Source organism: Frankia sp. BMG5.60, from assembly GCF_059428125.1.
Genome location: NZ_CM182091.1, coordinates 4,544,149 through 4,601,819, shown reverse-complemented (window position 1 = coordinate 4,601,819; position 57,671 = coordinate 4,544,149). Strand labels below are relative to the sequence as shown.

Here is a 57,671-nt window from a genome sequence, read left to right as displayed (position 1 = left end):
CGGCGAGGGGATGGTCGTCAAGCCCGCGGCAAACCTGACCGTCGGCCGCCGCGGCATCGTCCAGCCGGGGCTGAAGGTGCGCGGCCGGGAGTACCTGCGAATCATCTACGGCCCGGACTACACCGAGCCCGCCAACCTGGAACGCCTGCGGGAACGCGGCCTCGGGCACAAGCGCTCACTGGCGCAGCGCGAATACGCCCTCGGGCTGGAGGCACTCGACCGCCTCGCGCTCGGCGAACCCCTGTGGCGGGTGCACGAATGCGTCTTCGCCGTGCTCGCCCTGGAATCCGAGCCGGTCGACCCGCGGCTGTGAGCCGCCGATTGATCTTCATTGGTCATCGGGTTGGCTGCCGCGGTGGGGTTCGGGGTTGAGCAGGGCGTGGATCGAGTCGATGAGACTGAGTCGGCCGCCGTCGGGGGTGTGGATGGCGGTGGGGGTGATGTGGCGGGTGGCGTGGGCGAGTCTGCTGGCGGGTTCGGGTCCGGGCAGGATCGGTGGGGCGGCGGTGAGGACCCGACCGTCGGCGGTGCGGGCGGTGACAGTGCCGTCCGCGGCACGGTCGAGTCGGATGTCGTCGTCGTGGACGGCCCGATGATGGGCCGAGCAGATCAGCAGCAGCCGGTCGATGTCGGTGTCACCTCCCCGGGTCCATTCGGTGAGGTGGTGGATCTGCAGGAAGCGGGTGTGTCCACAGCCGGGGTACTGGCAGTGGCCGTGGTCGCGGGCGTAGACGGCGTCGCGCAGCCTCTGGCCGGGGTGACGCTGCCGCCGGCCCAGGTGTAGCGGGTCGCCGGCGGGGTCGGTGACCAGGCCGCGCAGGAACCCGTCACAGCCCAGGCGTGCCACGACCTGCCGGGAAAGCCCGATCCCCCCGTCGACCTGCGCCCACGCCCCGATCCCGATCCGCGCCATCCCCACCGGCCCTGAGGCGCCGCCCGCTGCCCCGCCGGCCGGGGTGCTGTTCCCGGCGCCGGTAGCACCGTCGCCCGCCGGACCGTCCTCGCCGCCGCTGGCCGTGCTGTCGGGGCTGGCCGTGCTGTCGGGGCTGGCGGTGCTGTCGGGCAGGGTCGTGGTCAGGTGGACGGTCAGGGTGTGCTCGGGGGCCGTCAGCCCGGGCGCCTGCCGGTCGAGGAACGCGTCGGCCAACGCGACGAGCGCCTCGGCGTCCCGCGTGCGATCCCGAGCCCGGACCACACTCTCCCCGTCCGCGGGCACCTCACCGGCCTCGGCATCACCGGGGGTGTCGAGGGGGGTGGTGGTGTCGAGGCTGGCCCGGGCCGCGTCCAACGCCGCGATCAGCCGGGCACCGTCGTCCGGGGAAAGCACCGCGCACACCCGCAGCATGCCGTCGTCGTCGTACTGCCACCCCAGCCGCGGCGCCGACCGGCGGGTCTTCTCCTGCCCGCGGGCCTGCCGGGCGCAGCGCACCAGCCGCTCGATCTGCCCGGCGGTGCAGAACCGGGCATGGGTCAACCACGCCTGCTCGGAATGCTCGTCGGCGATCCGGGTCACCGCGCGGACCTTCGCATACGACAGGGTGCCCGCGGCGAACGCGGACCGGATCGCGGGCAGACGCTCCAACGCATGCCCGGTCGCCACCTGCTCCCGCGCGGTCCGCAGACCGATCCCGCACCGCCACGACAACCAGTGCGCACACGACCCCAGCCCCATCCCCGACCAGCCCTCCCGCCGATCGAACGCCGCCACCGCCAGCAGCCAGGCACACGTCGCCGCCGCGATCCGCCCCGCCCACCGGCAGATCACCTCCTCCACCTCCCCCAACGACGCCGACTCCACATCCACCCCCAGCGCCGAGGAGGCGGCAGGATCGGCGGGAACGGGGAACACAGGAACAGCCATCATGATCACCGGGCCAGGGGTGTCGTCGAACAGGACTCGAACATCGTCCCACCCCCCACCGACAAAAACCCAACCAAGATCAATCGAGCAGCAATGCCCACACTCCAGGCCCCGACTTTCGGGGTGAGACCGCAACCCGCCCAGAAGGCGACAGTCGATCAAGGTGTTCGACGGAGCTGGCACCGGCTCAGAACACGGGTCCTCTGCCCGAAGCCGTCAGCCCGGCAGTTGATCATGGTGTTCCGCGGAACCGCACCGGCGCGAGCCCCGGCCAGAACGCGAAACCTGGGCGGAAGCCGACAGCCAGGACCGGGAAACACGCCACGCACGGATGGTGACTCGCCGCCGTGATCCGGATATGGGCCGGCCGACCCATCGAGACCTCAGGCATATTGACTTGTTAGTCGGTCGCGTCGACCTCGGTAGGTGTCGCGTCCGAGCCCGCGCGCAGGTGGCCGGCGCCTTCGAGGCTTCTGGTGTCGATCAGGTCGCGGACCCGGCGGACGAAGTCGGCCAGCGGCATCAACGTCTCCTGGCCGGACCGGTCCCGCACCGAGACGGTGCCCTCCTCGACCTCGCGCCGACCGACGACGACGATCAGCGGAATCTTGCGGGTGACCGCGGTGCGCACCCGGGCCGGGAGCCGGCCGTCGCTGGCGTCGACGTCGACGCGCACGTCCGCGTCGAGCAGCGCCTGACTCACCGTCTCGGCATACCCGTCGAGCTCCGGCATGATCGGGATCACCCGAACCTGCTCCGGGGCCAGCCAGACCGGGAAGGCGCCGCCGAAGTGCTCGGTGAGGAACGCGACGAACCGCTCGTGTGAGCCCAGCGGGGCCCGGTGGATGACGACGACCTGCTTGTCGGTCCCGTCGGCGTCGTGGTACTTCAGGTCGAAGCGCTGCGGCGTGTAGAGGTCGACCTGGTTCGTCGATGCGGCGAACTCCTTGCCGGTCACCGAGCGGATGATGAAGTCGACCTTCGGGCCGTAGTGCGCCGCGCCGCCGAGTTCCTCGACGTAGGGGATGCCGGACTCGTCCATCGCCTCGCGGGTGATCCGTTCGGCGTCTTCCCACATCTGCGCGTCGTCGTGGTACTTCGTCGTGTTCGCCGGGTCCCGGAGCGCGAGGACCATGTAGAAGTCGGTGATCCCGAGCGCCCGGTAGTACTCGTCGTGCATCCGCATGACCTCGAGGAACTGTTCCTTGGCCTGCTCGCGGGTGCAGTAGATGTGGGCGTCGTTCTGGGTGAAGCCGCGGGCCCGCATAAGGCCGTGCAACTGGCCGCTGCGCTCGAACCGGTACACGGTCCCGTACTCGGCGATCTTGTAGGGGAGCTCGCGGTAGCTCTTCGGCCGGGCCTTGTACACCATGTGGTGGTGCGGGCAGTTCATCGGCTTGAGGTAGTAGTTCTCGCCCTCGATCTGGATCGGGGCGTAGAGGTCCTCGCTGTAGTAGGGCAGATGCCCGGACAGGAAGTAGAGGTCCTCCTGGGTGATGTGCGGCGTGACGACCCGGCGGTAGCCGAGGCGCCGCTCGGTCTGGCGGGCCCAGCCCTCCAGCTCGTCGCGAATGATCGTCCCGTTGGGCAGCCACAGGGGCAGTCCCTTGCCGATCTCCGGGCTGAACGCGAAGAGGTCGAGGTCCTCGCCGATCCTGCGGTGGTCCCGCTTGGCGGCCTCCGCCAGCGCGGTCAGATATTCCTTGAGCGCCGGCCGGGTCGGCCACGCGGTCCCGTAGATCCGCTGGAGCTGGGGGTTCTTCTCGTCGCCGCGCCAGTAGGCGGCCGAGTTGCGCAGCAGCGCGAACGCGGGGATCAGATGGGTGGAGGGCAGGTGCGGACCGCGGCACAGATCGGTCCAGACGACCTCCCCGCTGCGCGGGTCGACGTTGTCGTACATCGTCAGCTCGCCGCCGCCGACCTCGGTGGCGGCCGCGCCCGACGCCTCCCCCTTGATGTCGACGAGCTCCAGCTTGAAGGGCTCGGCGGCGAGCTCCTCGCGCGCCGCCTCCTGCGAGGTCAGCACGCGGCGGCGGAACCGCTGGCCCTGCTTGACGATCTCCTTCATCCGGGCCTGGATGCGTTCGAGGTCCTCGGCCTGGAACGGCTTGGGCACGTCGAAGTCGTAGTAGAAGCCGTTCTCGATCGGCGGCCCGATGCCGAGCCGGGCCTCGTCGAAGAGGTCCTGCACCGCCTGGGCCATCACATGCGCCGTCGAATGCCGCAGCACCGCGAGGCCGTCCGGGCTCGACATCGGCACCGCCGTCACCTCGGTGTCGACATCCGGCACCGCGGTGAGGTCGCGCAGCGTGCCGTCGGCGTCGCGGACGACCACGATCGCGTTCGGACCCGACATCGTCAGGCCGGCGGCCTTCACCGCCTCCGCAAAGCTGCTACCGGCTGGAGCGGACACGCGCTCCTCGGGCACCGTGGGCATACGTGCCGACATGGCCGCCTCTCAAGATCCTCAATGCTCTGCCTTCCTCCGATTGATCGTAGTCGCCCGCGCCGGGCACGCCGACGCACCCGCCCGGGCGCCGGACGTTCCTTCGGGGGGCCTCGTTCGGGGCGCTCTTCACCGAATTGCCCGCCCTGTGGTCCGAACCCGCCAGCCCGCCCCTGGGTTGCAGAGCGTGATTCCGATCGGCGCGCATCGGCACCCCCCTGCGTACCGGTGGAGCAATGACCGGGCGAGGCCGGCGCCCCGCAATGAACCGATATTGCCGCTTCGGGTCGGAGCCACCGGAAATCCTCTCGGGAGAACCCGGATATCGACCGCGGAATCAGCCGTAGACTGAAGATCTAATCCGTCGCAATCCCGCACGGATCGTCCCCGCGGCCGTGACACCGGCCCGGGAATGCGGCCCGTCGAGGCGCCTTCGCCGTGCGGGGCGCACTCGGACCGGGCGCAGACAGGACTCCGGGGCGGGCGACCCACCGGCGTGAAACGCCGACGAGGTCGATCGGACTCCGGATCCGCGCCGACTCCGGACCGGCACGGGTCTTGGGCCGGCACGGGTCCCGGATCGGCACGGGTCCCGGATCGGCAGGGCCTTGGACCGGACCGGCACGGGGTACTCGGCGGGTCGCACCCGTCCGGGCGCCGACACCCGGGCCGCGCCGGGGTCGGGCGACGGGCGGCCGCTGACCATGGCATCCGCATGCCGTCGCCCACCCGCCCACCTGCCCACGCGCCGGGCGCCTCGGCGGCGAATGTGCTCGCATTGGTTCGCGGTCACGAAGTGCTACGGATGGCGATCTCAAATCTTTGTCGCGGCGCAGGTCACCGCTTTTCCTTTAGGCGCAGGCATGGCTGTGTCGCTGCGCTGCGTTAACCTTTGCCGGGCGTCGTAGATGCACCGAGGGCGCCGTCCGAGGCGGCGGTGATCCGGCGGAACATCCGGCTGGATGCGAAGACTACACGTTCAGGTCAGAAGCTCTTGTCCGGTGCGACTCCGTGATTTACTCTCGTTGGGCGGCTGCTTTCGCACGGCCTATGCTTGGAGGGCTCATGGCTGAACTCCGCCCGCTTCCTCTCTTTGCCGGCCCATTCACCACGCTCGACGGCCGGTACTCCGCCTTCGCGGACGGAAAGGTCCTACGAGTGGGCCTGAAGATGAACACCCCGCCGACCTGCAACTGGAAATGCCCCTATTGTTATGCGGGTGATCCGGAACTCCACGGGCGCCCCCGTCAACCCACGGTCATGACGGCGAGCGGGTCGGGATCGGTGCCCCTGCACCGCGACCCGACCTGGGAACAGCGGATGGAGGGCTGGCTCGAGCAGGCGATCGCGCTCGGGCTGCAGGCGGTGACGGTGAACGGCACGTTCGAACCCCTCGCCGCGCCGTACTGGCAGGACACGATCTCCTTTCTGCAACGGCGGGACATCGCGGTCACGCTCGTCACCAACGGGGGACTGCTGACGCCGGAGTCGATCGACTGGATCGTCGCGAGCGGCGTCAACCTGCTCACGAAGCTGAACGTGCCGGTGGTGGCGCCAGACGATCCGCGCCGCGCGCGGCTGGCCGAGGTGCAGAAGTACCTGTCCGGGCTGCCGCGGGACGCCGAGACCGTCTACGCCGAGCAGGTCGCGCTGATCGAACGTCTCGTGGCCGCCGGCCTGACGACGACGGACGAGCCCGGCCGTACCAGGCTCGGCGTCGAGTCGGTCATCGCCCGCGACAACCTGGAGTTCCTCCCGGAGCTGGTGGGCCAGTTGCGCGAGCGGAACATCTACTCGCACATCGAGCTCAGCAAGCTGCAGGGCTTCGCCCGGACCAACCCCCACCTGGTGATCCGCCGGGCCGAGATCGAGGAGCTGTTCGAGACCGTCCGCCGCCAGGACGCCGCGATGGGCTACGAGCCGTACCAGGCCAAGCCGCCATGCCTGGCAGGCGCCTGCTACGAGAACCTGTACCGCCTCGACCTGCATGCCGACGGTGCCATCCGGCCATGCCCGGGGATCGAGACGACGATCGGGGACCTCAACCGGCAGCCGCTGGCCGAGGTGCTCGGCAGTCCCGCGCTCGCCGTCATCCGCAACCTCGACGACCACATCCAGGGGGACTGCCGGGACTGCGACCTGCTCGCCACCCGGCAGTGTTACGGCGGCTGCCGGGGCACCGCCTACCAGGCGATGGCGAACTCGGGACGCGGCGAGTACGAACGCTGGACCGCGTCCGATCCGTCCTGCTGGCGGGTGCACCGGGTGCTCGACGACGGCACACTCGCGCAGGACGTCCTCGACCGCCCGCTGAGCACCGAGGAGATCGCGCGGCTGCGGCTGCCCGATCTGGTCGAGACCGGCGCGGGCGGCGCGACCGGCGCGACCGGCGCGGCCGGCGCGGCCGGCGAGGGGGCGCTGTGAACCGGCCGCTGATCTCCGCGGACTCGCACCTCTGCGAGCCGCCCGAGCTGTGGACATCCCGGCTGCCGCGGCGGTACCAGGAGCGGGCGCCCCGGGTGGTGAACCTCGACGGGCGGGCGGGAGAGTACTTCGTCTGCGAGGACATCCAACCGCGCAGCGTGTACGCGGCCAGCGCCGCCGGCGTGCCGTCCGAGGAGCTCTCCCGCCGGGCGGCCCAGGGCTTCGCCGCGGCACCACCCTCCGTGTGGGATCCGCGGGCGCGGCTCGCCGAGCAGGACGTCGACGGCGTCGCCGCTGAGGTCCTGTTCCCCACGTTCGCGGACCTGCTCTTCGGCTGCCGTGACGCCGAGTTTCGCCGCGCCTGCCTGCGCGCCTACAACGACTTCGTCGCCGAGTACTGCGCCGCCGACCCGAACCGGCTCGTCGGAACCGCCCTGGTGGACGACGCCGACCCCGGGCTCGCGGCGGAGGAGGTGACCCGGGCGGCGGGTCTGGGTCTGCGCGGCGTCGTGTTACGCGCGGACCCGGACCGGTCCTACGCGGACGCCTCCTTCGACCCGGTGTGGGAGACCGCCGTCGGCCTCGACCTCCCGGTGGTGATCCACCGGGGCGCCGTCCGGCGGGACATCACGATCGACGTCCACGGCGCGCTGCTCGACTACGTCATGATCCCGGCCCAGGCCCAGCGCGCGCTCACCGCGCTCGTCTTCGGCGGTGTCTGGGAGCGGTATCCGGGGCTGCGGCTGATCCTCTGCGAGTTCGACCTGCTGTGGATGCCGCATTTCCTGCAGCGGCTGGAGCACGCCGACCACCGCTTCGGGCGCTCCTTCGGCGTCGACCTGTCCCGGCCGGCCCTCGACCAGGTGACCGACGGCGTCTGGGTCACGTTCCAGCATGAGACCGACGAGGTGACCCGGATCCTGCCGAACTGGTCGCGGGAGCGGCTGATGTGGGCCTCGGACTACCCGCACGCGGACTCCACCTGGCCGCACTCGGTGGACAAGGTCGCCGAGCTGCGCGCGGCGGTCGGGCCCGACACCACGACGATGCTCACGCACGACACGGTGTCCCGGCTTTTCGGGCTGCGCCTGCCGGCGCCCGCCCCGCCCGCCCCGCTCGAGGCGGCACGTCCATGAGCGACCGGACCGCCATGGCTCGGCTCGACGTCGAGCGCTACCACGCCGAGGGCCTCGTCATCGCTCCCGAGCCGGTGCCGGCCGATGTTCTCGACGAGGTGCGGTCGGACCTCGCCGGTTACCTCTCCCGGGATCCGAGCGAGGTGCCCGACTTCGTTCCCGACCTGATGGCGAGCGGCTTCGGCCTGCGCTACGGCAGCCACCCGGTGCTGCTGGACGCGGTGTCCGCCGTGCTCGGCGACGACGTCCTGCTCTGGGCCTGCGGGATGTTCGGCAAGCCGGCGCGGGTCGGCAAGCCGACGCCGTGGCATCAGGACGGTCACTACTGGCCCATCCGGCCGCTGGCCACGTGCACGGTGTGGCTGGCGCTGGACCGGTCCGGCCCGCACAACGGTGGCCTGCGCTACGTCGCGGGTTCGCACCGGGCGCGGACGCTGCTCGGGCACCAGCGCTCCGACGGGCGGGACACGACCCTGAACCAGCGGCTGGAGCTCGACGAGCCGCAGCGCGCCGCCGTGCGCGTCGCCGAGCTGGAACCGGGTCACTTCTCGCTGCACGACGTCCATCTCGTGCACGGCTCGTCCGCCAACGTCTCCGGGGCGCGCCGCGCCGGGATCACCTTCCGGTACATGCCCGCCACCTCCTACTACGACCGTGACCTGGCCCGCCGCCAGCACCGCGAGCTCGGCGTTCCGGACATCTCCGAGCGGGTGCTCCACCGGGTCCGCGGCGTGGACCGCACCGGCCGCAACGACACGGTGGACGCGACGGTCGGGCCCTGGCCCGCCCCGGCTGCCAGGCCCGCGTCGCCCGCGTCAGGGAGACCCACATGAAAGTCGCCTTCGTGAACGTCAACGCCAAGCAGGACGCCATCCTCGGGCGGGAGCTGACGTTCTACGAGAACAAGTGCAGCATCGAGCTGGGCACCCTCTACCTCGAGGCCAACGTCGCGTGGCGGCCGGAGGACCGCACGCTCCAGGTGAACCTGCTGCATCTGCTCAGCCGGGGCGAGGACTGGCGCTCGGCGCTCGGCCGGTTCGCGCCCGACGTCGTGGCGCTCAGCGCGTTGACCTACTACGCGCCGGAGCTGGCCTTCGTGGCCGGCTGGGTCAAGGCGGAGCTCGGCAGCGTCGTGGTCGTCGGCGGCCCGCACGCGACGGCGCTCGGCCGGGGCGTGCTCGACGACGGCAACATCGACTACGCCCTGGTGGGGGAGGGCGAGGCCGGTTTCGGTGACCTGCTCGAGCTGCTCCGCGACGGCGGCGCCGACGGCGACGGCGGCGGCGGCCACGGCGGCGGCCATGGCGGCCACGGTGGGACGCCGCGCGCGGACGTCGTCGGCCTCGTCTACCGCGAGCCCGACGGGACCGTCCGGGCGAACCCACGCGGCGTCGTGCCCGACCTCGACGCGCTCGCGACGCCCACCCTCGCGCACCTGGACCCGACCCTCTTCGCCGACTACACCTCGCTGCTCAATCTCAAGGTGCGGTACGTGCCGATCGTCACCACGCGGGGCTGCCCGTACCAGTGCGTGTACTGCCACGACATCATGGGGAAGTCCGTGCGGTACCGGTCGGCGGCGGCGGTGGTGGCGGAGGTCGACTACTGGCACGAGGCTGCCGGCGTCGACACGTTTCTCGTCTACGACGACATTTTCAACATCCATCGCGGTCGGATGCGGGAGATCTTCGCGGAGTTCGCCAGGCGGCCGGGGCTGCGCTTCGCCTTCCCCAACGGCCTGCGCGCGGACCTGCTCAGCGAGGACATCGTCGACCTGCTGCTCGAGGGCGGCACGTTCTACGCGATGGTCGCGGTGGAATCAGGTGACCAGCGGGTGCAGCAGGTAATCAAGAAACGGCTGAACCTTGAGCGCACCCGCGACATGATCGAGTACATGGGCAACGCGGGCGTGATCCTCGGCTCGTTCAACATCTTCGGTTTCCCGTCCGAGACCGAGGCGGACATCGAGCGGACCATCGAGTTCAACGCGTCGACCACGGGGTTGAGCAAGGCGAACTTCTTCGTGCTGTCTCCGCACGAGGGCACCGAGGTCTGGGAGATGGCGATCGACCAGGGATATGAGCCGCCGCGTGGTGGTGCCGGCCAGGGCTATTTCAGCGCGCCCGAGAGTTCGCCGACGGCGGAGGTCTCCTGGGACCGCCTGGAGGAGCTGCGCCGGGAGGCGTACAGCCGCTTCTACCTGACGCCGGCACGGGTGCGGAAGGTCCTCACCGACACCGCGCGAAACATGACCCCGCAGGAGAAGCGCACCTTCCACAGCGTCGACTACTCGTTCGTGCTCCGGCAGTTCCTCGACGTCGACTCGCTCGATGCGCTGCCGCGCGGGGAAACCGCCGAACTCCTCCACGACCTCCTGCCGGCCGGAGTGCTGTCCGGCTACTGATCGTGGGCGGGACAGGACGGCCGCGACGGGCCGGCAGCCCGTGGGATGGCCGTCCTGGCGATGGGAATCAGCGCCGTCAGGCCGTGACGAACCGGATGCGTTGCTGGGCCCAGCGGCCGAGGTCCTCCGCGGTCGCGAAATCGGCCGCCGCGACCATGACGTGGACCGTGCAGTGGTCCGAGCGCGGCGCGCGGCGGATGTAGGTGCCCGGATGCTCGTAGACGCAGACCTCCACGACGTCCGGGTGCGACCGCACCTCGTCCAACCCCTCGATCGCCCGCAAGATCCCCTCGGCGGCGAACAGGCCGAACGTCATCACCGCGGGGCGCGGCCGGTCCGGCTTCGAGTCCGAGTCCGAGTCGGGCGCCGCGTGCCCGCTCGCCCTCGGCGCGCCGGTGGCGATCCGGACCATCGCCTCGACGAGGTCGACGCCGTGGGCGAGCCGGGCCGACCGGAAGATCGGGCCGCCGCCCATCCGCGCCGCGACCTCGAGCAGCACCGGCCCGGTGTCGGTCGTCCGCATCTCGGCGTGGAACACGCAGTCCCGCAGGCCGAGCGCGCGCACGGCACCCGCCGCCACCTCGTCCACCCGGGTCAGCAGGTCCGCCGGCAGCCGGGAGGGCGACGACCACAGCACCTCCTCGAAGAAGGGGCCGTCCGCCGGCAGCGGCTTGTCGTGGCGGGCCAGCACCTGCACCTCGCCACCGACGACGCTGCCCTCGACGCTCACCTCGCCGACCGGCAGGTCGAGGGAGCTGGCGAACCGCCGTCGCCCGCGGATGAGCTGCTCGACGAGCAGGCGAGGCGCCGCGCCGCCGCGAAAGGTGGCGTGCACCAGCGGGTCGCCGGCGACGACCTGGGCGCCGCCGCGGAGCACGTCGTCGAACGCGGCGGCCAGCTCGGCCGGGTCGTGCACCGTCCAGACGAACAGGCTGCCGCCGGCGAGCAGTGGCTTGAGCACCACCGGATAGCCGATGTCCGCGGCGATCGCCAGCGCCTCGTCGAGCCGCTCGGCGGTGCCGAACCGCACCGTCGGCAGGCCGTGCTCGGCGAACGCCGCCCGCATCCGGGACTTGTCCCGAGCCCGCTCCAGCACGTCCGACGGCGTGAACGGCAGGCCCAGCTCCGCGGCCACGGCCGAGCAGAACGCCAGACCCGTCTCCGACAGCGAGACGATGCCGTCCGCGGCGCCCCCGCGGCGGGCGAGCAGGTCCCGCGTGGTGCGGATGGCGGCCGGCGCGTCGAGCCGGTCGATCCGCACCACGCCGGCCAGTAACTCGTCAGCCCAGGACGGGACGTCGGTGTGGTCCTCGGCGAGCAGGACGACGCGCGGGTGGAGTTCGGCGAGGCGGGTGAGCGCCGGCCGGCGTGGTTCGTTGAGAGGGCTGTAGACGAGGAGCGTGCCCTCAGCCATCCCGGCGCGCGATGCAGGCATAGAAGTTGCGGGTGAAGACGAACTCGTCGCGTTCGGCCCCCGCGGCCAGCTCGGCGAGCCACCGGTCGGCCTCCGCGGCGGCGAAACCGGCGGTCACGACCCAGTCCCGGATCCGGGTGAAGAATGCCCGGTCGAAGGTCCGATCAATACGAACTGTCGAGTGGAAGCCGGTGACGGTGAAACCGGCGTCCCGCATCAGCGAGGGCAGCTTTCGGCCGATCCAGCCGTCCTGCCAGAAGTCGGTCGCCGCATCGAGGATCCGGCGGCTGAGGTCCCGGTCGCCCGGGTGGATCACGGCGCTGCCGAAATCCTGGTCGAGGACCGCCGCCGTCCCGCCGTGACGGGTGAGCCGGTGCATCTCCCGGAGGATGCCGGCCGGGTCGGCGGCATGCACCAGCACAGTCGCGGTCGTCGCAAGATCGAACTGCTCGTCGGGCAGCGGTACCTGCGTTCCGTCGGCGGCGAATATCTCGAACCGGCCGAAGCGTTCGGCCGCCCGCCTGGCGAGATAGGCGCTGCGATCGATGCCGACGGCCCGCTCGACACGGTCGGCGCCCAGGTGGCCCACCAGCCGATCGAGAACCTGCCCGGTGCCGCAACCGACCTCGAGGACCCTCGTCGCCTCCCGTGGCAGCAGATCGAAGAACCAGTCGAGGACGGCGGGATAGTAGTGCCCGGCTATCCGCTCGAGAAGAATGCTCTCCTCGAAAGCTGGGTCTGACCCCGAGTCGATGGTGTCGAACGGGTCGACGTTGCGTTCGATCGAGACTGTCACTACTGCGCTCCCGGGGTCCGAAGGGCACTGAGCGAACGGGTCGTGGCAAGGGGGAATCGGCGACGTGAGCGGCGTCGCGCCCAGCGCGTCGGCCGGCGCGCTGGGCGAGCATCTCGTTGACGCCGTCCTGTCGACCACGATTTCCGGGCCGCTGCGCGCCGTCAAGCGCGACTGCCGGCACCGATAGGCAAGATGAACCTTTGACTGTATTTTGTCGATGCGCGGCGATCATCCTGTTATCGCATGAACTGCGAACTGCGGCGCGGAGCGGGCCTCGGTGGATGGGCCGCGGGCAACGCCGCTGCGGCCCCGAGTCGACGGCCGCATGGCACCATCGGGGTAGATGGCGGGTTTCGTCCGTGGGGCGATCTGAGGGGGACGGGTGGAGACTCTGCGGGTCGAGCTGTTCGGCCACTTTCGAGTCACGGTGGGTGATCGGGTGGTCCCGGCTGGGGCCTGGTCGCAGCGCAGGCCGGCCGCGCTGGTCAAGCTGCTCGCGCTGGCGTCCGGGCATCGCCTGCGTCGGGACCAGGTGATGGACGTCCTGTGGCCGGAGCTGGACCCGGCCGCGGCCGGCCGCAACCTGCGCAAGGCCCTGCATGCGGCCCGCCGCGCGCTCGACGGCGAGCAGGGCGCGGACCTCATCGCGTCGGTCGGTGACCTGTTGTGCCTGCCGTCGGAGCGGCTTTCGGTCGACGTGGACGAGTACCGGTCGGCCGCCGCGACCGCACGGCGCACCCGGGCCCTCGGCGCCCACGCCGGCGCGATCGAGCTCTACCGGGACGGGCTGTTGCCGGAGGACGTCTACGACGACTGGGCGGTCGCGCCGCGCGAGGCCCTGCGCGACGACTGGCTGGCGCTGATGGCGGAGTTCGCGAAGCTGCTCGAGACGCGCGGCGACCTCAACGACGCCGCCCGGACCGTGCAGCGCCTCGTTGCCGCGGATCCGTTGAGCGAGGACAACCATGCCTGGCTGATGCGGCTGTACTCCGCGGCCGGGCGCCGTGGCGAGGCCCGGCGGCAGTACCAGCGGCTGTGCGACGTGCTGGAGGCCGAGCTGGGGGTCGAGCCGAGCCCGTCGACGCAGCGGTTGTACGAGGAGATCCGCAGCAACCTCGCGGCCGAGCCGGAGCAGGCGATCGAGGTCTGGGAGCGGGTCGGGGACCTGCGTGCCCAGTCGGGCGACGCCGCGGCGACGATCACGGCGTACGAGCGGGCGCTGCGGGCTGGACCCGACGCGGCGACGGCCATCCGCCTGCACCGCAAGGGCGCCGCCGCGCTGGTGGCGCAGCAGCAGCTCGACGAGGCCGAGACGCACCTGGACGCGGCCGACCGGCTCGGGCCGGACGCCGCCGACCAGGGCCGGCTGGCCGGCGTGCGGGCGAGTGTGATGCGGGAACGCGGCGACTTCGCCGCCGCCCGCCGGCTGGCCGACCGGGCGCACCAGGTGGCCGTGGCGCACGGTGACGCCGACGCCGTCGCCGAAGCGCTCGAGGAACAGGCGATCCTGGCGCACATCCAGGGCACCTGGCGCACGGCGCTGCAGGTCCAGATGCCGCGGCTCGCGGCCGTGGATCTGGGCGGCCGGGTCAGCCGGTTCTTCGAGATCAACCACTGCATCGGGCAGTACCAGCTCTACGAGGACGCCCTCGCCGGCGATGTCGAGCAGTACGCGCGCGAGACGCTGGCGCTGGCCGAGCGGGCCGACGCGGTGGCGGTGCAGGCCTTCGCCTGGTGTCTGCTCGGCGAGTCGCTGCTGTTGCGCGGCGACTGGGACGCCGCGGGCGCGTGCCTGGACCGAAGCTGCGAGCTCTACACGCCGATGAGCAGCCGGTCCGTCGCGCTGCCCTGGCTGCGCCGGGCCGAGCTCGCGATCTACACGGGTGCCTTCGACGAGGTCGCGGCATACCTCAAGCGGGCGTCCGCCATCGCGGCGGTCACCCCGCTTGCCCGGCACGCCTGGGGGCGGTTGCACGCCACGGCGGCGCTGGCGGCGTTGGAGCGGGACGATCTCGACGGCGCCGTCGAATCGGTGCGGGCGGCGTCGCGCACCGCGGCCCGCTACGGCGACTGCGCCAGCTGCGGCCTGTTGCTCAACCCGATCGGCGCGGAGACGCTGGCGCGGACCGGCGACGCGGCGGGGGCACGGGCCTTCGCCGAGGCGGCCAGGCGGGCGGCGTCGTTCCACGACAGCATGGCCTGGACGGCCATGGCCGAGTCGGCGGCCGGTAGTGCCGCGGCGGCCGAGGGCGACCCGGTCGAGGCCCGCGCGGGGTTCGAGACGGTGGCCGCGCTGTACGAGAAGGCCGGGCAGCCGTTCTGGGCCGCCCGCTCGCGCCGCCAGGCCGCCGCCGTCTGAGAACCGCCCCGGAGACGGCCGGCAGACCTGGTCCGCGACGCCCAGCCCGAGCGCCGCGACCGGCCGGTTCCGGTGTGGCCTGCGGTCAGTGGCCCGTCCACTCGCGGCCGAACCAGCGGCGGATCCGGCTCGAACCGAACTCGGACTTGTCCGCCGCGTACAGCGCGGAGGGGTCGTCGAACTGACCGCTGGGACGTTGCCCGCTGCGGAAGGTGACATCGACCCGGGCGACCTGGGCGGCGCCGAACTCGACGTAGCAGATCCCCCGGCCGCTGTAGGTCGAGGAGGTGGCCTGCTCGCGGTGGCGTGCGATGATCTGATCGGCCACGATCGCGGCCTGCCCTTCGGCGAAGACGCCCGCTTTCGGCGTGCCGACGCTGGTGACGTCGCCGACCGCGTACACGTTCGCGAACGAGGTCTCCAGGGTCAGCGGGCTGACCGGGATCCAGCCGTCGACGCACATCCCCGACTCCTGCACGACCTGCGGCGCCCGATGCACGGGGACGCCGAGGAACAGGTCGAACGGCAGCTCGTCGCCATCGGCGAGGACCGCGACCCGGCGCTCCGGGTCCAGCGACCTCACCAGCCGTTCCGGGTGCCAGGCGATCCCTCGCTCGGCGAACGCCGCGAGCAGCGCCGCCGACGCGGCGGGCGAGGGCGGGATGGGCGCGCCCAGCGGCATGACCAGCGAGATCTCGCTGGTCTCGCGCAGCCCCCGGCGGACCAGGAGGTCGTGGACGAGCAGCGCCGTCTCACTCGGGGCGGGCGGGCACTTGAACGGGGTCGAGGTGACCCCGACGACGACCCGCCCGCCGTCGAACCGGGCCAGTACGTCGCGCGTCGCGAACGCCCCGGCCACCGTGTAGAACTCGTGCCCGGCCTCGACCAGGCCCGGCGTCGCCGACGGGTGCAGGTCGGCGCCGAGGGCGACGACCAGGATGTCGCCCTCGAACGGCCCCGCATCGGTCTCGACCCGCCGAGCCTGCGGGTCGATGCCGCGGATCGCCGTCCGCACGAACCGCACCCCCGGCCTGACCAGGTCACGATAGGGGTGGCGCACCGCCTCCGCGGTGGTGCGCCCGAACATCACATCGAGCTTCGAGAAACCGAACACGAAGCCGTCGGCCTGATCTATCAGGACGACGTCGACGTCGTCGCCGAGCTCCTCGGACAGTCGGGTCGTCAGCTCCAGGCCGCCGAATCCTGCCCCCAGTACCAGTACTCGCACCACGCCCCCGACCCGACCCGACTGCTGTGTGGCTCTGACTGCTGTGTGGCTCGGACCGCTGTGATCTTGCCCGGCTTTGGCGATCAGGCGACGGGTCAGGCCGTCGGCTGCGGGACGATGCGGATGTAGGGCTTCGGCTCGTTCCAGGTGCCGAAGATCTCCTTGGCCTGGTCGTTGGAGACCGAGCCGGCGATGACGACGTCGTCGCCCTGCTTCCAGTTCACCGGGGTGGCGACCTTGTGCTTCGCGGTGAGCTGCAGGGAGTCGATGACCCGCAGGACCTCGTCGAAGTTGCGCCCGGTCGTCATCGGGTAGACCAACACCAGCTTGATCTTCTTGTCCGGGCCGATGACGAAGACGTTGCGCACGGTCTGGTTGTCCGCGGCCGTCCGGTCCGACGGGTCGCCGCTGACGTCGGCGCCGAGCATGCCGTACGCCTTGGAGATCGAGAAGTCGGCGTCACCGATCAGGGGGTAGTTGGGCGCGGTGCCCTGGGTCTCCTCGATGTCCTTGGCCCACGCGCCGTGCAGCTCGATCGGGTCCACCGAAAGGCCGATGATCTTGACGTTGCGGCGGTCGAACTCGGGCTTGATCGACGCGACGTAGCCGAGCTCGGTGGTGCAGATCGGGGTGAAGTTCTTCGGGTGCGAGAACAGCACCGCCCACGAGTCGCCGATCCACTCGTGGAACTTGATCGGGCCCTCCGTGGTCGCCGCCACGAAGTCGGGTGCGGTGTCACCGATCGTCAGGGACATTGTTCACTCCGTTCACAGAGGAAGCTCGGTGTGTGCGCCGAGCTGGTGCGTCGTGAAGGACTCTACGGACACGGCGTTCCCTGAACGTTCCCTTGGCACGCAGGCGTCCGCCGGTGCGCGAGGCTGTGCCGACCCGGGGAGCCGACCAGGGGACGAGATGACCCTGGCCGACGTCATCCAGGCGGCGGACGGGCCAGCGACCACCGTGCGCGGCGAGCTCCCGCAGGATCTCGCCTACGAGGGGACGGCGGTGTTGTTGCAGAAGGGTCTGGATCGCCAGCGCGCCGGCCTCACCTGGTCAGGGTGGTACAGGGCTCGTCAGGACGGTGGTTGGCAGCCGGGGCACCAGAACAGGTTGCGGCCGGCCAGGCCGGTGGTCAGCACCGTGGCGGTGCAGATGAGGCAGGGCTGGCCGGCGCGGCGGTAGACGTAGACCTCGCCGCCATGGTCGTCGACCCGAGGCGGGCGGCCCATCGCCTCGGGGGTGTGCTCGGGGCGCACGGTGTCGATCCGGCCCGTGCGCACCCCGTCGGCCATCAGCGTGACCAGGTCGGCCCAGATGGCCGTCCACTGCGGCCGGGTCAGATCACGTCCGGACACCAGCGGGTCGAGGCCGGCCCGGAACAGCACCTCGGCCCGGTAGATGTTGCCGGGGCCGGCCACCACCGTCTGGTCGAGCAGGAGGACGGCGATCGGGACGCGGCTGCGTTCGATGCGTCGCCGGGCCAGGTCCGGGTCGGCGTCGGCGCGCAGCGGGTCGGGGCCGAGCCGGTCGTGCAGCGTCTTCACCTCGCCGGGTTCCAGCAGTTCGCAGGCGTTGGGGCCACGCAGGTCGGCGTATCCGGTGTCGGCGGTGAGCCGCAGCCGGACGGCGCCGGTCGGCGCGGGGGGCGGGAGCGGGCCGACGGTGTACTTGCCATAGATGCCGAGGTGCACGTGCAGGACCTGGTCGTGGTCGAACCGCAGGAGCAGATGCTTGCCGTGCGCCTCGGCGGCGGTGAGCGGCCGCCCGTCCAGCCGGCGCGCGCCCTCGGTGAACCGCCCCTGGGGGCTTGCCACGGACACCGGCTGGCCGGCGAACATCCGCTGGTGAACCGCGGCCAACCTGTGCACAGTGTGACCTTCGGGCATAGTCGGGCGATCATACTGCCGCGGGCGGGGTATGGCTCACTCCGACGAGCGGCCCCGTGGACCTCCTCAGGTGGCCGCCCGCCGTGAACCGGACGTCGGCCACGGGGGGATCATGCGAGCACCGTGTCGGGTAGGGGCTGACGCGTTGGCCGAGGCATGCGTGGCCGTGGGGGAGTTGCCGCTTCCGGGGGGCGGCCGGACGCTCGAACGCTGGTCGGCGCTGGCGGCGCTCGCGGCGGACGACCTGGTGCTCGCGCGGCTCGCCGAGGCGCACGCCGACGCGGTGGCCATCGTCGCGGAGCTCGCGGGAGCACCGCTGCCGCCGAGGTCCCGCTGGGGGGTCTGGGCCGCGGAGGACCCCACCGGTGTCCTGACCGCCGTCCCGCTCGACGGGCAGGGGGCAGGCTGGCTGCTCGACGGTGCCAAGGCCTGGTGTTCGGGTGCGACCCTGCTGACCCACGCGCTGGTCACCGCCCGCCGCGGACAGTCGCGTCAGCTCCTCGAGGTCGCGCTGGACGCTCCGGGGATCACCATCGCCGCCGACGACTGGGCCGCCCCCGGCATGAAGGCAGCCGACACCCGGCGGGTCCGCTTCGACCGGGTTCCCGCCCGCGCGGTCGGCGGGTCGGACGACTACCTGCGCCGTCCCGGGTTCTGGATCGGCGGGATCGGCGTCGCCGCCTGCTGGTACGGGGGCGCCGTCGCCGTGGCGGCACCGTTGCGGGAGCGGGTCGGCGGCCACGGGGACGACCCGCACGCGGCGGCCCATCTCGGCGCTGTCGACGTCGCGCTCGGTGGCGCCCGCGACGTGCTGCGGGCGGCGGCGGACGCGGTCGACGCCCGCCCCGAAGCGGATCACGCGCGCCTCGCCCGGCGGGTTCGGGCGACCGTGGCGGGGGCGGCGGCGGAGGTGATCCGCCGGGTCGACCGGGCGCTCGGACCGGGGCCGCGCGCCCGCGACCAGCGGCATTCCGCCCGCGTCGCCGATCTGGAGGTCTACCTCCTGCAGGAGCACGCCGAACGGGACCTGGCCGCTCTCGCCGCCGTCGTCGCCGCGGCCGAGCCCGACTGGTCGCTGTGACCCGCGAGCGGCGTTCCCGCTGTCGTTGCCGACCCCAACCCGGGTACACAGCGGGAAGCCGGACCGCGAAGGTTCACGGAGGGTTCGATGACGCTGCCGCCGCAGTACTTCGACGAGATGTACGCGGGCGACGGCGACCCGTGGGGCTTCGCCGACCGCTGGTACGAGCGGCGGAAGCGGGCGCTCACCGTCGCCCTGCTTCCCGACGACCACTACGCGACCGGCTACGAGCCGGGTTGCTCGATCGGCCTGCTGACCCGCGATCTCGCCGCCCGCTGCGGGTGGCTGCTGGCGACCGATGTGGCGCCGGCCGCGGTGTCGGCCGCCACCCGCCGGACCGCCGACCTGCCGAACGTGCGGGTCGAGGCGGCGCGGCTGCCGGGGGACTGGCCGGCGCGGGCCTTCGAGCTCGTGGTGCTCTCCGAGGTGGGCTACTACTTCGGCCAGGCCGACGCCCGCCTCGTCGCCGCCCGTGCCACCACCTCGGCGGGCACGCTGGTCGCCGTCCACTGGCGGCATCGCGTCGAGGACTACCCGTGCGGGGGCGACGAGGTGCACGCGCTGCTCGGGCAGGCCGCCGCCGGTGCGGGACTGACGCGCCTCGTGCACCATCTCGAGGACGATCTGGTGGCGGACGTCTGGGCCCGCGACGCCCGCTCGGTCGCCGCGCGAACGGGCCTGCGGTGAAACAGAAGCAGGCTCCCACGAGCCGCGGTAGGCCCCGTTACCCCCTGAACCGGATCAGCCGCCGATGAACCGGATCAGCAGGGTCGCCGTGGTGGTCCCGGCCCATGACGAGCAGGACCTGATCGGGGCCTGCCTCGACGCGTTGGGCGAGGCGGTCCACCACCCGGGTCTGCGCGGCGTCGGCGTCGAGGTGCTGGTCGTGCTCGACGACTGCGGCGACGAGTCGGCCCGGCACTGCCGAACGCGGGCCATGCCGACGCTCGCCGTGCGCGAACGGAACGTGGGAAGGGCCCGGTCGCGCGGATTCGCGCACCTGATCTCCCGGGCGGCGGTGGCAGCCTCCCCGGTCAGTCCGCGCGCGGTGTGGCTCGCGACCACCGACGCGGACAGTCGGGTCTCCCCTGACTGGCTCGCGGCCCAGGTGGAGTTCGCCCTCGACGGCGCGGATGCGGTGTTCGGCGTGGTCGACATCGACGACTGGGACGGCTTTCCCGCCCCCGCGCAGCGACGTTTCCTGCGACACTACCGCGGGACGGAACCTGCGGAGTCGGGCTGGCACCGGCATGCGCACGGTGCCAACCTGGGCATCCGCCTGGACGCCTACAACCGGGTCGGCGGCATTCCCCCGCTTGCCGTCGGCGAGGACAACGCGCTGGCCGCGAACCTGCACCGCCATCCCGACCTGCGCGTTCTCCATACGACCGCGGTGCGGGTCACCACCAGCGCACGCCGCGACTCCCGTGTCGACGACGGGTTCGCCCACATCCTGAGCGGCTTCGAGCAGTCCGGGGGACCACACCGGCAGGCCTGCGCCCGTCCGCGGTCCTAGCGCCGTTGCGGTCCTAGCGCCGTTGCGGTCCTAGCGCCGTTGTGGTCCTAGTGCCGTTCCAGTATCAGGAGTCCCGGCTCGGGGCAGGACGAGGTGCGAGGCCGAGGCGGCGGACGATCGCGCGATCCTCGTCGGCGATCATCTGCCGGGTGACCTGGGCGCTCTGGATGAGCCGGGACCCGTGGAAGGTGCCCGGGTAGAGGTGCAGCTCGGTGGGCACCCCGGCCTGGACGAGCCGTTGCGCGTATGCGAGGCCCTCGTCGCGTAACGGATCGAACTCGCAGACCGAGACGAACGCCGGCGGCAGGCCCGACAGGTCCGCCGCGCGTGCCGGCGCCGCGTAGGGCGGCACGTCCGCGTCGGAGCAGCCGGCGCGGTCGGCGAGGTAGTAGCGCCAGGTGAGCGCGACCTTTCCGCTGTTCCACATCGGGGTGTCCGTGAGCGTGCGCATCGACACGGTGTCGAGACGGTCGTCGAGTTTGGGGGCGGTGAGGAATTGAAAGCAGAGGGCCGGGCCCGCGCGGTCGCGGCTGAGCAGGGTCAGGGCGGCGGCGAGGCACGCACCCGCGCTGCCGCCGGCGACGGCGATGCGCGCCGGATCCACCCCCAGGCTCGGCCGGGCCTCGCGGGCCAGCCAGACGAGCGCGGCGTAACAGTCGTCGACCGCGGCCGGGTACGGGTGCTCGGGCGCAAGCCGGTAGTCGACGCTGACCACCACGCAACCCAGCTCCGCGAATCGCAGTGCCTCGACGTGCGCCATGTCGAGATCGCCGAGAATGAAACCGCCGCCGTGCAGGAAGAGCATGGCCGCACAGTCGGCCGGCGCCGTGACGGGACGGTAGAGCCGCACCCGGACGTCCGGTGCGCCCGCCGGTCCCGGGACCGCCCGGTCGGTGATCGAGACCGTTCCACCGGCATCGGGCTGCGGGGCGGCCGCGGCAAGCTGACGCACCAGCGTGCGGGCCCGCGCGACGTCGGTGATCGGGACGTCGGCCAGGAGCGCGACCCAGGGCGCGACTTCCGGGTCGAGGGCATAACCCACCGGCAATCCTCCCGTCTGTGACCTGGCACCCGGGGGCCGGGACGCCTGGCCATCGTCGAGCCCGGGACCGTTGCGTGTCCACCGGCGGCCGCGAATCCGGGCGCGGCCGTCGAGCGGGTGAGGCTGTCGGGCGGGTGAGGGCTGTCGGCGGGTCGCGCTGCTGGCGGGTCGCGCGGCCGGCGGGTGTGCGATTGGCGGGTGTGCGATTGGCGGGCCGGGCGGCGGCTGGTGGGCCGGGCGGCCGGTACCGTCGTCCGCCCTGCGCGCGTCGCCGGTACCCGCGGGCCTGCCCACGGTCGTAGTCTCCTGGCATGGAAGGGCTGATCCTGCGGCTGGCGGACCTGGACGAGGGTGCGCTCGGTGCGGTGCGGATCATCGCCTTCTTCGACAGTTTCGTCGAGCACCGGGCCAGCCTGGAGGCCGTGCTGTCGGCCACCGCCCAGTTCGCCGGGTGCGAGGTCGGCCTCGCCGGTGGTTCGGTGCCGCCGTTGGTGGTGCGAGCTGGTGGGGGAGTCCCGCTCGCCGGCGACCCGCCGGACGGTGCGGCCCGGGCGCCGGTTGGCGACGACCGGTGGGTGTGGCTCGCGCGGCCGGGACAGCCGCTCGCGCAGGATCGGATGCTTCTGGACCGGCTGGCGCACGCGGTCCGCGCGCTGTCCCCTCGCCCGCGGCTCGACCATCCCGGGACCGGGGATCCGGCGCTGCTGGAACTGGTGCTCGGCGCGGGCGCCGATGATGCCGGCCGGGCACGTGCCCTGCGGCTGCTCGGCATCGAGCCGACCTGTTCGGTCACGGTCTACGCCGTCCGCTCGCCCGACCCCGCGGCCGGCGCCGGGTTCCTGGCCGGGCTGCATCCATGGGTGCGCGCCGTGCGGATCGGCGACGTGCGCGCGGTGGTCGGGCGGGAGGCGCCCGTCGACGAGCCGACGATCCCGACCGGCGTGCGGGTGGGCCGGTCCGCGCCGATGCCGGCGTCCGCGGCGCAGCGGGCGTGGCGCGGCGCCCGCACGGCGTTGCGGTTCACCGGGTCGGGGTTGCCGGCCGGACTGGCCACGCTCGCCGGTGGGGCGGCGCTGGTCACCGAGGAGAGCCTCGGCGTCTGGCGGGACGTCGCCGAGCAGGTGCCCGGCGAACGGCTCGCCGCCTCGCCCGACGTTGCTGCGCTGCGACGGCTCGGCGCCGAGGCGCAGGGCCCGCAGACGCTGGCCATGCTCGTCGCCGTCGGCGCCACCGCCTCGCTGCGGCAGGCGGCGGCCGTGCTGTACGTGCACCACAGCACTCTGATCGCACGCCTGGCCAAGGCCGAGCGCGTCCTGGGTTTCTCCATCGACACCCCGGCGGGCCGGACCCGGCTGACGGCCGCACTGATCATCCGGGCCCTCTGCGCAGATCTCGACGACCTTCCGACCTGAGTCGACCGGACCGGGCTCGCCCCGACCCCTTCGGCTCGCAGGGCCCCGCTCGCGCGGACTACCTCTACTCGACCGGCGAGAGCACTCGCTCCGGGCAGGGCCGCGGCACCGAGCCGGGCAGCCTCTTCCAGGCCAGGTGGCACGCCACCTGTGCCACCGCGCCGATGAAACCCTCGTCGTCGAGCTCATAGACCTCCGGGGCCTTCGCGTGAGTCATCACGCAGCGCGCGATACGAAAGCCGGACATGGTGATGGGAAGCTATCTCCGACCGCGCGGCTCATCCCGGTGCGACCGCCTACCAGATCCGGAACGGGTTCGAGATCTTGAGGCAGTCCAGGCGTCGCGGAGGGCGCCACGGGGCCGCGGCCGATGGCTCAGTCACGGTGGGCAGGCGTACCCACGCGTTCGCGCGGCCCGGGAGCGAAGCGGACTGGGAGGTGCTTTACCGCGTAGACGTCGCCCGCGTCCGCAAGGCGCTCGATGGGAGCCGCGACATGCACGTCCGGCAGCCGACGCAACAGTTCGGTAATCATCACGCGGAACATGGCCCGCGCGAAGTTCGAGCCCAGGCAGCGGTGGACACCCAGCGCGAAGGCCATGTGCCGATTCGTGCCACGATCAAGATCGATGTCGTGCGGGTATTCGAAGGCGCTGGGATCGCGGTTGGCCGCCGCGAACATCAGCATGACCCGGTCGCCCTTCTTGAGCTGGCGGCCGTGGAACTCCGCGTCCCGCGTGACGACTCGGGTGAGGCCCTGCACCGGGGTGTCGTGGCGCAGGAACTCCTCCGTCGCGCTCTCCAGGACGGCCGGGTCCTCGAGGAGCCGGCGGCGCAGTGCGGGATCGGCGTTGATGCGTAGGAAGGCATTGCCGGTGGGTCCTGCCGTGGTGTCCATGCCACCGAGCAGGAGCAGCACGACAATGCCGGAAAGCTCCTCGTCGGAGAGCTTCTCCCCGTCGATCTCCGCCTCCATGAGATCGCTGAGCACGCCCTTGCCCCGGCGGAGCCGGCGCTGGGCGATCTCCTGGGCAATAGTGCCGTAGATGTTGGCCGCGGACTGGGCGGACCGCTCCGGGGCATAGGCACGGTCATGGATGAGGGAATGCAGCCAGTCGATCCAGTCCGGCCAGCGGCTCTCGTCGAAGTCGAGGAGCTGCAGCGTCCACCGGGCCGGCAGCGGGGTGAAAAGCTGCTCGGCGAGGTCGGCTTCGCCGCTCTCGATGAAGGCGTCGATCAGCTCGGTGGCGGTGCGCCGCAGGTCCGGTTCCCGCCGCTCCGCCTCCTTGGGCGAGAGGTAGGGAAGCAGTAACTTCCGGTACTTCTGCAGCATGGGCGGGTCGATGTCGATCGGAATGAAGGACACCTCGACCGGCAGGGCCGGAATAGCCTTGCTCATGTGGTTGCTGAAAAGATCCGTGTCTCGACAGGCGTCGAACACGGCCTCATACGAGGTGAAGAGCCAGTAGCCGCCCCAGGCCGAAGACTTGGCCACCGGGCAGCGGTTCTGGAGATCCGTCATAATTTCGTAGTTGTGTTCCCGGAATCTTGCGCTGTGATGGTCCAGGTCGGTGTCACTAAATGCTGCTTCGTCAACGGTGGTCACGGTTCGTTCGTCCCTCTCGTTTTGCGATTATGATCTGACGCCCGACCGGACGGTTGTGCCGAATTTCGGGCGCCGTTTCACCGTGCCGGTGATCGGTGGCATCGGCAAGTCTGCCGGCCTGTTCCGCCGGCCTGTTGTGGGACGCAGTCAAGTGTGATGAGCGCAGTGGGAACTACGGGAAAGAGTGTGTACACGAGAACGTTGCGTCCCGCCGCGCCGGCTCTCGACCCGGCTCGGGAAACGGCTGCCGGGTTTCTCGGGGGGATGGAGAGGTCGGCGAAATACTTCTGGTCGGGCACCGCGTCGCGCGCGACAAAGGCGATGGGCGGCGACCGTGTCTACGGAACGATTCGCACTGACGGCCACGATCAGACCACCGTCGGGAGCGGACCGGCGGTGCTGGGCCGAGCGGTGCTGGGCCGAGCGGTGCTGGGCCGAGTGGTGCGGTGCCGGCGGTGCTGGGCCGAGCGGTGCTGGGCCGAGTGGTGCGGTGCCGGCGGTGCTGGGCCGAGCGGTGCTGGGCCGAGTGGTGCTGGGCCGAGCGGTGCGGTGCTGGCGGTGAGGCGCCGTCGGTCTGGTTGCGAGTCGCCCGAACGGTCGGGGCGACGCGCGGTCCTGATCTGGTCAGACGCCGGGGGTCTCCACCCTTTCTCCGGGACTGGGGCACGCCGACCACCGCACGGCGTGCCGCGCCCGCATCCGCGCGGTGGCCCGACGACTCGGTGGTGGCTGTGCTCGGCAACGTGCGACTGTGGTCTGCGACACGCTGATAGGCTAGTCTTATTGAGTCAATAGAGTCAATAAAGTTCTATTCGATCATCGTCAAGAGGATTGGGTACCTGGTCGATCGCCTTGGGTGACGCCGGAGAGCCTCGTGGGTATCGGCGGCTTCTTGACGGCTCCGGCGCACAACACCTTGATCCCGAGAGTCCTCCTACCGTCGGCCACGAGGGCACGCTTGTGTGGACGAGGTCGGGAGCGGGTCGTCCCGCCGTCAGGCTGGAGGCACGCAGTCAGGCTGGAGGCACGGCGTCAGGCTGGAGACACGGCGTCAGACTGGGAGGCGCGGCGTCAGACTGGAGGCACGCAGTGGGGAACAGGTTCGAGACGCCCGCGAAGATCCTCGATGCGGCGTTGGGGTGCATCGCGGCCCGCGGCCCGGCCAAGATGTCCCTGCGCGACGTTTCCGCGGCTGCGGAGGTCTCTCGTGGCACGCTCTACCGGTACTTCAAGACCAAAGGTGAGCTGCTCACCGCCATCAGCGACCACGTCCGGCGGGGGGTCAGCGCGGCGCTCGACGAAGCGGTCGCCGGGCAGGCGGTCGCCTCCGAGCGCCTCCGCGCGATCGCCGATGCCATCATGCACTACGGAGACGATCATCCCGAGGTTTCCCGAGTCATCGAAGCGGAGCCCGCCTTCGCTCTGCAGTTCATCCGCGACATCTTCCCGACCTTCGTGGCCCAGGTGGCGGGACTCCTTGAGCCCGTGTTCGACGATCTCGGCATCGTCCAGGAAGGCACGGTGAGACGGGAGGTCCTGGCGGAGCTTCTGCTGCGAGCCACGAGCTCGCTGTATCTGATCCCGTCCCCCAACCCGGACGAGCTGACCGACGCGATCGTGACCCTGTGGGCTTCTGTCGCCGCACCCGCGAAGGTTGGCGATCCCGGCCCGGAAGACGACGCCTGACCGGACCCGGAGGTTCTCCATCCAGGGAATGTCTCGGCGGTTCGAAGAGGGGTGATGTCACCAAACGGATACTCCAGGGCACGGATACTCCAGGGCGCAGTCTCAGTCGGACGAGGCTGTGATCACCGAAATCCTTCACCACCGGGGTTCGGGAGTTCCTGCATGCCTGCCTCCCAACTCCCGGGGCCGGCTGGTGAACCCGGCCGGTGGACCCGGCCGGCAGACAAAGTCCCGTCTTGGCCGGAGGCGGCGACTGTTTCGAATAGCCGTCCTGCCGCTCCCGCAGTGACCAAAGCGGGATCGCGGTTCGGCATGCCCGAAATATTCTCCGGGGGGCCGATCGATCGCTCCGGCGTGCGACGGACTTTCGCGCAAAGGGGCCGATCGTCCTCGTGTGCGCATCCGGGCCCACACGTAGACATCGTGTCAGATGCGCTGTAACTTTCCTCGACGCACCCGCCCCGTCAGGACGGGTCTTCGATGGCGAGGGAGTCTGATCGGCGATGACGACGGCATCTGAGGCGGTGTCCTTACAGGGCGAGCCGCGGCTTCTGATCGACGGGAAACTCGGCGAGTCGGCGGCGGGCAGCCGCTACGACAACATCAACCCTGCCACCGAGGAGATCCTCGGTCAGACGACGGACGCCACGGCGGCGGACATGGACCGGGCCATCGCGGCGGCGCGTCGCGCGTTCGACGAGTCGTCGTGGTCGACGGACCGGGAGCTGCGCAAGCGGTGCCTGGCCCAGTTGCAGGCCGCGCTGGACGACGAGAAGGAGGCGTTGCGCGCGGAGCTCATCGCCGAGGCGGGCGCCCCGATCGCGGTGACGCACCTCGCGCAGCTTGACTGGCCGCTGGCGGACGGCCTGCGCGGGCCGCTGGAGCTGATCGACACCTTCCCGTGGGAGCGCACGCTGCCCGACACGAACCTGTTCGGGCCCAGTCACCGCGCGGTCTGGAAGGAGCCGGTGGGGGTGGTCGCGGCGATCGTGCCGTGGAACTACCCGTTCGAGGTGACGATCAACAAGCTGGGGCCGATCCTGGCGACCGGCAACACTGTCGTACTCAAGCCGGCGCCGGACACGCCCTGGAACGCCACCCGGATCGGCCGCATCGTCGCCGAGCGGACGGACATCCCGGCGGGCGTCGTGAACGTGGTCCCGACCTCGGACAACGCGGTGGCCGAGCTGCTGGTGACCGATCACCGGGTGGACATGGTGTCGTTCACCGGGTCGACCGGGGTCGGCCGGCGCATCGTCGAACTGTCCGCCGGGACGATGAAGCGGACGCTGCTGGAGCTCGGCGGTAAGTCCGCGATGATCGTGCTCGAGGACGCCGACCTCGCCTCGGTGCTGCCCGGGGCCGGGCTCGGGGCGTGCATGCACGCCGGGCAGGGCTGCGCGATGACGACGCGGATTCTGCTGCCCCGCTCCGTCTACGACCAGGGTCTCGAGATCCTCACCGAGGTGTTCCGCAACCTTCCCTACGGCGACCCGAACGACCCGGCGAACCTCTCCGGCCCGCAGATCAACGCCCGCCAGCGCGACCGGGTGCTGGACTACATCGAGATCGGCAAGGCCGAGGGCGCCCGGGTTGTCGCCGGCGGCGGCCGCCCGGCGCACCTGCCGGCCGGCTACTACGTCGAGCCGACGCTGCTCGCGGACGTGGACAACGGCATGCGGGTAGCCCGCGAGGAGATCTTCGGCCCGGTGGCGGCCGTGATCCCCTTCGACGACGAGGCGGACGCCGTGCGGATCGCCAACGACAGCCCGTACGGCCTGTCCGGCGGAGTGTTCTCCGCCTCGCTCGACCGCGGCCTGGCCGTCGCCCGCCGGATCCGCACCGGGAGCATCAACGTCAACGGCGGCAACTTCTACGGCTCGAACGGCCCCTACGGCGGCTACAAGTTGTCGGGCAACGGCCGTCAGGGCGGCATCGAGGGCTTCGAACAGCACCTGGAGAGCAAGTCCGTCGGCTACGGCGGCTGAGCTGCTCACACTCGGGCCGCTGATCCTCCGACCCGCCGTTCGTCCGGGCTGCTCACACCCGGGCCGCTCACACCCGGGCTGCTCAAATCCGGGCCGCTCAAATCCGGGCCGCGTTCGCCGGGCCGCCCACATCCGGGCCGCCATTCTGCCGGGCCGGTGCTTGCCTGGGCCGTTCACACCCGGACCGCCGCTATCCGGACGGTCCACCACCTGATCGCACGCACAAGCAGAGGAGCAGGACAATGTCAGGTCGCCTCGAGGGCAAGGTCGCCTTCATCACGGGCGCGGCGCGCGGGCAGGGCCGCAGCCACGCGGTTCGCCTGGCGCAGGAGGGCGCCGACATCATCGCCATCGACATCGTCGAGCAGATCGAGTCGAACCCCTACCCGCTGTCCACCCCGGAGGACCTCGCCGAGACCGTCACACTGGTCGAGAAGCTCGGCCGGCGCATCATCGCGACCAAGGCCGACGTCCGCGAGCGCGACCAGCTCCGCGAGGCCGTCAACAAGGGCGTCGCCGAGCTCGGCCGCCTCGACATCGTCGTCGCGAACGCCGGCATCCTGCCGATGGCGATGGGCGACCCCCAGGCCACCGACTTCATCGACGCCGTCGACGTCGACCTCATCGGCGTGATGAACGCCGTCGCGGTCAGCGTCCCGCACCTGCCGGACCGCAGCTCCATCATCGTCACCGGCTCGACCGCGGCCATGATGCCCAACACCACCGACAACCCCGCGATGGGGCCGGGCAGCGCCGGCTACGGCTGGGCAAAGAAGATCCTCATCGGCTACGTCGAGGAGATGGCGCTCCACCTGGCCTCGAAGTTCATCCGGGTCAACGCCATCCATCCGACCAACGTCAACACCCACCTGCTCCACAACGACGGGCTGTACGCGCAGTTCCGGCCCGACCTGGAGAACCCGACCCGGGAGGACGTCGAGCCCGCGTTCATCACGTTCCAGGCGATGCCGATCCCCTACGTCGAGCCGGTCGACATCTCCAACCTGGTGCTGTTCCTCGCCTCCGACGAGTCCCGATACATCACCGGCCAGCAGATCCGCGTCGATGCCGGCTCCCTGCTCAAGTTCCCGAACGGTCCCACGGGCTGATCTCCGCCGAACCCTGTGGAAGGCAGTGCTCGGGGCGCGTCGAGGTGCTCGCCGAGCACCGCCTCCCACGAGGTTCCGACATCCGGATCCGGGGCCGCTCACTGGTCTGGCGGGGGGCTGAGGAGGGTTTCGAGAGGCTGGGTGTAGGGGTTTCGGCGGGGTGTCTGGGTGGGGTCGACCCAGCGAGGTGGGAGGAACTCGGGTCGGCGGTCGGCGCCGAGTCGGACGGTCCAGCCGTGGTGGTGGAGGAAACGGTGGTGCCAGCCGCAGACGAGCACGAGGTTGTCCAGGCAGGTGGTGCCGTTGTCGGTCCAATGCCGGATGTGGTGTTCCTGGCACCAGCTCGGCGGCCTGCTGCAACCGGGAAACGTGCAACAGCGGTCGCGGGCGACCAGGGCGCGGCGCAGGTCGGCCGGGACGGTGCGTTGCGTCCGGCCGACGTCGAGGGGGACGCTGTCCAGGTTGAGGACGATGCGGCTGACCTCGGCGTCGCAGGCGAGGCGGCGTAGCACGGAGCGTGGTAGCGGCTGGCCCCAGCTCGTGGACGCGGCAGGGCCGCCGCGGCCGACCAGCGTCGCCCAGGGGACGGTGACGGTCAGGTGGGGGCGCACACCGCCGGAAACAGGTACCGACGAGGCGTCGAGTGCGCGGTGCAGAAGCTCGACGAGCGCGTCGGCTCGGCGGCGGGCGGGGCTGCGGGGATCGGGCGTGCCGTCGACGGCGGGGCTGGGGGCGGCGAGGCTGTCGAGGGCGGTGCGCAGGAGTGCGGCGCCCTCGGCATCTAGTTCGCCGCTGATCCGGGTCATCCCGTCGGACAGGTCGGTGATCGACAGGTGGCGGCGCGACGCCGGATCGTCGCCACCGCCACCACCGCCACCAGCACCAGCACCACCGCCACCAGCGCCACCGTCGAGGTTGCCACCGTCGGGGTTGTGATCACCTCGGCCATCGCCATCGCCATCGCCATCGCCATCGCCGCCGCTGTTGTCGTCGGCGGGGTCGGTGCTGTTGCCACCGGGGCTGGTGTCAATGTCGGTGAGACGCTCGCGGATGTGGCGGCCGAGGAGAGCGAGATCGGCGGGGTCGAAGGTGTCCGCGCAGCGGAGCAGGAGTGCTTCGGCTTCACGCCGCCTGGTGAGGTCCGCCCCGCGGGGTAGGGCGCGCAGCGCCGCGTGGATCGCGAAGGCCTGGTCGATGCTGATGGTGCCGGCGGTCAGGGCGGTGCCGGTGGCGGTGAGATCGCCGTCGACTGCCAGGGCGAGACCGAGCAGCCGCTGGGCCTCGCCGGGGCGGATCCGCAGCCGGGCGCGGAGTAACGCGGCCGTGCTGGTGGCACCCTCGCGTTGGGCGCTGCCGCGGCCGTGCAGCTCATGGATCAACCCCAGACGCAGCGCGGCGAGCCGGGCCAGCAACGCCGAGCAGTCCAGCACCGCGCTGTCCAGGTCGCCATCGGACAGGGACCAGCCGGGCATGTCCACCGCCTGCCCGACCAGCTCGTCGAGCTCGGACAGCGCTGTAAGCAGCCGTGGACAACCCCTCGGGTCGAAGCCGAAGGTGTGACCCGGGACGGCGTCGGCTTCAGGATCGGAAGTGGCCTTGAGTCCGGGGGCGGGGACTGGGTTGGGAGCGGGGTCGCGGCCGGGGCTGGGGCCGTGCGTGTTCATGAGTCGACGGTAGATTCGCAGCCGCCAGATGTCGAACGTATGTTCGTCTCCGTGAGCGATGTGGGGCAGCGGTCTGCCGCAGGCCGCCGGCCCGGCCACATCCTCAAGGCTGCGACTGCCGGCGAGGAGGAAGGCGGAGGGTGGGGCCGTGCCCAGCACATTCGTCGCGCCGGGTACGGCCGCTGTGACTGCCGGCGAAGAACGAGGCCGGACGTCAGGAGCCGGGCCGGGCGGCGAGGGGCGGCCGGATGTCGCGGGGCCGAGGCGACGGCTGAGGGCGGGGCTCGGCTGGTGGTGGGGCGACGGTTGAGGGTGGGGCGACGGTTGAGTGCGGGACGACGGTTGAGGGTGGGGGCGCATCCGGTGGCGAAGCAAGCGGTCCGTGGTGGGCGGCTTCCGCGCAATCGTCGGTAATTTGGGTACGGATTTCCGACACTCGGCGGATAACTGTCGGAGTGGAGAGGGTGACGGTGCACGCTATCCCGGCTTCGACCAAAAGGAACGTCCTTGTCAAGAAGAGCTTTACCCCATGGTGGGGTGCCGTCCACGGTCGAAGTCCCGTAACGTCGGGATCACAGCATCGTGAACGAGTGATTCCAGGAAAGCCCCGAAACGGGTTCCGGCGAATTGCCAGAGCATTTCCGGGGGCGTTCCGGCGCCAGCCCCGGTTGCTTACACGGCCGGGGCCGCGCATGGTGATCGCTCGCGAAGCCACCGATGTTGACGTGTGTCGCGGCTCGGCGGAGGCAGGTCGGGTCGCGGCGTCCCTCGCCGTAAAGGACGTGACCATGACAATGATGGCCAGGTGGCGGACCCGCCGCCGACGGATCGCGACGACTACGGTGGCCGCGCTGCTGACCGTGACCGCCGCCGGGGTGGCCCAGATCGCGACTGGCTCGGCCGCCCAGGCCGCCACCCCCTCGGCCGCCAGTCCCACTGTGACCGGGCCCGTCACCGGCGGTAAGGGCGTCCCTGTGGTGGGCGCCACCGCATTCGACTTAGGTAAGGTCGGGTACCGGCAGTCCGAGTACTTCCTCGCCGGCTCCGCGACCGCCTACCAGGCGTCGGGGACGCTGGGATCGGACGGCACGTGGACCGTGACTCCGGCCGCCACGGCGCCCTACACGACCCGGATCGTGGTCAACCGCCCGGCCGACGCGAAGAAGTTCAACGGCACCGTCGTCGTCGAATGGCTCAATGTGTCCGCCGGTTTCGACGGCGCCCCGGACTGGACCGCCGCCCACAACCAGCTCATCCGGGACGGTTACGCCTGGGTCGGGGTGTCCGCGCAGGCGGTCGGGCTCAACGCGACGAAGAACGCCGACCCGGATCGCTACCAGGCGCTGTCCCACCCCGGTGACAGCTACTCGTACGACATCTTCTCCCAGACCGGCCAGGCGGTGCGGAAGTCGGCCGGCACGATCCTCGGCGGGCTGAAGCCGAAGAAGGTGCTCGGCGACGGAGAGTCGCAGTCGGCCTTCCGGCTGACGACCTACGTCAACGCCATCCACCCGCTCGTCAACGTCTATGACGGGTACCTGCTGCACAGCCGCGCCGGCACCGCGAGCGCGCTGTCCCAGGCCCCGGAACGTCCCGACATCGCCGCGCCGGCCGTCGTCCGGATCCGACCCGACCTCGCCGTTCCGGTCCTGACCTTCCAGACCGAGACGGACCTGCCGACCGGCCTGCTCGGCTACGTCGACGCCCGGCAGGACGACACCAACCGGTTCCGCCTGTGGGAGGTTGCGGGGACCGCCCATGCCGACGCCTACACCATCGGCATCGGAGCTACGGACGTCGGCGACGGGCAGGGCAGCGTCGCCGCGTTCAACGCGCTACGCAACCCGCCGACCGGGGGCGCCGGCTTCTCCTGCGCCAAGCCGATCAATGCCGGCGAGCAACAGTACGTCCTGCAGACCGCGTTCTCGCAGCTCAACCGGTGGGTCACCACCGGGCAGGCGCCGTCGAAGGCACCGCGGCTGCAGATCGCGAACAACGCCTACCTCCTCGACGCCAACGGTAACGTGAAGGGCGGCATCCGCACTCCCGCGGTCGACGCTCCGGTGGCGAAGCTGTCCGGGCTCGGCCAGGACACCGGTTCCTCCCCGTTCTGCGCCCTGTTCGGCACCACCGTCCCGTTCACCCCGGCGCAGCTCCACGCCCTCTACCCGTCCCACGACGCCTTCGTCGCCGCCTGGATGAAGGCAACGACCAGCGCCGTGAACGCCGGCTTCATTCTCCCCGCGGACGCGAAGCCGCTCGTGGCGGCCGCAGCGTCGTCCACCGTGCCGGAATGACGGAGGTTCCCTGATGCCAGGTGTTCCCCGGTGCCAGGTGTCCCCGATGACGTCGTCGCGCTGACGGGCGCCGGCCGCACCTGAGCACCGCCGACCGCCCATCCCCCAGCGCCAGCGGGGATGGGCGGTTCGGCCGCCAGCCCGGTAGCGGAGCCCCGTTCGGCAGCCGAGCCCAACTCGGTAGCGGAGCCCCGTTCGATGGCCGGGTCCGTCCGGCAGCCGGGTCCTGCCCGGCAGAAGAGTCCCGTTCTCAGCCGAGACGGTCCCACGCGGCGCGTTCGGCGCCGGCGGGGTCGTCCTCGATCCGGGTGGGGACGTCGAACAGAACGGTGGCGCGTTCAGGCAGGGAGTACGGCGGCCATCGGAGATCGGGCCCGGCGGTGGGCCGGCCGTCGCGGGCGAAGGCGACCCAGGCGTCGCCCATCCGCGCCGCGAGGGCGCGGCGTCCCTCGGCGTCTCCGGCGTCCGCGCCGAGGGCGGCGGCCGTGGCGGTGTCCACCGTGTCGAAGAAGAACGGGACGTCCGATGCCGCCCATCGAGGCGGCGGCGTCCACCAGCCGCTGCGCCGGCAGTGTCAGCACCTGCTCGGCCTGATCGGGACGCAGGCCGAGCAGGTCGAGCGCCCGCGCGGTGACAGACTGGGCGTGGGCGGGGTCGGTGCCCTGCAGGCCGAACCACCCGCTCATGATCACGGCACGGTGGAACAGGCCGTGGGCGGACGGCATCGCCAGCAGGGTCGCGACCTTGGAGCCGCCCCCGGACTCGCCGGAGATCGTGACGTTGCCGGGATCCCCGCCGAAGGCCGCGATGTTGTCCCGGACCCACTCGCCTTATCGGGGCGGAAGTGCCGGCGCCCGGCCGATCTATCCCGCGGACACCCGGGCGTGGAGCTCGCGGATCGCCGGACGGGGATCGTTCTCCACCCGGGACTCGGCATCGAAGATCATGGTGGCGCGTCCGTCGAGCGTGTACGGCGACCAGGTGGGCAGCCCGGGGTGGTCCGGAACGCCCTCCTGGGCGAAACGCACGAACGCCTCACTGATCGCGCGGGCCACCTGCGCGTTCTCGGGCCGCTCACCGGCCATCGGGGTGAGCGGGTAATTGTCGAACACGAAGGGGATTTCACCGCCGTGGGTGGCCCCGAGAATCCCGCCGAGGGCGGGCGTGGCGAAATCGAAACGGTAGACGTACACGGGAGCGCCGGCCGCGGCGATCTTTCGCTGGGCCCAGTCGATCCCGCCCCACCACATCACCCGGTCGGTCACGAAGGCACACGCGAGCTCGCTCGGCGTCGCGTCCGGCCGCTCCGCACGGTAGGCGCGCACGAACTCCGGCCCGGCGGTGCCGAACATGCCGCCGGCCAGCGCCGCCAGGCCGGCCTCGTCGAGGGAACCGAACCATGGCATCCCCAACATGATCATCTTCATGTCGTCCCGGGTCGACCCGACGAGGACGGGGACGTCGGCGCCCAGCGGCGAGGCGTGCGGGTCCATCGGGTGGGCGGGCAGGACGTGGCCGTCGACGACCGCCTGGAAGGGCATGAACTGCTCGCTGCCGGCGGCCCCGGCGAGCCCGGAGCCGATCGGCACCCCGATCGACTCCGCCTCCGCGATCAGCAGTTCGGCCGGCACGTCGTGCAGCTTCGCGACGTCGGCCGGGGCGATCCCGAGCCGGCCGAGCAGCTCCTCGGCGTTCGCGGTCGCCACGTCCGTCGGGCAGGAGCGGATCAGCGGGCCGCTCATCACCGCCGCCCGGTGGAACAGGCCCTTCGCCGCCGGCATGCCCAGCAGGATGGAGGTCTTCGACGCGCCGCCCGAGTCGCCGAACACCAGCACCCGGTTCGGGTCGCCGCCGAAGCCGGCGATGTTGTCGCGAACCCACCGCAGGGCGAGCACGATGTCGAGCATGCCGGCGTTGCCCGCGTCGCGGTAGCGGTCCCCGGCCAGCTCGCCGAGGTGCAGGAAGCCGAGCGGCCCCAGCCGGTGGTTGATCGTGACGACCACGGCGTCGCCCCGGGCGGCCAGGGCGGCGCCGTCGTAGAGCGGCCAGGAGCCCGAGCCCGTGCTGAAGGCGCCGCCGTGCAGCCACACCAGCACAGCGCGGGCGCGTTGCTGGTCGACGCCGCCGGTCCAGACGTTGAGCACCAGGCAGTCCTCGTCCTGGGCCGGTTCGTCCCCGGCCAGGCCGTGCAGGAATGCCAGGAACGGCGCCATCCGCGCGGTCGCGGCGGGATCGGCCGCGCCGCCGCCGCCCGCCTCGGCCGGGCGTGCCTGCGGCGCGGTCGGACCGTAGGCTAAGGCGTCGCGAACGCCCGTCCACGGCTCGGGCGGGCGAGCGGGTTGAAACCGGTTCGCGCCGGCGACGGATCCGCCGTACGGAATTCCCTTGAAAACGTGCACGCCCGATGGTGTCGTCGTGCCGCGAATCCGGCCGCTCGACGTTTCGATGACGATATCCGGCATGATCGGTCCTTTCTCGCATGGGCCCGTTCCCGGGCGCGAGTGAGGTAGCTCGATGCACCGGAAATTAGGCGCCGACCGAGGGCGTGTCAACACTGTTCACCGAGCCCGGTCGCGACCGGTTGACGCGGTCGAGGCCACTCTGAAACGCTGCCCGGTACCCGCACACGGGCCGCGGGTACCGGGCGGGGCCGTGGGCGTCGGCGCGGGGTTGGGCTGTGCTGGCCCGCGGGCAACAGAGGACGGAGCTGTCTGATGGGCGCGAGCGAGCTGTCCGGGAACGTCGATTCCGCACCGTTAGCCCACTCCACGGCGACGGCGGCCTGACGGGGATGGCCGAGCCCACCGCGGGACCCGTTCCGTCCGCAGCAGCCAAGCCGTCCCCGGCAGCCAAGCCGTCCCCGGCATCCGTTCCGTCCCCGGCCTCCGAGGCGGCCCCTGGCCTGGGCCAGACAGGTCGGCTCGCCGGGCGGGTCGCCGTCGTCACCGGTGCGGGTCAGGGCCTGGGACGGGGGATCGCCGCGGCGCTGGCCGACGAGGGCGCCGCGGTGGCCCTGCTCGGCCGCACCGAGTCGAAGGTGATCACCGCCGCCGAGGAGCTGGCGGGCAAGGGCGCCCGGGTGCTGGCGTTGCGCTGCGACGTGGCCGAGCGGGCCGACGCGCAGGCCGCGGTCGCGGCGACGCTGGCCGCGTTCGGCGGGGTCGACATCCTCATCAACAACGCCCAGGGCGGAAACAACACCGTCCGCATCCCCACGGTCGACGCCACCGACGCCCAGCTCCTCGAATCCTTCGAGACCGGCCCGCTGGGCAGCGTGCACATGATGCAGGCCTGCTTCGAGGCGTTGCGGGACTCCGGCCACGGCGCGGTCGTCAACTTCGGGTCGGGGATCGGGGTGCGCGGGGCCCCCGGCCTGCTCGGGTACGCGATGGCGAAAGAGGCCATCGGCGGCCTGACGAAGGTCACCGCCATCGAATGGGGCCGCTACGGGATCCGGGTGAACCAGGTCTGTCCGGCCGCGTGGTCGCCGGCGGCCGAGGAGTACATGAAGCAGAGCCCCGAGCGCTGGGAGCTGCAGCGCCGCCAGACTCCGCTGCGCCGGCTCGGCGACCCCTACGCCGACATCGGCCGGGCGATCGTCGGCCTGGTCAGCGACGACATGCAGTACCTGACCGGGGCGACGCTCATGCTCGACGGCGGCCAGGTCCTGTTGCGCTGAACCGACCACGACCATCGCGCGGCGGCGGCCGGTCGCCGCGCGCACGAACGGTTGCGGCGCGCACGAACGGTTGCAGTGCGCACGAACGGTTGCAGTGCGCACGAACGGTTGCAGTGCGGTGCGGTGTACACGATCGCCGGCTTCGGACCGCGCACAACGCACCGCAACCGGCCCCGCCCTGGTTCGGACTCGTCCGTCCAGTGCGGAAGACCGTCACCAGCCAGCACGGACCGGAAGGGAACGGCGATGCCGGACAACCTGGTGGGCAAGACAGCGATCGTCACCGGCGGCAGCAGTGGCATCGGCCTGGCCAGCGCCGAGGCGTTCGTCGCCGAGGGCGCGCACGTGGTCATCGGCGACATCCAGGACGAGCGCGGCCGGGCCGCCGCCGAGCGGCTCGGCGACGCCGCGCTCTACGTCCACGCGGACGTCTCCGACGACGACCAGGTCGCGAACCTGGTCGACACCGCGGTGCACCACTTCGGCGGCCTGGACATCATGTTCAACAACGCCAGCGGCGCCGGCGACCAGGCCGGGCTCGTCGATCTCGGGCCGGACGGGCTCGACCGGTCGCTGCGCCTCATCGTCGGCTCGGCCGTCTCCGGGCACCGCCACGCCGCCCGCGTGTTCATCGAGCAGGGCCGCGGCGGCTCGATCATCACCACGAGCAGCGGTTCGGGGCTGCGCGGGGGCCTGGGCCAGCCGAGCTACACGATCGGCAAGCACGCCGTCATCGGCGTGGTGCGCCATGCCGCGGCCGAGCTCGGCCGGCACGGCATCCGCTCCAACGCGATCTGCCCCGGCATCACCATGACGCCGGTGATGGGCATGGGCATCGCCCGGGACCGCCGGCCGGCCTTCATGGAGCACCTCGCCGAGGCGCTGCGCGACGAGCAGCCGGCCGGCCGGGTCGGGCAGCCCGAGGACATCGCCGCGGCCGTGGTGTTCCTGGCCAGCGACCTGTCCCGGTTCGTCAACGGGGTGATCCTGCCGGTCGACGGCGGCGCCGACGCGGTGAGCCTGGGCCGCTACTCCGAGATCACCACCGCCGTCCGCGCCGACTTCGGTGGCCGCTGACCGCCCTACTCGACGTCCTTGAGGATGTTTTCGACGGACCGCAGCCGGGTCTGCATCTCCGCGAGGCGACCGCCGAGCTCGGCGAGCTGGCGTTTGGTGCCCTCCTGGAACAGGACGGCCCGGTCCGCGATCGTCCGGTACTCCTTCTCCCGGGCGAGGGACGCCTTCGCTCGCCAGGTCGCGGCGAACTGCCAGATCGACACGATGACCACGGACGTGACCAGGGTGAAGGCCCCGATGACGCCGATGATCTCCTGCCAGTCGTAGGGACTCATGCCGTTGATCCCTTCTCCTGCGGGCTGAGGGTGCGGGCCGCCTCTGCGATGGTCCGCGGGGTCAGATGGATCACAAACGCTGTGATCTCGTAGAACTTCATCGCCTTGCCGTCCTCCGAGAGCTCCAGGCGGGCGGTCACGAGGCCGGCGGCCTCGAGCTTGCGCAGATGGACCTGCAGCAGGGCCCGGCTGATGTCCAGGTCCCGGGCCAGCCGGCTCACGTAGTTGCGCTCGCCGGCCAGCGCCGCGAGGACCCGCAGCCGGTGCGGGTTGGCGAGCGTGGCCATCATCTGCACCAGCTCGTCCCCGGATGGATCGGATCTCGTCACGTGGGCCCATCTCTGTCACGTGCACATTGCCGTCACGTGTGAATCTCTGTCGCGTGCGAATCTCTGGCACGTGCAAAGAAATCTTTGCAGGTGATGGATCACGCTAGCACGTGAAGACCGGAAAGCAAGGCCCGCGGCGCGACCGATCCGCCGGCGGTGCAGGCGGTGCCGCTGGGGTGGGCGGTGCCGACGGGTGGGCGGCGCTGGCGGGTGGGCGGTGCTGGCGGGTGGGCGGTGCCGGCGTCGCCCGCCGGCGGGGCGGGCGCAAACGCGTCGCGGGGCCGGCTGCGCGACGATGCGCAGCCGGCCCCGCGACGGGCTGGGGTGATGCGGGTCAGGTCACGACGATCCGCACGGAGGCGACGTTCGGGATGCGGCGGTGCACGGCGTCGCGGTCGCCGTCGCGGTGCGACCACACCCGGGCGGTCGCGAACCGGGTGCCCGGCGTGGGGTAGGTGACCGTCCTGGTGAGGCTCACGGCGGTGGGGGTACCGACGACGTCGGCCGGCTCGGCGAACGCACCCGAGCCGTCGAGGTCCCACTCGACCGCGACGATCGTGCCGACCCCCGGCGGCACCTCGGCGTCCACCCGCAGGGTCACCGCCGTGCCCGCCGGCACCTCGGCCCGCTCGCCGCCGTCCACCGTCGCCGAGACCACCGGCTGGATGCCGCCGCGCTCGGCCGCGGTCGCCGGCAGCACGACCCGCCCGTCGCGGAACTCGTAGCGCGAACCGGCCGGCTCGACCCCCTGCTCCACCCAGGCGACCAGGTCGAGCAGGCTCTGCTCGATGACGGGCAGGTAGTCGATGAGCCACGTCGAGGTGGCCCGGTCCGGCGCCGAGGGCAGGTACGCCGGCGGGATGTGCTCGGCGTTCTCGGTCCAGCGCAGGCGGAACCGCTCGGCGGCCGCCTCGGGGCCCCGCACGGCGCGCACCGCGGCCTCGTAGACCAGCCCCTGCGGCGGCCACAGCGAGGCGTCGTGGGTGTGGTGCACCCACAGCAGCTTCCCCTCGTACTGGCCCGAGTAGGCCACGCCCATCAGCGGCGACATGGTGGGCACCCGGTTCTGCGGGTAGATCGGGCGGCCGTCGGGGCGCAGGAAGTCGAACGCCGGCTCGTCCATCAGGTGGTGGCGGTAGTAGTAGCAGAACGCCAGGAACCGGCGGTTGTCGACGTGGATCTCGTCGCCGACCTCGACGTCGCGGAAGCGCAGCAGGTTGGCCTCGGCGACGCCGTCGGCGCTCAGCAGGTCGCCGGCGTGGCCCATGCAGTAGAGCTGGCGCCCCTTGGCCTTCCCGCTGAGCAGTTGCAGGCCCGCGCCGAGGCGGTAGCGGTCGCCGAGGCCCTCGACCTCGATCGCCATGGGCAGATCGGGCCCCGCGCTCATCAGCGACGCCATCACGCGCAGGCCGCCGAATTCCGGTCCGGCGTACGCGGGGTCGGTCAGCAGCTCGCGTCCGGTGACGACCCGGCTCACCGTCGTGGTCACGTCGAGGAGGTCGTTGGCGACGGCGTCCGGCGCGTCGTGGCCGACGTAGCCGGGCTTCGTCCAGAAGGCCGTGAAGTACTCGGCGTCCTCGGTGGCGAGCCGGTCGGCGATGGACGACCACAGCCAGATCTGCCCCATCGGCGAGAAGATCATGAACTCGTCGCCGCGGGGGTAGCCGAGCTGGTAGAGGTTGGCGAGCTCCTCGCGCTGGTGCGTGGTCAGCCCGGCGTACGGGTCGCCGCTGCCGCCCGGCCGCATCGCGTCGACGACCCCGGCGGCCTGGCGGCGCAGCAGGCGCTGCACGTTGAACATGGACGCGAAGGCCATCACCTGGGCGCCCTTCATGAGCGTGGTCGTGCCGTGCGCGGCGATCTCGCCGCCGCCCATGAACGGCAGCGCGCCGTCGTAGACACCGGTGCCGTACTCCAGGCACAGCGGCGAGCGCCGCCCGCCGCCGCTGCCGCCCCAGACGTAGGCGTGGTGGGGCGGGGCGCCGTACACCTGGGCGGCGACGTGCTTGGAGAACCGCGCGGTCTCGACGCTGGCGCGGTGGCCGTAGAGGGTGGGGTCGTCGCCGCCGCGGGGGTCGATGTCGTCGCCGATGTGGCCGGAGTTCGACTCGATCATGTAGCCGCCGAGGCGGGAGATCAGGACCAGCCCGCCGATCACGTCGCCCATCGGGCCGCCGAAGGCGTCCTCGTGGCCCGCGTGGGCCCCCTCGAGCGGGTGGAACAGGCGGCCGTCGTAGGAGTCCTCGGTGGGGAAGTAGAAGGTGAAGCGGGTGTCGGTGTCCTGAAAACCGCCGTGCACGTGGCGGTGGGGTAAGGGGCTCTCGCGCCAAACGTCTGAGTCGATGTAGGGCGAGCCGAAGAATGAGTCTGCGGGAATGTAGGAGGCTACCTCGATCTTTCCGTCCACGTCCATGACAGCAGTCATCCTCCACGCGTTTGGTGGGGTACTGGGAATGCCGGCCGCAGCCGCTGCCGAGCGACCGGTGCGGGCGCAGCGTACGTCCGCGGCGTCCTCCGAGTCAACGGCGTTCACCTGCTCGGGGTGAGCGGGTAGGACGGGCACCGACGAGCCCCCTCGGGAATGCGCGGTGCGACCGCCGGAAGGGCCATGGACATCGGCCGTCCGGGCGGTACCGTCCTCGCATGACGACCACTTCGGGTATCCCGGCGCCCCAGCCCAACGGCAACGTCCTCTTATCGTCCGAACGCTCTCCGTCGCCGCGGCTGGAAACCCGCGGCCTGTCGGTCGGCTACGGGTCCACCCCGGTGGTGCACGACCTGAATCTGATCCTGCGGCCCGGGGAGGTCGTGGCGCTGCTCGGGGTCAACGGCGCGGGCAAGACGACCACGGTCCGGGCGCTGGCGGGGGAGTTGCGGCCGCTGCGCGGGGAGGTGCTGTTCGACGGGCGCCGCACGACCGCGCCGCTGCACCGGCGCGCCCGCGGCGGGTTGCGCTACATCACCGAGGAACGGTCGGTGTTCATGGAGCTGTCCGCGGCCGACAACCTGCGCCTGGGCGGGGGCGAGCGCGATCGGTGCCTGGAGCTGTTCCCGGAGCTGGCGCCACTGCTGCCCCGCCGGGCGGGCCTGCTCTCCGGTGGCGAGCAGCAGATGCTCACCCTGGCGCGCGCGCTCGCGGCCGACCCCCGGGTGCTGCTCGCCGACGAGCTCTCCCTCGGGCTCGCGCCGCTGGTCCTCGAGCGCCTCCTGCTGGCCGTGCGCGCGGCGGCGGACCGGGGCGGCGCGGTGCTCCTGGTCGAGCAGCATGTCCGGGACGCCCTCGAGGTCGCGGACCGCGCGTACGTGCTCAGCCATGGGCGGGTGGTGCTGGAGGGCGAGGCCCGTGAGCTGCGCGGCCGCATCGGCGAGATCGAGCGGACCTACCTGTCGAGCGCCGAGCTGGCGACCGACTGAGCCCGCCTCCGGCGGCGGGCCTGGCACTTTGGTGAGGTGAACGCTGTTGACAGCGCGGCGGGGTAAGGGCAGGGTGAGCGGACTCGATCTATGAGGTGAGTCACATGGGACAGCGATTGGTCCTCGTCTCCGCCGACGGTCACACTGGAGCTCCCCCGCAGGCCTACCGCGACTACATCGAGCCCGAGTTCCTCGGCGACCTCGACCGCCTGACGGCGGAGAACGACGAGTGGCTGTCCGTCGTGATCACCGCCGGCGGCTCGTCCGACGAGACCCTCGAGGTGATCGACGGCCGCCGGGCCATCCGCACCGGCGGCGAGCTCGGAGCGTTCGACCTGGACCGGCGGGTACGTGAGCTTGACGCCGAGGGCGTCGCCGGCGAGCTGCTGCTGTCGGGCCACCAGATGTGCACGCTGCCGTTCTTCGGCGTTGTGAACAACCCCTACCCGCCGCGGCTGCGCGCGGCCGGCACCCGGGCCTACCACCGCTGGCTGGCGGACGCGATGGCCACCGCGCCCGGCCGGTTCTACGGCATCGCGGAGGCGGGGCCGTGCCTGGACATGGCGGCGACCGTCGCCGAACTGGCGTGGGTGGCCGAGCACGGATTCGTCGGTGTCCTGCTGCCCGGCATGGTCGCCGACCCCGCGCTGCCGCCGCTGCACGACCCGTACTACGACCCGTTCTGGGCGGCCTGCGCCCGCCTAGGGCTGGTGGTGACCGTGCACGCCGGGTGGGGCGGGGTCCAGGGCCAGTTCCAGGCGTTCCTGCGGCAGGTGCACGAGGCGATGGGCGGGACCGGCGAGATCGACCTGAACCTGCAGCAGCGGCTGCGGGAGCAGATGGACGCCCGCGCCGATTCGCCCCTTCAGCTCGACCTGGGGCCGCGCCGGGCCATGTGGCAGCTCATGCTGGGCGGGGTGTTCGACCGCTTCCCGGACCTGCGCCTGGCTCTGACCGAGGTGCGGGCCGACTGGCTGCCGGCAACCCTGCGTCGCCTCGACGAACGCGCCGCCCGCCCGGGCGGAACCCTGAAGCGGACGCCGAGTGAGTACTTCCGGCTGCACTGCGTGGCGATCCCCTCCTCGCCCCACCGCGCCGAGATCGAGATGCGACACGAGATCGGCGTGGGGCGACTGCTGTTCGGCGTGGACTTCCCGCACCCGGAGGGGACCTGGCCCAACACCCGCGACTGGATCCGCGCCGCCTTCGCCGGCGTGCCCGAGGGGGAGGCCCGGGCGATCCTCGGCGAGAACGCCGTCGACGTCTTCGGCCTCGACCGGGTGGCGCTGGCCCGCGCGGCCGCCCGCATCGGCCCGCGGCCCGAGGAGGTGCTCGGCGAGCACGAGGTCGACCCGCGCCTGCTCGCGCACTTCCACAAGCGTTCCGGGTATGCCCGCCCGGCCGAGGACGTCGACCTGGCCGCCGTCGACCACGCCTGGGACGACGACCTCGTCGCCCTCGCCCCCGGCGACTGACCGGCCCCGGTCGCCGCCGGCCGCCCCCAGCCGCCCCCAGCCGCCGCCTGCCCCTTCCCTGCCTGCCCCTTCCCTGCCTGCCCCTCGTCTTCCGCCACCTGGCTGGCCCGCCCCTGACCCCGCCCTCTGCCCCTTCGTTTCCTGCCTCCTCGCCCTGCCCCGCCTGCCCCGCCGGCCGCCATCCGTGCCCCCGCCGGCCTTCACCCGACGGCGCCGAATGCCGCCGAGAAATCGATCCGTGGAATATCCGGAGCGGATCGAGGCGCCGACCCTATTTCGCCTTCTGCTGCCTGCTTTCAGGAATGCCTTACGAGGCGCTCCGCCAATACTTGCGGACCGGGATACGAGCTGGTAAAAAGCAAGCGGTAGCCCCGGTATGAAACAGCTCACACCTCTTCTGGTAAGGTTCGGGACCCGTGGGGAGCACATGGTCGGGAGCAGGAATTTACGCACGGCGACGATTGTCGTCGGATTATGTCTCGCGCTAGTAATGGCGGCATGCGGAGGATCGTCTTCGGATGACGGCAAGGGTGGCTCGCCGAGCGCGCCGCCGGCCATAACGTCGAACGTCAGTGCCAAGATCATGGTGATCGGCGACCTGACCAGCACCATTCCCTTCAAGGTGCCGGAGGTCGTGCCGGTGGCGCGCGGGGTGCTCCGCGGCTTTCCCAACGTGCGGATCGAGACCTGCGACGCGAAGGGAACGTCCGGCGGCTATCAGATCTGCGCCCGGCGGGCGATCACCGAGAAGGTCGCCGGGGTGATCCAGGGCTTCGTCACCGCACAGGACCAGACGGCGCTGACCAAGGCCGGCATCCCGGTGGTCGGGGTCAGCGACGACACGAGCCCCAACTCCTTCCCGGTCAGCTCGTCGTTCGCGCTCTACGTCTCCCTCGGGGTGGGCCTGGCCAAGACGGGCTGCACCAAGCTCGGCATCGTCTACCTCGACGGCTCGGACTTCCTCATCGACTACATCAAGCGGGGGTTCGAGTCCCGGGGCGGCAAGGAGGTCGCGCGGGCCCCGGTCGCGGCCAACGCCGCGGACCTGTCGCCCGCGGTCGCCAAGCTGACCGGCGCCGGCGCCACGTGCGTGGCGGTCAGCCTGGTCCCGAGCGGAGCGGCGCAGGCGCTCACCGCCCTGCGGCAGAGTGGCCGCACCCTCACGATCGGCGGGATCTCGGCGATCTTCAACGAGGACCTCCTCAGCTCGCTGGGCAGCCTCGCCGACGGCCTCATCGTCGTCGACAGCCAGCTCAACACCCATGACACCGCCGCCACCGGGATCGGGCAGGTGCAGGCGGACGCGCGGGCCGTCGACTCCAAGACCAAGATCACCGAGCAGGCCGTCGTCGCCTGGATCGCTGCGCGGCTCGTCGGGTCCGCGCTGCGCACCACCACCGGCGAGGTCACGCCCGCCTCCCTCACCACCGCGCTGAACGGCCTGCACGGCGTGGACCTCGCGGGCGTCGTTCCGCCCTGGACCTCGCAGCCGCTGGACAACCCGTCGTTCCGTCGGGTGTTCAACCACTACGGGATCAACTACGAGATCTCCGGGGGCAAGGCGGTTCGCAAGGGCGACTTCTACGACATCGCCCCCATCCTGCGGACCAAGTGATCCACGGGGGATCGAGATGACCGAGGTATTCAGATTCGCCGCGCTCGGCGTGGGTGCCGGAGCGCTGTACGCACTGGCCGCCGTCGGACTCGTCCTGGTGCACCGCGGGTCGGGCGTGGTCAACTTCGCCCAGGGCGCGATGGGCATGGTCGGCGCCTACGTGTACTTCGAGGGCCGCGGGGCCGACCTGCCCGATGCCCTCTCGGTGGTCCTCGGGCTGCTCGCCGCCGCCGTGCTCGGCACGGCGTTCCATCTGCTGGTGCTGCGCCGGATGCGGGGGGCGTCCGGCCTCGCCCGGATCGTGGCGACCCTCGCCCTGCTGGTGGTCCTGCAGTCGGTGGCGGTGCTGCGCTACGGGGACCTGCCGAAGGTGATCCCGTCGATGCTGCCGATCGAACCGGTCGGCGTCTTCGGGGCGCAGATCGGCCGGGACCGCCTCTACATCCTCGCCATCGTCGTGGTGCTCACCGCCGCGCTGTGGGCCGTCTACCGGCTCACCAGGTTCGGCGTGGCGACGAGCGCGGTGGCGGAGAACTCCCGGTCGGCCGCGGCCCTGGGCGTCTCGCCGGATCTCATCGGGGCGGCGAACTGGGCGATCGGCGCGGCCCTCGGCGCGCTCGCGGCGATCCTGCTCGCGCCGATCACCGGACTCGGGCCCGCGAACCTCACCTACCTCGTCATCCCGGTGCTGGCCGCGGCGGTGGTGGGACGGTTCGCGTCGTTCCCGATCACCCTCGCCGCGGGCCTGGTGATCGGGATCGGGCAGTCCGAGGTGACGCGCTACGTCACCGCGCCCGGTCTGGCGACCGCCATCCCGTTCGTCCTCGTCGCGGTGGTGCTGCTCGCCCGCGGGCGGACGACCGCAGGGAAGGGCGACAGCTTCGGCCGGATGCCGCGGCTGGGCGCCGGTCGTCCCCACCGGCTCGCGACGGGAGTCGCGGTGCTCGCGTCGGTCGTGTGCATCTGGTGGCTGCTGCCCGCCGCGTGGGTCAACGCGTTCGGCCTCCAGATGATCGTCGCGATCATCCTGATGTCCTTCGTGGTGGTCACGGGCTACGCCGGCCAGGTCTCCCTCGTCCAGATCGGCTTCGCCGGGGTCGGGGCGCTGATGACGGCCTGGCTGGTGGCCGACCACGGCTGGCCGTTCTGGCTCGCCGCCCTCGCCGGCGTCCTCGCCGTGGTTCCGGTCGGGATCGTGGTCGGCCTCGGCGGGCTGCGCACCCGCGGGGTGCACCTCGCGATCCTCACCCTGGGACTGGCGATCTCGCTGGAGGCCGTCGTGTTCGGCAACTCCCGCTACACCGGCGGGGTGGAGGGTTACCAGGTCGGCGGGATCCGCGTGTTCGGGCTGGCGGTCGACGCGCTGACCTTCCCGAAGCGGTACGCGAGCCTCGTGCTCGTCGTCCTCGTCGTCATCGCCCTGGCGATCGTCAACCTGCGCCGGTCCCGCGCCGGGCGGCGGCTGATCGCGGTGCGGACCAACGAGCGCGCCGCCGCGGCGCTCGGCATCTCCGTGGTCGGCGCGAAGCTCTACGCCTTCGTCCTGGGTGGGATGATCGCCTCCCTCGGTGGCATCCTGCTGGCGTTCCACGATCCGGTGCCGAGCTTCGGCGCCTTCGCGGGCCTGCAGTCGGTGACGGCCCTGCAGAACGCGGTCCTCGGTGGCGTCGGGGCCACCACGGGGCCGCTGGTGGGCAGCTCGTTCGCCCCGAACACGCTCGGCCAGCAGATCTTCAGCTTCCTCGGTGCGAAGGTCGCGCTCTACCTGGCGCTGGCGAGCGGGGTCGGGCTGCTGTTCATGCTGACCTCCGCGCCCGACGGCCTGGTGTTCCTGCGCCGTCGCGCCGACGACCGGTTGCGCGCGCTGGTGGCCGAGCGCCTTCCCCGGCTGCCCGGGCTCCAGTCGCGGGCGCGGCGGGCGACCACCCCCGCACCCGAATCGTCGGCACCCGAATCGTCGGCGTCCGAACTGTCGGCGGCCGAGGTCGGGGGGGCGGGGCGCGCGGTGGGCCGCGAGCAGCATCGCGTCCCGCCGCTCGCGCTGGAGCTGCGCGAGGTGTCGGTGCGCTTCGGCGGTGTCGCCGCGCTGCGCGAGCTGAGCCTGCGCGTTCGCCCCGGCGAGATCGTGGGCCTGATCGGGCCGAACGGCGCCGGCAAGAGCACGACGATCGACGCGATCACCGGTTTCACCACCCTGGCCGGCGGCGAGGTGCGTCTCGGCGAGACGCGTATCGACGGCTGGAGCCGCGAACGGCGGGCGCGGGCGGGGCTCGGCCGGTCGTTCCAGTCACTGGAACTGTTCGAGGACCTCACCGTCCTGGAGAACCTGCAGAGCGCCTGCGACCGCCGGGACAGCCTCGCCTACGTCACCAACCTGGTCGTCCCGGACCGCGGCCGGCTCACCCCCGCCGGCTGGGCCGCGGTCGCCGACTTCGGGCTCGCGCCGTTCCTCGACACGCCGGTCCAGGATCTCGGCTACGCCCACCGGCGGATGCTCGCGGTGGCCCGTGCCGTGGCGGGCGGCCACAGCGTCCTGCTGCTCGACGAGCCGGCGGCCGGCCTCGGTGACGCCCAGACCCGCGAGCTCGGCGCGGTGCTGCGCCGGCTCGCGGACGAGCGCGGGATGGCCGTCTTCCTCGTCGAGCACAACGTCGACATGGTGCTGCGCACCTGCGACCGCGTCTACGCGCTCGACTTCGGGGTGCTGATCGGCGCGGGCACGCCGGCCGAGATCAGCGGTACGCCGGCCGTCGTCGACGCCTACCTGGGCACCGCCCGTTTCCGCGCCGACGGCGCGCGACCTGCCCCGGACGGACCGGGCGACGTCATGCGACCCGGGCCCGACGGCGTCGGGGACGCCGTGCGGGAGGAGACCCCCGAACCCGCCCACGGCACCGCCTGACCCAGTCCGGCACGACACCCGCCCACGGCACGACACCCGCCCACGGCACGACACCCGCCCACGGCGACGAGGAGACGATCGGCATGAGCGAGGAACTCACCTGGCTGCCCGCGTGGCGCATCCGGGAACTGATCGGCAAGCGCGAGGTGTCCTGTGTGGAGGTCACCGAGCACTTCCTGGGCCGCATCGAGGAGTTCAACCCCACCCTGCGCGCCTTCGAACAGGTCGACCGCGCCGGCGCCCGCGAGCAGGCCCGGCGCGCCGACCGGGCGGTGGCCACCGGCGAGGTCCTCGGGCCGCTGCACGGGATCCCGACGTCGGTGAAGTCGCACATCCGCGTCGAGGGGCTGCGCTACGTCCAGCCTGGCACGGACGTGGTGTCGACCTTCGACGACATCTGCGTCGAGCGCCTGCGCCGGGCCGGGGCGATCATCATCGGGACGAACACGATGATGGGTGCCGGCGCCGACCTGACGCTCGCCCGGGACCGCCCCGGTGTGTTCAGTCCGTTCAACTGGGACGCCGAGGCGCTCAGCCCGTGGGACACCACCCGGGTCCCCGGCTGGTCCAGCTCCGGTGGCGCCGCGACGGCGGCGGCCCGGCTGCTGCCGGTGACCATCGGCTCGGACGGCGGGGGCTCGACCCGGCTGCCGGCCGCCTACTCCGGGGTGGTGGGCCTGCACACCTCGCGCGGGCTCATCCCCCACGTCAACTACGACAAGCCGACGATGCTGCTCACCGCCAGCTACGGGCCGCTGGCGCGGTATGTCCGCGACGCGGCGCTGTTCACCCGTGCGATGAGCGGCGGCGACGGACGGGACTACGTGTGCCTGCAGGACGACACCCCCGATCCGGTCGAGGCCCTCGACCGGGGTGTCGAGGGGATGTCGATGGCGTGGACCGAGGACTTCGGCTTCGCCGCGACCTACGCCACCGCCGACAGCGCGCGGATCATCGACGTCGCCCGGGCGGCCGCGCACAGCCTCGCCACCCTCGGGGCCACCGTCGACCCGACCGAGGAGGTCTGGGAGGACCGCGCCGAGCGGGGCACCGTGCGCTGGACGGTGGAGCCCTCCGTCTACGAGGTCATGGTCGGCACCAACTCGGCCCCGCTGCCGGCGCTGGACCCGGTGCTCTACCGCGAGCAGGCGCAGTCGCGGGCGCGCAACTGGGAGCGTTTCCAGCGCCTGTTCCGGCGCTACGACGTCATCCTGTCGGTCACCGCGCAGCGGATCGCCGCTCCCGTCGAGGAGTGGGAGCGTGCCTGGACCGTGGACGGCCCGACCTTCCCGGGCGGCAGCTTCGCCCCGGTGTACTGCAGCCACACGATGATCTTCAACTGGCTGGGGTTCCCCGCGGTGACGGTGCCCTGCGGCTTCGTCGACGGCCTGCCCGTCGGGTTGCAGATCGCGGCCTGGCACGGCCGCGAGGACCTGGTCCTCCGCGTCGCCGAGGCCTTCCAGCGGGCGTTCCCCCGCGACGAACACCCGGCCGTGAGCTGACGGCGGCGGCTCGGCTGATAACGGCTCGGCTGGTTTCGCTCGGGCGGGTCCGGATCAGGCTGGTCCGGATCAGGCTGGTCCGGATCAGGCGGTGGCGGCGCGGTCGCGTTCGAGGGACCGGTGGACGCCGTCGAGCACCAGGTCGAGCCCGGCGGCGAACTCGGCGTCCGCGTGCTCGTCCGGCGTCAGCGGCGCCAGCATGGCCCCGGAGGTGTAGAAGAACAGGACCCGCACCACCCGGTCCGCGCCGATCGGGGTGAAGCCGACCTCTCGCAGCGTCCCGTTCAGGGACGTGTAGAGCCCATGCGGCATCGGGTCGGCGACGTGCGCGGAGATGTGGCCCGCCATCCCCGGGTAGGCGCCGACGACCTCGCGGAAACGCAGCAGGAACGACCGGATGCCGGCACTCCAGTCCGCGCCGGTCGGCTCGCACGCGCCGACCCGGGCGTAGAGCTCGAGCGTGACCAGGCGCAGGAGGTGTTCCTTCGTCGGTACGTGCTTGTACGTCGCGCCCACCGCCACGCCGAGGCGGTCGGAGAGGCGGCGCATGGTGAGGCCCTCCACCCCGTCCGCCCCGATGATCTCCAGAGCCTCGCCCACGATCTCGGCCTCGTGCAGCGCGCCGCGCCGCGGCCCGCCGCGGCTACCCCCCGCTGCGGCAGCATGCATGAGGACAGCCTAGATCCGTGGGCAGGGTGGGATCGGATGGTGTCCCGCGGTAGAGCGGAACACCACGCCGGCCGCCAGTGGCGGGCTGCGTAAGGTGACGGGGCATTCCGAGATGGTCACGCCGTTGGTGGCGTGATGGTCACCGGCTGGGCTGCGCTGGCGGGTACCGGGGGACGGGCCGGCATGGCGTTCGAGGGGAGGTGGCCGCCGTGTCGGCGGGCAGACCCGAGGCGGAGGAACCGTTCCCGCCGAATCCGGACGAGCCGCACCCGTTGGTCCCGGACGAGCCGTTCCTGCCGGTCCCGGACGAGGCCGCCGGCGACCATCCCGATGCCTCGGCGGAACGTCCGACCGCGTCGGTGGAGCCGTCGGATGCCGGGACCGAGCTCTCCGCCGGCGACGTCGTGCCGGGCGGCTTCGGCTGGGCCCGGGTGGCCGGCCGGGTCGTCCCGCTCGCCGCGACCGGCGTGGCGCTGTACCTGCTCATGCCGCAGCTCCTCGCGGTGTTCTCCGCGTTTCCCCGGCTGCGGGCGTTCCAGCCCCTGTGGTACCCGGCGATGGTGCTGCTGGAGGCGGCCAGCTTCGCCTGCGTCTGGCAGCTCCAGCGGATCGCGATCAGCGGGTTGAGCTGGTTCCTCTCGGTCACCTCGCAGCTCGTCTCGAACAGCATCAGCCGGATCGTGCCGGGCGGGATCGCGGTCGGCGGCGCCGTGCAGTTCCGCATGCTGAACCGGGGCGGCTGCGATCCCGCCGCCGCCGGTTTCGCGCTGACCGCGACCTCCATGGTGACCACGGGCATCGTGTTCGGCCTGCCCCTGGTCGTCCTGCCGGTGATCACCTTCGGCCAGCCGGCCCCGTCCGGGCTCACCGCGATCGCGACCACCGGCGGGCTGGCGTTCGCGCTGCTCGTGATCGTCGGCGTGGTCCTCGCGCGGTCGGACACGACGGTCCGACTGCTCGCTCGGGCGGTCACCTGGCTGGCCCGGCTGGCCCGGCGGTCGGTGCCCGCGGACCTTCCCGACGTGCTCGTCGCCCGGCGCACGGACGTGGTCCGCTCGCTGGGGAGCCGCTGGCCCGGGGCCGTGCTGACCGCGGCCGGCAAGTGGGGGCTGGACTACCTCGCGCTGCTCGCGGCGCTGGCCGGGGCCGGCCAACATCCGCGGGTCTCCCTCGTGCTGCTCGCTTACGTCGCCGCCAATGTCCTCGCCATGATTCCCATCACGCCCGGTGGTCTCGGCTTCGTCGAGGCGGGCCTGACCGGAACCCTCGCGCTCGCCGGGGTGCCGGCGGCGGCCGCCGCGGTGTCGACGCTGGCCTACCGGCTGGTGTCGTTCTGGCTGCCGCTGGCCGCCGGCGCCCCCGCCTGGGTCGCCTACCGCGTCCGGTACCGGTGACCCGCTCTTTCCGGTGGCCGGGGCTGGCGACCGGTGGCTGTCGGCGGCCGACAGCTTCGCGCTCATCGCGGTCATCCCTCCGCTGCGGCCGGCGCGCTCAGGCGGCGGCGACGGCGCCGACCTGACGCAGGGTGGGGCGGCCGGCGCCGTGCCGACCGCCCCACCCAGGTGGGTCGGGGACCTACCCGCTCAGGGCCCCCACCGTGTCCAGGGCGTCACCGCCGGCCGTGCCGCCCAGCACGTACACCCGGCCGTCACCGCCGGTGGTCGCGGCGGCGTCCGCCCGCTTGGCGGCCGGACCGGTGGGGCCGGCGGTCCACTGGTCGTCGTCCGGGGAGTAGACCTGCACCGCGTCGGTGACGTCGCCGCCCGCGTCCCGGCCGCCGACGACGTACACCCGTCCGTCCGGCCCGGTGGCGCCGGCGGCCTGGGTCACCCCGGTCGGCAGGTCGGACACCTGGGTCCAGGATCCGCTGCCACCCGTGCCGGGCGTGTAGGCGTACACGCCGGACGAGGCGCCGCTCGCCGCGCTGCCACCGGCGGCGAGGATGCGGCCGTCGGGCAGGGCGGTGAGGACCGGCGCCGTGACGGGGGTCGGCGGCGCGTCCGCCGTGGTCCAGCTTGCGGCGTCGGGGTCGTAGATGGCCAGCGTGTCGCCGTCGAGGACGTAGATCTTCCCGTCGGCCGCGCGGGCCGCCCGCGGCTCACCCATCGGCTTGGGCAGCGCCGTCCCGCTCGTCCAGGTGCCATCGGACGGCTTGTAGACCTCGACGGTGTCCGTCGGGTCGTTCGCGGCACCGGATCGGCCACCGATCGCGTAGATCCGGCCGTCGGTGCCGGTCGCCGCGGCGAGATGCGTCCGCGGGGTCGGCAGGTCGGCCGCGTTCGTCCAGGCGTTCTTGCCCGGATCGAAGACCTGGACGGTGCCCACCGGCGGCACGGCCGCGCCGGGCGCCGCACTCGGCGAGCCGGTGCCGGTCGGCGACCCGCTCGGCGTGGCCGACGTGCTCGGCGTCACCGACGACTCGTCGGTGGGTGAGTCGGTGCTGGTGGGTGAGTCGGTGCCGGTGGGCGAGTCGGTCAAGGGCGGTGCGCCGTTGTCGCCGGGCGCGTTCGGCGCGTTGGACAAGGGGCCGAACGTCGGTTCGCCGGTCAACGCACCCGGGATGATCGTCGAGCTGGTGGTCGGACCGCCTGCGGGCGCCGTGGTCGGGGCCGTCTGCGACCCCGTCCGGGTCGAGGTCGGAGCTGAGGTGGAGGTCGGCGTCGAGGTGGACGTCGCGGTTGGGGAGGCAGTCGAGGTCGGGGAGGCAGTCGAGGTCGGGGAGGGAGTCGAGGTCGGGGAGGCAGAGGCGCTCGACGGGGAGGCGCTCTGGGTGGGCGAGCCGGTGGCCGAACCCGACGCGCCGCCGGCTCCGCCCGCGACCCCGGCGGTCTGCTGGCCGCCGATCGCATAGATCCGCCCGTCGCAGCCGGTGGTGGCGGCGAGGTGAGCGCGGGGGGCGGGCAGGGCGGTGACGGTCTCCCAGCTACCCAGCGGGCCGGCCGTCGACGGGTAGGACGGGCAGCCGCCGCCCGCGGGGCTCGAAGCAGCGGAGCTTGAAGCGCCGGGGCTCGCGGTGGCGGCGCTAGCGGTGGCGGGGCTCGCGGTGGCGGGGCTGCCCGTCGGCGCCGGGCCGCCCGGGGCGCCGGTCGGTGTCGCGGCGGCGCCCGTGCCGAGCAGGCCGGGCGAGGCCAGCGCCGCCGTCAGCGTGGCGGCCAGGACGAAGGCGCGAGATGGGCACCGACGTGGCGTGCGGGACCAACTCATGGGTTCCCCCCTCTGGCCCGCGTCCGCGGACCCGACCGACGGGTGGATCGCGTGGATGGATGGCGTCGCGTGGATGGATGGCGTCGCGGGGCCGGACGGCCTGAGCGACCGGCTGACCGGGCTTGTCGTGGCCGTGGGGACCAGCCGGGTGGGCAGGGGCGTCCGCGCACAGAGCAGTCACGGACTGTGTTCCCTAAGTTTCAGAACGTAAGCTTGTCGTTGCGGGTGGTTGCGGTGAGGCCGCCTCGGGCCGCCCGAGGCCCGCCGCCCACCACCTGCGGCCCGCCGCCCGCGGCCGCATAGCCTCTCCCCGTGCCCAGTCAGCCGCCGCCCGTCCCGTCGAAAGTGACTGTCCTGCACGCCCGCGTGCTCGCCCGGCTGACCGGCGCGGCCGAGGCCCGGCGCAGCGAGCGCTTCTTCGCCGACCAGGGGCGGGTCGTGGCCGCTCTCGTCGGCCTGTCCGTGCTCGGATCGGCCGCGGTCGCCGCGGGGCCGTTCATCCTGCGCCACCTCATCGACATCTCGCTGCCGACCGGTCGGGTGCGCGACCTCGCCGTCCCCGTCCTGCTGCTGTGCGCGGTGCTGGTGTTCGAGTCGACCGTGCTGTCCCTGCGGATGGCGCTCATCGCCCGGCTCGGCGGGGTCGTCTCAGTGCGCATCCGCCAGACCGTCAACGCCCACCTGCAGCGGCTGCCGTTCGCCTTCTTCCCCCGCAGCCAGCAGGGCGAGGTGATGACGGTGATGTCCTCGGATGTCCTGGCCGCCCAGAACGCGATCTCCGCGACCGTGCAGGCGGTCATCTGCCGGCTGGCGGACATCGTCGTCGGCACCGCCGTCGTCTTCGCGCTGGACTGGCGACTCAGCCTCGCGGTGATGGTGTTCGCCCCGGCCACCCTGGTGATCATCCGGTCCGGGCGGCGCCGCCTGGCCGCGCTGTCGCAGCGCCAGCGGGAGCTCGACGGCCAGCTCATGGCCCAGGTGTCCGACACCGCGTCGGTGTCCGGGGCGCTGCACGTGCGGCTGTTCGACCGGGTCGACTACGAGCGGGAGCGGTTCGACGCGGCCGGCGCCGAGCTGCTCGCCGCCGCCCGGGAACAGGCCCGGCTCACCTCCCGGGTCCGGTTTCTGGTCAATCTCGGCATCGTCGCGACGATGACCGCCGTGGTCACTCTCGGCGCCTGGCTGGTCTCCTCCGAGCGGACGACGCTCGGCACGGTCGCCGCCCTCGGTGGCGCGCTGCTGGTGTCGTTCGGCCCGCTGTCCTCCGCGGTCGACCTGCGCTCCGAACTGGCCGGCGCCGGGGCCTCCTTCCGGCGGATCTTCGCCCTGCTCGACGTGCCCGAGGACGAGGCCGCAACGATGCTCACCGGGCCGCCGGCCGCCATCGCGGTGCCCCGGGCCCCGGCAGTGGACCCGCGCGTCGGCGCGGACGCGGTGCCGGTGGGCCTCGACCTGACGCTCGACGACGTGTGGTTCGCCTACGACCAGGCCGTGCCGGGGCCCGCACGGGCGATGGACGCCGCGGCGCACGAGCACCCCGGCCCCGACGATCCGTCCTGGAACCTGCGGGGGGTGACGCTGCGCGTCGCGGCCGGGACGACCACGGCCGTCGTCGGCGCCAGCGGCGCGGGCAAGACGACGATCTCCTACCTGGCCAGCGGGGTGCACCGCCCGCAGCGGGGCCGGGTCCTGCTCGGCGGCGTCCCGCTCGACACGATCCCGCCGGCCCGGCTGCACGCGGCGATCGGCGTGGTCCCGCAGGACCCGCACCTGTTCCACGACACGATCGCGGCGAACCTCCGCTACGGCCGGCTGGACGCGACCGACGACGAGCTGCGGGCCGCCCTCGACGCGGCCAGCCTGTCCGCCCTGCTCGACCGGCTGCCCGAGGGGCTGGCGACCCGGGTCGGCGCGCGGGGCTACCGGCTGTCCGGCGGCGAGCGCCAGCGGCTCGCCATCGCCCGCGTCCTGCTGCAGTCGCCGCAGGTGCTGGTCCTCGACGAGGCGACGTCCGCGCTGGACACGGTCTCCGAGGCCGCGGTACGCACGGCGCTGGACCGGCTCGCCGTCGGCCGGACCTGCCTGGTGATCGCCCACCGGCTGTCGACGGTGATCGACGCCGACCGCATCTACGTCATGGACCACGGCCGCGTCGTCGAGGACGGCACCCACCGCGACCTGCTCGCCGACGGCGGTGCCTACGCCCGCCTCTACCGGCCGAGCTCCGTGTGACTGGCCGGGACCCGGTCGGACCGGTCGGACCGGCGGGATCGGCGAGGCAGTCGGGATCGGGGAGACCGGCAGGACGGCCGACGCGGCTGTCCCGCCGGGTCGCGGGACGGTGGGCACCGCGAGGGGCAGGATGGCCAGAAGCGTCGTGGGCGGAACGTGGTTTAACGCCCGCGGGAGGAGCATTCCGGTAGTGGATCCGGTGCGGCCGGCGCCGTCGTGGCACCCGCCGACCCGGACCGCGACCGGCAGGTCGAGAGGAGACACACCCGCATGACCTCCACTGCCGGGAAAGCCACTGCTGCCGGTGGCACGGACGCTGCCGGTGGCACGGACGCTGCCGGTGGCACGGACGCCGCCGGGCCCACCGCCCACGGCGGCTACTCGCACCGCCAGATCATGGTCATCCTCTCCGGCCTGCTGCTGGGGATGTTCCTCGCGGCGCTGGACCAGACGGTCGTCTCCACGGCGATCTACCGGATCGGCGAGAGCCTGCACGGGCTGACCGCGCAGGCATGGGTCACCACCGCCTTCCTGATCACCTCGACGATCGCCACCCCGCTGTACGGCAAGCTGTCCGACCTCTACGGGCGCAAGCCGTTCTTCCTGTTCGCGATCGCCGTGTTCATCACCGGCTCGGCGCTGTGCACCTTCGCGACGTCGATGTACATGCTCGCCGCGTTCCGGGCGGTGCAGGGCATCGGGGCCGGCGGCCTGTTCTCCCTCGCCCTGGCGATCGTCGGCGACATCATCCCGCCGCGGGAGCGGGCGAAGTACCAGGGCTACTTCATGGCGGTGTTCGGCACGTCCAGCGTCCTCGGGCCCGTCGTCGGCGGCGCGCTGGCCGGCCAGGACACGTTGCTCGGCGTCGCCGGCTGGCGGTGGATCTTCCTGATCAACGTGCCGATCGGCATCGGCGCGCTCGTCGTCGTCGCACGGGTCCTGCACATCTCCCACGAGCGCCGCGAGCACCACATCGACTACCCCGGCGCCCTGACGCTGATCGTCGCCCTGGTGCCGCTGCTCATCGTCGCCGAGCAGGGCCGCGAGTGGGGCTGGGGCGCGGGCTCCTCGCTGGCCTGCTACGCGATCGGGCTGGTCGGCATCGCCGCGTTCGTGGTCGCGGAGCGGCGCGCGAAGGACGATGCCCTGCTGCCGCCCCGGCTGTTCCGCAACGGGGTCTTCGCCGTCGGATCCGCCCAGTCGGCGATCATCGGGATCGGCATGTTCGGCGGGATCACCCTGATCCCCCTCTACCTGCAGCTCGTCAAGGGGAACTCGCCGACCAAGGCCGGCCTGCTCACCCTCCCGCTGGTCCTGGGCATCATGCTGCTCTCGCTCGTGGCCGGGCAGATCACCGCGCGGACCGGCCGATACAAGATCCTGCCCGTGATCGGCTCGGCGCTGCTCGTCGTCGGGATGCTGTTGCTGTGGCGGCTGTCGGCCGACAGCAGCCTCGTCTACATCGATCTGGCGATGTTCGTCGTCGGCGCCGGGCTTGGCCTGAACATGCAGACGATCGTCCTGGCGATGCAGAACGCCGTACCGCCGCGGGACATCGGGGTGGCGACATCCTCGACGACGTTCTTCCGGCAGCTCGGCGGCACCCTCGGGGTGGCGGTGTTCCTGTCGATCGTGTACTCGATCGTCGGTTCCCGGATCACCTCCGCCTACGCGGACGCGCGCGGCACGGCGGCGTTCGACGCGGCCGCGCGCAGCCATCCCGACCAGCTCAAGGCGCTCGGCTCCGCGTCCTCGGGCGGCTCGGGCAGCCTCAACGACACCTCGTTCCTCAGCGGCCTCGACCCGGCGCTGACCCACCCCTTCAAGGTCGGCTTCACCAACGCGATCACGGTCGCCTTCCTGGTCGGCGCCGCCGTGCTGGTCATCGCCTTCGTGCTGTCCCTGCTGCTCAAGGAGGTGCCGCTGCGGGAGACCGGCGCGGCC

The 57,671-nt window shown here is 72.1% G+C and carries 44 protein-coding genes and 1 pseudogene (2 of these 45 only partly in view); 26 read left to right on the top strand and 19 right to left on the bottom strand.

Annotated elements, in window-relative coordinates; all coding sequences use genetic code 11:
- Positions 1-313, top strand: the final stretch of a protein-coding gene (locus AC5R91_RS18900) for a polynucleotide kinase-phosphatase (protein WP_495392680.1). The gene continues 2,339 nt to the left of window position 1, outside the view; only the last 313 of its 2,652 coding nucleotides appear in the window; its start codon lies off the left edge, out of view; it ends in the stop codon at positions 311-313.
- A gap of 15 nt (positions 314-328) precedes the next feature.
- On the opposite strand, the gene AC5R91_RS18895 is transcribed toward AC5R91_RS18900, so the two are convergent.
- The gene (locus tag AC5R91_RS18895) at positions 329-1,861 is read right to left on the bottom strand and encodes an HNH endonuclease (RefSeq protein WP_495392679.1); all 1,533 of its coding nucleotides are present in this window, start codon (positions 1,859-1,861) and stop codon (positions 329-331) included.
- A 400-nt stretch (positions 1,862-2,261) separates the two neighbouring features.
- Positions 2,262-4,274 carry a threonine--tRNA ligase gene (gene thrS / locus AC5R91_RS18890; protein ID WP_495392678.1) on the bottom strand — a complete coding sequence of 671 codons (2,013 nt, stop codon included), beginning with the start codon at positions 4,272-4,274 and terminating at the stop codon, positions 2,262-2,264.
- Positions 4,275-5,372: 1,098 nt separating this feature from the next.
- On the opposite strand from thrS, the gene AC5R91_RS18885 reads away from it, so the two are divergent.
- The 4 genes from AC5R91_RS18885 to AC5R91_RS18870 are packed head-to-tail and all read left to right on the top strand — an operon-like array spanning position 5,373 to position 10,271.
- Positions 5,373-6,731: a radical SAM protein gene (locus AC5R91_RS18885; RefSeq protein ID WP_495392677.1), complete on the top strand. Its 1,359-nt coding sequence runs from the start codon at positions 5,373-5,375 to the stop codon at positions 6,729-6,731.
- Complete coding sequence (locus AC5R91_RS18880) at positions 6,728-7,867, top strand: amidohydrolase family protein (RefSeq protein WP_495392676.1); 1,140 nt, start codon at positions 6,728-6,730, stop codon at positions 7,865-7,867. The genes AC5R91_RS18885 and AC5R91_RS18880 overlap by 4 nt, the downstream gene beginning before the upstream one ends.
- Positions 7,864-8,700, top strand: coding sequence for a phytanoyl-CoA dioxygenase family protein (locus AC5R91_RS18875; RefSeq protein ID WP_495392675.1), 837 nt, complete (start codon positions 7,864-7,866; stop codon positions 8,698-8,700). The genes AC5R91_RS18880 and AC5R91_RS18875 overlap by 4 nt, the downstream gene beginning before the upstream one ends.
- On the top strand, positions 8,697-10,271 hold the full coding sequence (locus tag AC5R91_RS18870; RefSeq protein WP_495392674.1) for a B12-binding domain-containing radical SAM protein: 1,575 nt from the start codon (positions 8,697-8,699) through the stop codon (positions 10,269-10,271). Before AC5R91_RS18875 ends, AC5R91_RS18870 begins: the two co-directional genes overlap by 4 nt.
- Positions 10,272-10,347: 76 nt before the next feature.
- Here the strand turns inward: AC5R91_RS18870 and AC5R91_RS18865 are convergent, their stop codons facing one another.
- Together AC5R91_RS18865 and AC5R91_RS18860 are read right to left on the bottom strand one after the other, a co-directional pair.
- Positions 10,348-11,685: an ATP-grasp domain-containing protein gene (locus AC5R91_RS18865; RefSeq protein ID WP_495392673.1), complete on the bottom strand. Its 1,338-nt coding sequence runs from the start codon at positions 11,683-11,685 to the stop codon at positions 10,348-10,350.
- Entirely contained in the window at positions 11,678-12,481 is an 804-nt protein-coding gene (locus AC5R91_RS18860) for a methyltransferase domain-containing protein (protein ID WP_495392672.1), read from the bottom strand. Before AC5R91_RS18860 ends, AC5R91_RS18865 begins: the two co-directional genes overlap by 8 nt.
- Before the next feature lie 64 nt (positions 12,482-12,545).
- Between AC5R91_RS18860 and AC5R91_RS18855 the strand changes: the two genes are divergently transcribed.
- Together AC5R91_RS18855 and AC5R91_RS18850 are read left to right on the top strand one after the other, a co-directional pair.
- Complete coding sequence (locus AC5R91_RS18855) at positions 12,546-12,668, top strand: hypothetical protein (RefSeq protein WP_495392671.1); 123 nt, start codon at positions 12,546-12,548, stop codon at positions 12,666-12,668.
- Between the two features lie 195 nt (positions 12,669-12,863).
- Entirely contained in the window at positions 12,864-14,840 is a 1,977-nt protein-coding gene (locus AC5R91_RS18850) for an AfsR/SARP family transcriptional regulator (protein ID WP_495392670.1), read from the top strand.
- A gap of 85 nt (positions 14,841-14,925) precedes the next feature.
- Here AC5R91_RS18850 and AC5R91_RS18845 read toward each other — a convergent pair whose 3' ends face one another.
- From AC5R91_RS18845 to AC5R91_RS18835, 3 genes are all read right to left on the bottom strand, one after another.
- Positions 14,926-16,071: an NAD(P)/FAD-dependent oxidoreductase gene (locus tag AC5R91_RS18845; RefSeq protein WP_495392669.1), complete on the bottom strand. Its 1,146-nt coding sequence runs from the start codon at positions 16,069-16,071 to the stop codon at positions 14,926-14,928.
- A 92-nt stretch (positions 16,072-16,163) separates the two neighbouring features.
- A complete protein-coding gene (locus AC5R91_RS18840; protein ID WP_495392668.1) occupies positions 16,164-16,823 on the bottom strand; it encodes a peroxiredoxin in 660 nt (219 codons plus the stop codon).
- A gap of 318 nt (positions 16,824-17,141) precedes the next feature.
- Positions 17,142-17,954 carry an Fpg/Nei family DNA glycosylase gene (locus AC5R91_RS18835; protein WP_495392667.1) on the bottom strand — a complete coding sequence of 271 codons (813 nt, stop codon included), beginning with the start codon at positions 17,952-17,954 and terminating at the stop codon, positions 17,142-17,144.
- Between the two features lie 166 nt (positions 17,955-18,120).
- Between AC5R91_RS18835 and AC5R91_RS18830 the strand changes: the two genes are divergently transcribed.
- The 3 genes from AC5R91_RS18830 (at position 18,121) to AC5R91_RS18820 (ending at position 20,551) form a co-directional block, all read left to right on the top strand.
- Positions 18,121-19,035, top strand: a complete 915-nt coding sequence (locus AC5R91_RS18830) for an acyl-CoA dehydrogenase family protein (protein WP_495398004.1) — start codon at positions 18,121-18,123, stop codon at positions 19,033-19,035.
- An 87-nt stretch (positions 19,036-19,122) separates the two neighbouring features.
- Complete coding sequence (locus tag AC5R91_RS18825; protein WP_495392666.1) at positions 19,123-19,722, top strand: SAM-dependent methyltransferase; 600 nt, start codon at positions 19,123-19,125, stop codon at positions 19,720-19,722.
- Positions 19,723-19,786: 64 nt separating this feature from the next.
- Complete coding sequence (locus AC5R91_RS18820; RefSeq protein ID WP_495392665.1) at positions 19,787-20,551, top strand: glycosyltransferase family 2 protein; 765 nt, start codon at positions 19,787-19,789, stop codon at positions 20,549-20,551.
- A gap of 64 nt (positions 20,552-20,615) precedes the next feature.
- On the opposite strand, the gene AC5R91_RS18815 is transcribed toward AC5R91_RS18820, so the two are convergent.
- On the bottom strand, positions 20,616-21,593 hold the full coding sequence (locus AC5R91_RS18815) for an alpha/beta hydrolase (protein WP_495392664.1): 978 nt from the start codon (positions 21,591-21,593) through the stop codon (positions 20,616-20,618).
- A gap of 311 nt (positions 21,594-21,904) precedes the next feature.
- On the opposite strand from AC5R91_RS18815, the gene AC5R91_RS18810 reads away from it, so the two are divergent.
- The gene (locus tag AC5R91_RS18810; RefSeq protein ID WP_495392663.1) at positions 21,905-23,005 is read left to right on the top strand and encodes a PucR family transcriptional regulator; all 1,101 of its coding nucleotides are present in this window, start codon (positions 21,905-21,907) and stop codon (positions 23,003-23,005) included.
- 64 nt (positions 23,006-23,069) lie between these two features.
- Here the strand turns inward: AC5R91_RS18810 and AC5R91_RS18805 are convergent, their stop codons facing one another.
- Both AC5R91_RS18805 and AC5R91_RS18800 read right to left on the bottom strand, forming a co-directional pair.
- Positions 23,070-23,222: a hypothetical protein gene (locus AC5R91_RS18805; RefSeq protein WP_495392662.1), complete on the bottom strand. Its 153-nt coding sequence runs from the start codon at positions 23,220-23,222 to the stop codon at positions 23,070-23,072.
- A 158-nt stretch (positions 23,223-23,380) separates the two neighbouring features.
- Positions 23,381-24,610, bottom strand: a complete 1,230-nt coding sequence (locus tag AC5R91_RS18800; RefSeq protein WP_495392661.1) for a cytochrome P450 — start codon at positions 24,608-24,610, stop codon at positions 23,381-23,383.
- A gap of 1,089 nt (positions 24,611-25,699) precedes the next feature.
- Here AC5R91_RS18800 and AC5R91_RS18795 point away from each other — a divergent pair.
- The 3 genes from AC5R91_RS18795 to AC5R91_RS18785 all read left to right on the top strand — a co-directional run bounded on the left by AC5R91_RS18795 (position 25,700) and on the right by AC5R91_RS18785 (position 29,393).
- Positions 25,700-26,296 (top strand): TetR/AcrR family transcriptional regulator, encoded by a 597-nt coding sequence (locus AC5R91_RS18795; RefSeq protein WP_495392660.1) that lies wholly within the window; start codon positions 25,700-25,702, stop codon positions 26,294-26,296.
- A gap of 503 nt (positions 26,297-26,799) precedes the next feature.
- Positions 26,800-28,284: an aldehyde dehydrogenase family protein gene (locus tag AC5R91_RS18790; RefSeq protein ID WP_495392659.1), complete on the top strand. Its 1,485-nt coding sequence runs from the start codon at positions 26,800-26,802 to the stop codon at positions 28,282-28,284.
- Between the two features lie 242 nt (positions 28,285-28,526).
- Positions 28,527-29,393: a mycofactocin-coupled SDR family oxidoreductase gene (locus AC5R91_RS18785; RefSeq protein WP_495392658.1), complete on the top strand. Its 867-nt coding sequence runs from the start codon at positions 28,527-28,529 to the stop codon at positions 29,391-29,393.
- Positions 29,394-29,491: 98 nt separating this feature from the next.
- Here AC5R91_RS18785 and AC5R91_RS18780 read toward each other — a convergent pair whose 3' ends face one another.
- Positions 29,492-31,057, bottom strand: a complete 1,566-nt coding sequence (locus tag AC5R91_RS18780) for an HNH endonuclease signature motif containing protein (RefSeq protein WP_495392657.1) — start codon at positions 31,055-31,057, stop codon at positions 29,492-29,494.
- A gap of 788 nt (positions 31,058-31,845) precedes the next feature.
- Between AC5R91_RS18780 and AC5R91_RS18775 the strand changes: the two genes are divergently transcribed.
- Complete coding sequence (locus tag AC5R91_RS18775) at positions 31,846-33,354, top strand: alpha/beta hydrolase domain-containing protein (protein WP_495392656.1); 1,509 nt, start codon at positions 31,846-31,848, stop codon at positions 33,352-33,354.
- A gap of 250 nt (positions 33,355-33,604) precedes the next feature.
- On the opposite strand, the gene AC5R91_RS18770 is transcribed toward AC5R91_RS18775, so the two are convergent.
- The 3 genes and pseudogenes from AC5R91_RS18770 to AC5R91_RS18760 form a co-directional block, all read right to left on the bottom strand.
- A complete protein-coding gene (locus AC5R91_RS18770) occupies positions 33,605-33,853 on the bottom strand; it encodes a hypothetical protein (RefSeq protein ID WP_495392655.1) in 249 nt (82 codons plus the stop codon).
- 61 nt (positions 33,854-33,914) lie between these two features.
- Positions 33,915-34,169 (bottom strand): annotated as a pseudogene (locus tag AC5R91_RS18765) (carboxylesterase family protein); the annotation flags it as partial.
- A gap of 48 nt (positions 34,170-34,217) precedes the next feature.
- Positions 34,218-35,816 carry a carboxylesterase/lipase family protein gene (locus AC5R91_RS18760; protein WP_495392654.1) on the bottom strand — a complete coding sequence of 533 codons (1,599 nt, stop codon included), beginning with the start codon at positions 35,814-35,816 and terminating at the stop codon, positions 34,218-34,220.
- 329 nt (positions 35,817-36,145) lie between these two features.
- On the opposite strand from AC5R91_RS18760, the gene AC5R91_RS18755 reads away from it, so the two are divergent.
- Both AC5R91_RS18755 and AC5R91_RS18750 read left to right on the top strand, forming a co-directional pair.
- Positions 36,146-37,033 carry an SDR family NAD(P)-dependent oxidoreductase gene (locus AC5R91_RS18755; protein ID WP_495392653.1) on the top strand — a complete coding sequence of 296 codons (888 nt, stop codon included), beginning with the start codon at positions 36,146-36,148 and terminating at the stop codon, positions 37,031-37,033.
- Positions 37,034-37,279: 246 nt separating this feature from the next.
- Positions 37,280-38,110, top strand: a complete 831-nt coding sequence (locus AC5R91_RS18750) for an SDR family NAD(P)-dependent oxidoreductase (RefSeq protein ID WP_495392652.1) — start codon at positions 37,280-37,282, stop codon at positions 38,108-38,110.
- 5 nt (positions 38,111-38,115) lie between these two features.
- On the opposite strand, the gene AC5R91_RS18745 is transcribed toward AC5R91_RS18750, so the two are convergent.
- The 3 genes from AC5R91_RS18745 to AC5R91_RS18735 form a co-directional block, all read right to left on the bottom strand.
- Positions 38,116-38,385: a hypothetical protein gene (locus AC5R91_RS18745; protein WP_495392651.1), complete on the bottom strand. Its 270-nt coding sequence runs from the start codon at positions 38,383-38,385 to the stop codon at positions 38,116-38,118.
- Positions 38,382-38,714, bottom strand: coding sequence for an ArsR/SmtB family transcription factor (locus AC5R91_RS18740; RefSeq protein WP_495392650.1), 333 nt, complete (start codon positions 38,712-38,714; stop codon positions 38,382-38,384). Before AC5R91_RS18740 ends, AC5R91_RS18745 begins: the two co-directional genes overlap by 4 nt.
- Positions 38,715-39,048: 334 nt before the next feature.
- Positions 39,049-41,127, bottom strand: a complete 2,079-nt coding sequence (locus AC5R91_RS18735; protein WP_495392649.1) for a hypothetical protein — start codon at positions 41,125-41,127, stop codon at positions 39,049-39,051.
- Between the two features lie 230 nt (positions 41,128-41,357).
- Here AC5R91_RS18735 and AC5R91_RS18730 point away from each other — a divergent pair, with 230 nt between their 5' ends.
- The 5 genes from AC5R91_RS18730 (at position 41,358) to AC5R91_RS18710 (ending at position 49,622) form a co-directional block, all read left to right on the top strand.
- Entirely contained in the window at positions 41,358-42,128 is a 771-nt protein-coding gene (locus tag AC5R91_RS18730) for an ABC transporter ATP-binding protein (RefSeq protein ID WP_495392648.1), read from the top strand.
- Between the two features lie 104 nt (positions 42,129-42,232).
- Positions 42,233-43,603, top strand: a complete 1,371-nt coding sequence (locus AC5R91_RS18725; protein ID WP_495392647.1) for an amidohydrolase family protein — start codon at positions 42,233-42,235, stop codon at positions 43,601-43,603.
- Between the two features lie 583 nt (positions 43,604-44,186).
- Positions 44,187-45,218: an ABC transporter substrate-binding protein gene (locus AC5R91_RS18720; RefSeq protein ID WP_495392646.1), complete on the top strand. Its 1,032-nt coding sequence runs from the start codon at positions 44,187-44,189 to the stop codon at positions 45,216-45,218.
- Positions 45,219-45,234: 16 nt separating this feature from the next.
- Positions 45,235-48,120 carry an ABC transporter permease subunit gene (locus tag AC5R91_RS18715; RefSeq protein WP_495392645.1) on the top strand — a complete coding sequence of 962 codons (2,886 nt, stop codon included), beginning with the start codon at positions 45,235-45,237 and terminating at the stop codon, positions 48,118-48,120.
- A gap of 83 nt (positions 48,121-48,203) precedes the next feature.
- Positions 48,204-49,622, top strand: coding sequence for an amidase (locus AC5R91_RS18710; protein WP_495392644.1), 1,419 nt, complete (start codon positions 48,204-48,206; stop codon positions 49,620-49,622).
- Between the two features lie 84 nt (positions 49,623-49,706).
- On the opposite strand, the gene AC5R91_RS18705 is transcribed toward AC5R91_RS18710, so the two are convergent.
- Positions 49,707-50,291, bottom strand: coding sequence for a TetR/AcrR family transcriptional regulator (locus AC5R91_RS18705; RefSeq protein WP_495392643.1), 585 nt, complete (start codon positions 50,289-50,291; stop codon positions 49,707-49,709).
- A 209-nt stretch (positions 50,292-50,500) separates the two neighbouring features.
- Between AC5R91_RS18705 and AC5R91_RS18700 the strand changes: the two genes are divergently transcribed.
- Positions 50,501-51,685, top strand: coding sequence for a lysylphosphatidylglycerol synthase transmembrane domain-containing protein (locus AC5R91_RS18700; protein ID WP_495392642.1), 1,185 nt, complete (start codon positions 50,501-50,503; stop codon positions 51,683-51,685).
- A gap of 181 nt (positions 51,686-51,866) precedes the next feature.
- Here AC5R91_RS18700 and AC5R91_RS18695 read toward each other — a convergent pair whose 3' ends face one another.
- Entirely contained in the window at positions 51,867-52,616 is a 750-nt protein-coding gene (locus tag AC5R91_RS18695; RefSeq protein ID WP_495392641.1) for a Kelch repeat-containing protein, read from the bottom strand.
- Between AC5R91_RS18695 and AC5R91_RS18690 the strand changes: the two genes are divergently transcribed.
- The 3 genes from AC5R91_RS18690 to AC5R91_RS18680 form a co-directional block, all read left to right on the top strand.
- A complete protein-coding gene (locus AC5R91_RS18690; protein ID WP_495392640.1) occupies positions 52,609-53,142 on the top strand; it encodes a hypothetical protein in 534 nt (177 codons plus the stop codon). The two genes, AC5R91_RS18695 and AC5R91_RS18690, sit on opposite strands and share 8 nt — an antisense overlap.
- 665 nt (positions 53,143-53,807) lie before the next feature.
- Positions 53,808-55,727 carry an ABC transporter ATP-binding protein gene (locus AC5R91_RS18685; protein WP_495392639.1) on the top strand — a complete coding sequence of 640 codons (1,920 nt, stop codon included), beginning with the start codon at positions 53,808-53,810 and terminating at the stop codon, positions 55,725-55,727.
- Between the two features lie 270 nt (positions 55,728-55,997).
- Positions 55,998-57,671 carry the 5' portion of an MDR family MFS transporter gene (locus tag AC5R91_RS18680; RefSeq protein WP_495392638.1) on the top strand. The gene runs 117 nt beyond the window's last position, so the window shows 1,674 of its 1,791 coding nt (coding positions 1-1,674); the start codon lies at positions 55,998-56,000; its stop codon lies off the right edge, out of view.

Bases quoted from the DNA above. Each gene is read 5' to 3' on its own strand.
- AC5R91_RS18775 (WP_495392656.1), top strand. From the start codon at position 31,846: ATGACAATGATGGCCAGGTGGCGGACCCGCCGCCGACGGATCGCGACG.
- AC5R91_RS18870 (WP_495392674.1), top strand. From the start codon at position 8,697: ATGAAAGTCGCCTTCGTGAACGTCAACGCCAAGCAGGACGCCATCCTC.
- AC5R91_RS18840 (WP_495392668.1), bottom strand. From the start codon at position 16,823: ATGTCCCTGACGATCGGTGACACCGCACCCGACTTCGTGGCGGCGACC.
- AC5R91_RS18755 (WP_495392653.1), top strand. From the start codon at position 36,146: ATGGCCGAGCCCACCGCGGGACCCGTTCCGTCCGCAGCAGCCAAGCCG.
- AC5R91_RS18730 (WP_495392648.1), top strand. From the start codon at position 41,358: ATGACGACCACTTCGGGTATCCCGGCGCCCCAGCCCAACGGCAACGTC.
- AC5R91_RS18785 (WP_495392658.1), top strand. From the start codon at position 28,527: ATGTCAGGTCGCCTCGAGGGCAAGGTCGCCTTCATCACGGGCGCGGCG.
- AC5R91_RS18895 (WP_495392679.1), bottom strand. From the start codon at position 1,861: ATGGCTGTTCCTGTGTTCCCCGTTCCCGCCGATCCTGCCGCCTCCTCG.
- AC5R91_RS18865 (WP_495392673.1), bottom strand. From the start codon at position 11,685: ATGGCTGAGGGCACGCTCCTCGTCTACAGCCCTCTCAACGAACCACGC.
- AC5R91_RS18745 (WP_495392651.1), bottom strand. From the start codon at position 38,385: ATGAGTCCCTACGACTGGCAGGAGATCATCGGCGTCATCGGGGCCTTC.
- AC5R91_RS18885 (WP_495392677.1), top strand. From the start codon at position 5,373: ATGGCTGAACTCCGCCCGCTTCCTCTCTTTGCCGGCCCATTCACCACG.
- AC5R91_RS18750 (WP_495392652.1), top strand. From the start codon at position 37,280: ATGCCGGACAACCTGGTGGGCAAGACAGCGATCGTCACCGGCGGCAGC.
- AC5R91_RS18710 (WP_495392644.1), top strand. From the start codon at position 48,204: ATGAGCGAGGAACTCACCTGGCTGCCCGCGTGGCGCATCCGGGAACTG.
- AC5R91_RS18810 (WP_495392663.1), top strand. From the start codon at position 21,905: ATGGAAGGGCTGATCCTGCGGCTGGCGGACCTGGACGAGGGTGCGCTC.
- AC5R91_RS18780 (WP_495392657.1), bottom strand. From the start codon at position 31,057: ATGAACACGCACGGCCCCAGCCCCGGCCGCGACCCCGCTCCCAACCCA.
- AC5R91_RS18725 (WP_495392647.1), top strand. From the start codon at position 42,233: ATGGGACAGCGATTGGTCCTCGTCTCCGCCGACGGTCACACTGGAGCT.
- AC5R91_RS18720 (WP_495392646.1), top strand. From the start codon at position 44,187: ATGGTGATCGGCGACCTGACCAGCACCATTCCCTTCAAGGTGCCGGAG.
- AC5R91_RS18790 (WP_495392659.1), top strand. From the start codon at position 26,800: ATGACGACGGCATCTGAGGCGGTGTCCTTACAGGGCGAGCCGCGGCTT.
- AC5R91_RS18825 (WP_495392666.1), top strand. From the start codon at position 19,123: ATGACGCTGCCGCCGCAGTACTTCGACGAGATGTACGCGGGCGACGGC.
- AC5R91_RS18735 (WP_495392649.1), bottom strand. From the start codon at position 41,127: ATGGACGTGGACGGAAAGATCGAGGTAGCCTCCTACATTCCCGCAGAC.
- AC5R91_RS18875 (WP_495392675.1), top strand. From the start codon at position 7,864: ATGAGCGACCGGACCGCCATGGCTCGGCTCGACGTCGAGCGCTACCAC.
- AC5R91_RS18760 (WP_495392654.1), bottom strand. From the start codon at position 35,816: ATGCCGGATATCGTCATCGAAACGTCGAGCGGCCGGATTCGCGGCACG.
- AC5R91_RS18805 (WP_495392662.1), bottom strand. From the start codon at position 23,222: ATGACTCACGCGAAGGCCCCGGAGGTCTATGAGCTCGACGACGAGGGT.
- AC5R91_RS18705 (WP_495392643.1), bottom strand. From the start codon at position 50,291: ATGCATGCTGCCGCAGCGGGGGGTAGCCGCGGCGGGCCGCGGCGCGGC.
- AC5R91_RS18835 (WP_495392667.1), bottom strand. From the start codon at position 17,954: ATGCCCGAAGGTCACACTGTGCACAGGTTGGCCGCGGTTCACCAGCGG.
- AC5R91_RS18715 (WP_495392645.1), top strand. From the start codon at position 45,235: ATGACCGAGGTATTCAGATTCGCCGCGCTCGGCGTGGGTGCCGGAGCG.
- AC5R91_RS18820 (WP_495392665.1), top strand. From the start codon at position 19,787: ATGAACCGGATCAGCAGGGTCGCCGTGGTGGTCCCGGCCCATGACGAG.